Source organism: Streptomyces sp. NPDC032126 (genome assembly GCF_055580085.1).
This window is the reverse complement of the sequence record NZ_JBVIMA010000010.1, coordinates 1-57,671: the sequence shown is the minus strand read 5'-3', so window position 1 is coordinate 57,671 and position 57,671 is coordinate 1. Positions and strand designations below refer to the sequence as shown.

Sequence of the window (57,671 nt, the reverse complement as noted above, 5' to 3'; positions counted from 1 at the left end):
TCGATTTCTTCCAGAACCTCGTGCAGTTCCCGCTCGTCGTCGCGCAGGTTCCGCAACACGCCGCCGGACGCGGCCTCTTCGTCGGTCTCACGGGTCACCACGGCCCGGTACCGAGGCTCCTCGTGCAGCAGGTCGCGGTGCGTACCGGCCGCCGCGACCTCGCCCTCGTGCACCAGCACGACCTGGTCGGCCCGGTCCAGCAGCAGGGGCGAGGAGGTGAACACCACCGTCGTACGGCCGGAGCGCAGCTTCCGCAGGCCCTCCGCGATCCGTGCCTCGGTGTGCGCGTCGACGGCCGAGGTCGGCTCGTCCAGCACCAGCACCTCAGGGTCGGTCAGCAACGACCGTGCCAGCGCGAGACGTTGGCGCTGGCCGCCGGAGAGGGACCGCCCGCGCTCGGTGATCCGCGCGTCCATCGGGTCTCCGGCGTCCAACGAGCCCTGCACAAGCGCCTCCAGGACGTCCCCGCACTGCGCGGCGGTCAGCGCGGCCTCGGCCGCGACCGAGCCCGAGGCCGGCACGTCGAGCAGCTCGCGCAGCGAACCCGACAGCAGCACCGGGTCCTTGTCCTGCACGAGGACGGCGCTCCGCGCGCAGTCCAGCGGGAGTTCGTCCAGCGGTACCCCGCCCAGCAGGACGGACGGCCCGTCCTCGGCGGGATGTCCACCGAGGCGCTCGGCGAGCCGCCCGGCCGCGTCCGGGTCGCCGCAGACGACGGCGGTGAGCCGGCCCGCCGGGGCGAGCAACCCGGTCGCGGGGTCGTACAGATCGCCCGTCGGTGCCTCGGCCGCCCGGGAACCCTCGGCGTTCGTGGCCCGTTCCAGGGACAGCACCCGCGCGGCCCGTTTCGCGGACGGGCGGGAGAAGGAGTACGCCATCGCGATTTCCTCGAAGTGCCGCAGCGGGTAGGTGAGCACCATCACCGAGCTGTAGACGGTGACCAGTTCGCCGACCGAGATGCGGCCCTCGCGGGCCAGGTGGACGCCGTACCAGACGACCGCGATCAGCAGCAGACCGGGCAGCAGCACCTGGATCGCGCTGATCAGCGACCACATGCGGGCGCTGCGCACGGCGGCGCGGCGGACCTCCTGGGAGGCGCCGCGGTAGCGGTCGAGGAAGAGTTCCTCGCCGCCGATGCCGCGCAGCACGCGCAGTCCGGCGACGGTGTCCGAGGCCAGTTCGGTGGCGCGGCCGGCCTTCTCGCGCTGATGGTCGGCGCGCCGGGTCGCGTGGGGCAGCAGCGGCAGCACCGCCAGCGCCAGCACGGGCAGGCCGACGGCCACCACGACGCCGAGCGCCGGCTGGTAGACGACCAGACCGACGACGACCAGCAGCACGGTGACGGCGGCGGCGGTGAACCGGGACACGGCCTCGACGAACCAGCCGATCTTCTCGACGTCACCCGTGGAGACGGCGACGACCTCGCCGGCCGCGACGCGCCGGGTCAGCGCGGAGCCGAGCTGCGCGGCCTTGCGGGCGAGGAGTTGCTGGACGCGCGCGGCGGCGGTGATCCAGTTGGTGACGGCGGTGCGGTGCAGGAAGGTGTCCCCGATCGCGGTGGCGGCGCCGAGCAGTGCCATCAGCCCGCCCGCCAGGGCGAGCCGGGTCCCCGAGCGGTCGACGACGGCCTGCACGGCGAACCCGACGCAGAACGGCTGCGCCGAGACGGCGACGAAGTGCAGCAGGCCCCAGGCCAGGGACTTCAGCTGGCCGCCCAGCTGGTTCCGGCCGAGCCACCACAGGAATCGGGGCCCGGAGCGCGCGTCGGGCACGCCCGGGTCGGGATACGGAAGGTCTTGGATCTGCATGACGTCCCAGTGGCTCGTGTCAGGGATGGAAGGGAGTGGAAGAGAGCGGACGGGGAGTGGAAGCGGCGCAAGGGGCGGAAGGAAGGAGGGGCGGGGAACGAACAGCGGACATGCCGCGGGCGCGGCTGCAAACCGTGACAGGTTCGCGCCGCAGGGTGGTCGGAATCAACCGGTTTTCTGTGACGGCGCTTGGATCCGGCTGCGGTCCGTGACGGCCGACCGGTCCGGAACCCGGCACGGAATTCCGGTGCCCGGTGGGATCATGGGGAGGTGCGACGGAGCCATCGAGACAGGCCGGTGAGCGGCCCCTGGCGTGCGGCGGCCGTGGCGGCGGCGTGCGGACTGCTCCTCACATCCCTGTGCGCATGCGCCGGTTCGGGCCGGAGAGGCGAGCGTGGTGACGTCGGATCACTGGCCGGGACCCATCGTGCCGTCCCGACCGGCCTCCCGGAGGTCGGCGCCCGCCTCCAGGGCCGTATCCCCGCCGCGTCCCGTCAGGCCGTGGTGGTGTACGGCGAGGGCGCGGACTCCGCCGACGCCACGGTCGTGCTCTACACGAGGCACGGTCGGGTGTGGGAGCGCACGCGCGGCTGGCCGGCGCACAACGGCAAGAAGGGCTGGACCGACGACCATCACGCGGGCGACAACCGCAGCCCCGTAGGGGTGTTCACGCTCAGCGACGCCGGCGGGGTGCTTCCCGATCCCGGCGCGCGACTGCCGTACACGCGCTCCGCGTCCTTCGCCGCGCCGCGCTGGTGGGCCAAGTCCCACTGGCACGACTTCGACTACGTCATCGCCATCGACTACAACCGCGTCAAGGGGACCCCGCCCAACGACCCGGCCCGCCCCGAGGGGGAGGGCAGGGGCGGTGGCATCTGGCTGCATCTGGACCACGGCAGCGGTACCTCGGCCTGCGTCGGCCTGTCCAGGGCGGCCATGGAACATCTGCTGCGCACGCTCGACCCGGACCGGCATCCCGTGGTGGTCATGGGGGACAGAGCCGCGCTGATGCGCTGACGCCGATGGGGGACGCCTCATTGCGCGGGGTGCCCGACTCGCCGTAGAACACCGGCCATGAGACGGATCATCATGTCCATGCTCACCGGAGTGACCCTCCTCGTGGGCGCCCTCCTCGGGGCGGGACCCGCCCAAGCGGCCGACGTCCCCGCCGAGTTCGGCACCGACTGGCACGACCCGGTCACCGCCGCGCCGCCCGTCGCCAAGCCGCACGCCCCGTCCTGCCAGGTGACGGTCGCCGAGGCGCGGTTCCGTGACTTCACGCCGTACCGGGGCACGTACACCCCGCCGGACGGTTGCGGCGACCGCTGGAGCAAGGTCGTCCTGCGGCTCGACGGCAAGGTCAAGGGACGGCAGTTCGACCGGCTCGGCTATCTGCGCGTCGGCGGCGTCGAGATCCTCCGCACCTCCACACCCGAGCCCTCGCCCGACGGCATCGCGTGGTCGGTCGAGAAGGACGTCACCCGTTACAGCGACACCCTGCGCACGGGACGGGACGTCGAGATGCTCATCGGGAACGTCGTCGACGACACCTACACCGGCGTGATCGACGTCAAGGTCACCCTCACCTTCTACGGCGGACGGCCCGCCGCGACGCCCGACCGCGTCCTCGCCCTCTCCGCCGGCGCCGCCCTGACCACCCCGCGCAACAGCGAGCGCATCGTCGCCGAGGTGTACGCCACCGGATCGGGCGGCGGCTGCGAGGAGTACTGGTATCTGACGGTGCCCGACTCCGCGCCGTACTCCTGCAAGGCGGACCACGGCCCCTACCGCGAGGTGCGGATCAGCGTCGACGGGCAACTCGCCGGAATCGCCGCGCCGTTCCCGCACGTGTGGACCGGCGGCTGGTCCAACCCCTTCCTCTGGTACGTCGTTCCGGGCCCCCGCGCCTTCGACATCCAGCCCATCGAGTACGACCTGACGCCCTACGCGGGGATCCTCGACGACGGGCGATCCCACCGCGTCGAGGTGTCGGTCGCCGGTGTGCCCGAGGGGCAGAGCGGCTGGAGCGCGCCGGTCAACGTCCTGGTCTGGCAGGACGCCAAGAAGGACCGGGTCACCGGCGCGCTGACCCGGCACGAGGAGGGCACCCCGGTCGACTCCACCACGTACACACCGGGTTCGGAGCACCGGCTGGACACCGAGGGTGGCCATCGGCTCGTCGTCTCCGGGTATGTCGACACCTCGCACGGGCGCGTGGCGACCACGGTCACCCGCACTCTGACGGACACCTCCACGCATCGCTGGAACGACGGCGAGACGGTCGACGGCCTCGACGCGACCTGGACGGACGACGCGTCCGTCACCGTCGGCGGGCGCACCACGCGCATCGACCGGACGTACACGATGAACGGAACCACCACGATCGGCGCCGACGACCGGTTGCGCACCGTGCTCACCCTCGGCGACCGCGCGTCGGTCACGCGGACGCGCGGTGGCCGGCTCGTGGCATGGTCCCGGCTCGACGACACGTACACGGGGGACGCCACGTTCACCATCAATGTCCCGCGCGACCAGCGACACGCGGTCGCGACGACGAGCGAGCGCTATCGGCTGTACGGCTCGGCGGGCTGCTACGACCGGGCTGTGACGACCGTTCAGGGAGTCCTGACGGAGGACCGAGTGCGCTGCTGAGGCGCCGGATGCGCGGTGCGCCACGCGCGAGGTGATTTACCTGCCCGCAACACGCCGGTCTTCTCCCTGAGCGGCGGGCACTCCAGAGTGTTCGGCACGGAAACCGCTTTCCGTATCGCAGAAGTCCCGTTCGGCTTCCGTGAGTCCACGTTCCTCCAGGAGTGCCCGTGCCGCCGTCCGTCCCCTCCCTGCCGCGTCGCGTCGCACGCGTGCTGTGCACGTCTCTCTTCGCGCAGGTCGCCTGCGCGCTCGTCCTCGGCATAGTCGTCGGGAAGCTGTGGCCCGGCTTCGCCGCCGACCTCCAGCCGCTCGGCGACGGTTTCACCCGGCTCATCAAGACGATCATCTCGCCGCTCGTGTTCTGTGTGGTCGTCGTCGGCATCGCCAAGGCCGGCGATCTCAGGGCGTTCGGCCGGATCGGGCTCAAGGCCCTGATCTGGTTCGAGGTCGCGAGCACCCTCGCGCTGCTCATCGGGCTGCTCGCGGCCAACGTCGTCCAGCCCGGCTCGGGCATGCACGTCGACCCGTCCACCCTCGATGCCTCGGCGGTCGACGCCAAGACGCACGGCGGCTCGCTGCCGACCACCACCGAGTTCGTCCTGAACGCGCTGCCGACCAGCTTCATCGGTGCCTTCGCGGAGAACTCCCTGCTCCAAGTGCTGGTCCTCGCCTGCCTGGTGGGCGCCGCCCTGCTGCATCTCGGTCACACCAAGGTGCCGCAGGTGCTGCCCGCCCTCGAACAGGCCCAGGAGATCGTCTTCGCGATCGTCGGCTTCGTCATGCGCCTGGCGCCCCTCGCCGTGTTCGGCGCGACGGCCGTGCTGATCGGCAACTACGGGCTCGGCGTGATCGAGACCTATGCTCAGCTGATCGTCCTGTGCTACGCGGCGGCGGCCCTGTTCATCGGGCTGCTCGCCATCGCCCTCAAGGCGGTGACCGGGCTCAGCCTCTGGAAATTCCTCCGCTACATCCGGGAGGAGATGCTGCTGGCGCTCGGCACCGCGTCCACCGAGTCGGTGCTGCCGCGTGTGATGCAGAAGCTGCGCAGGGCGGGTGCCCGCGAGGACGCCGTCGGGCTGGTGCTGCCCACCGGCTACTCCTTCAACCTCGACGGCGCCTCCCTGTACCTCTCCATCGGCACCTTGTTCATCGCCCAGGCGGTGGGCGTGGACCTCGACCTCGGCCAGCAGATCACCGTGGTCCTGGTGCTGATGCTGACCAGCAAGGGCATGGCCGGCATTCCCGGTTCGGCCTTCCTGGCCCTGTCCGCGACCGCCTCTTCGCTCGGGGCGCTGCCCGCCGGCGCCGTCGCGCTGCTGCTGGGCGTTGACCGGATCATGGACTCGATGCGCGTCGTGACGAACCTGCTGGGCAACTGCGTGGCCGTCTTCGCCGTCTCCCGCTGGGAGGGGGCGCTGGATGTGGAGCGGGCGAAGAGGGTGCTGGACGGTGAGGACGTCTCCGACGGTGAGGACGTCTCCGCCGGCGAGGGGGCGGGAGTGGCTGTCGCCCAGTAGCTCGGAGTGTGCTGGTTCGCGGGCGGCTGCGGGTGGTTCGTGGCCGATCGCGCAGTTCCCCGCGCCCCTTGGGGGTCGGTCCACTGGTCCGACCGAAAAGGGGCGCGGGGAACTGCGCGAACGCCCCCAACGCACCCGCGGCCGCCCACGAAACCGTCGTACCCCCTATCCGCAGCGCATCTCCGGCGCCCCGTCGATCAGTGTGTTCAGGAGTTCGCCGAACGCCTCGCGCTGATCCCCCGTCAGGGGGGCCAGGATCTCCTCGGCGGCCGACCGCCGAGCCCCCCGCAGCGAGCGCAGCGCCTCGCGGCCGTCCTCCGTGAGTTCGATCCGGATCACCCGGCGGTTCGTCGGATCGGGCACTCGACGCACCTTGCCGCTCGCCTCCAGCCCGTCGACGAGTGTGGTCACCGCGCGGGGCACCACCTCCAGCCGCTCCGCGAGATCGGCCATCCGGGGCGGCCCGCCGAAATGGGCGAGGGTGCGCAGAAGGCGGGACTGGGCCGGGGTGACGCCCAGGTCGGCCTGGAGCAGATGGCGCTTCTGGATCCGGTGCACCCGGCGGGTGAACCGCAGCAACTGCTCGGCGAGCACGCCGTCGGGATCTGGGGTGGTCATGCGGGAACAATATCAGGACCTAGTTCATTGTGAGTATAGGTAACAATGAGCTACGATCCGTTTCGGCATCGTCGGCCGACCCCTCGGCCGGCGCCCACCCACCTCCGTAGGAGCCCATGCATCCCGACAAGGATCAGTCCTGGACCCCGCCTGCCGACGCCAAGGACCAGCCCCGGCAGGTGCGCCGCATCGTGCGGCTCTTCCATCCCTATCGAGGACGCCTCGCCGTCGTCGGCCTGCTGGTCGGGGCCTCCTCGCTCGTCTCGGTCGCCACGCCCTTCCTGCTGAAGGAGACGCTGGACGTCGCGATCCCCGAGGGGCGCACCGGCCTGCTGAGCCTGCTCGCCCTCGGCATGATTCTCAGCGCCGTCCTGACCAGCGTCTTCGGGGTGCTGCAGACCCTGATCTCCACGACGGTCGGCCAGCGTGTGATGCACGATCTGCGCACCGCTGTCTACGGTCGCCTCCAGCGCATGTCGCTCGCGTTCTTCACGCGCACGCGTACCGGTGAGGTGCAGTCCCGTATCGCCAACGACATCGGCGGCATGCAGGCCACTGTCACCTCCACCGCCACCTCGCTGGTCTCCAACTTCACCAGCGTCGTCGCCACCGTCGTCGCGATGGTCGTCCTCGACTGGCGCCTGACCGTCGTCTCCCTGCTCCTGCTGCCGCTGTTCGTCTGGATCAGCCGCCGCGTGGGCAGGGAACGCAAGAAGATCACCACCGAGCGCCAGAAGCAGATGGCCGCCATGGCCGCCACCGTCACCGAGTCGCTGTCGGTCAGCGGCATCCTGCTCGGCCGCACCATGGGCCGCGCCGACTCCCTCACCGCCTCCTTCGCCGAGGAGTCCGAGCGCCTGGTCGGCCTGGAGGTGAAGTCCAACATGGCCGGCCGCTGGCGGATGGCCGTGATCACGATCGTCATGGCCGCGATGCCGGCCGTCATCTACTGGACCGCCGGTCTCGCCCTCCAGTTCGGCGGCCCGGACGTCTCGCTCGGCACGATCGTCGCCTTCGTCTCCCTCCAGCAGGGCCTGTTCCGCCCGACCGTCAGCCTGCTGGCGACCGGCGTGCAGATCCAGACCTCGCTCGCGCTCTTCCAGCGCATCTTCGAATATCTCGACCTGCCCATCGACATCACCGAGCGCCGCGACCCGGTCCACCTCGACCGCATCAAGGGCGAGGTCCGCTTCGAGGACGTCAGCTTCCGCTACGACGACAAGGCCGGCCCGACCCTCGACCGCATCGACATCACGGTCCCCGCCGGCGGCAGCCTCGCCCTCGTCGGCCCGACCGGCGCCGGCAAGTCCACGCTCGGCTATCTGGTGCCCCGGCTCTACGACGTGACGGGCGGCCGCGTGACCCTCGACGGGGTCGATGTGCGCGACCTCGACTTCGACACCCTCGCGCGCGCGGTCGGCGTCGTCTCGCAGGAGACGTATCTCTTCCACGCCTCGGTCGCCGACAACCTGCGCTTCGCCAAGCCGGACGCCACCGACGAGGAGCTGTACGCGGCCGCGCGGGCCGCCCAGATCCACGACCACCTGGTATCGCTGCCGGACGGCTACGACACGGTCGTCGGCGAGCGCGGCCACCGCTTCTCCGGCGGCGAGAAGCAGCGTCTGGCCATCGCCCGCACGATCCTGCGCGATCCGCCGGTGCTCATCCTCGACGAGGCGACCAGCGCCCTGGACACCCGTACGGAACAGGCCGTGCAGGAGGCCATCGACGCGCTCTCGGCCAACCGCACCACCCTGACGATCGCTCACCGGCTGTCCACGATCCGGGGCGCCGACCAGATCGCGGTCCTCGACGCGGGCCGCGTGGCCGAACGGGGCTCGCACGAGGAGCTGATGGAGCGGGACGGGCGGTACGCGGCGCTGGTGAGGAAGGACGCTCGGCTGGAGCCGACGGGATCCTGAACCGGTGGCGTTCGTCGGGGGCGGCCGCTGCGGTTGCGGCGGCGCGAGGCGGGCCGAAGGGGTCGGTCGAGGGTGGTGGGCGGTCGGGTCAAGGGTGTTGGTGGAGGGCGGGGAGTGGACGCGGGCCGAAGGGGGGTGGTCGGGGTCGACAAGATGAAAATATGTCGGGTTTGCGGCGGTATGCGGGTTAACGTGCCCGCATGCAGATGAACACTCCGCCACGGCGCACGATTCGACTGACGCGCCGGGGCCGTATCGTCCTCATCGCGACCGGAGCCGTCGTGGCCGGCACCGCCGTGGCGGTGCCGCTGCTGAGCCTGGAGAGCGGACCGAAGGAGACCAAGCCGGTCACTCTGGTGATCCCGGAGGGCTGGCGCGCGAGCCAGGTCTACCAAGCCATCGACAAGGCCCTCGCCCTGCCGCCCGGCACCACCGGCAGGACGCTTCCGAAGATCGATCTGAAGCTGCCGAACGACGCCGACGGCAACCCGGAGGGTTATCTGTTCCCGGCGACGTATCCCCTGGACAAGAAGGCGACACCCACGTCGCTGCTGTCGTACATGGTCGACACGGCCAACAAGAAGTTCAACGCCGCACCGCTCGCCGCCGGCGCCCAGCGCAACGCGATGAACGTCTATCAGGCCGTCACCGTGGCCAGCATCGTCCAGGCCGAGGCCGCCACGAAGGCCGACATGGGCAAGGTCGCCCGGGTCGTCTTCAACCGGCTGGAGCGCGGTATGCCGCTGCAGATGGACTCCACCATCAACTACGCGCTCGGCCGCTCCACGGTGCGGACGAGCGTGAGCGACACCCGGATCGACAGCCCCTACAACTCGTATCAGCGCATGGGCCTGCCGCCCACACCGATCGACAACCCCGGTGAGGAGGCCATGCGTGCCGCGGTCAGTCCGCCTCCGGGCGACTGGCTGTACTTCGTCACCGTCAAGCCGGGCGACACCCGCTTCACGGCCGACTACCAGCAGCACCTGCGCAATGTGGCCGAGTTCAACCGCAATCGGCGCGCGGCCAAGCCCGCCGCGAAGTGAGGTGGGCGGCCCGCGCGGCCACGGGCATCGCCTCCTCCCGCGCCGGGGGAGGCGCCTCCCCGGAGGTCAGGCGGCGAGGGACGCGCCCGGCTCGGCGGGACGCGACGGGGATTCCGCGAGCAGCTTCCTGATGTCCCGAACGGCCGCGCGGCCGGCCCGGTTGGCGCCGATCGTGCTGGCCGAGGGGCCGTAGCCCACCAGATGGACCCGGGGATCGGCGACCGCGCGGGTGCCCTCGACACGGATGCCGCCGCCCGCCTCGCGCAGCCGCAGCGGGGCCAGGTGGTCGATGGACGCCCGGAAGCCGGTGGCCCACAGGATGACGTCGGCGGACACCCGCCGCCCGTCGTTCCACTCGACTCCCTCCGGGGTGATCCGGTCGAACATCGGCAGCCGGTCGAGGGTCCCGTCGGCCAGCCCCCGCCGGATCGCGTCGTTCAGCGGCAGACCGGTCACGGAGACCACGCTCCTCGGCGGCAGCCCCTGCCGCACCCGTTCCTCCACCAGGGCCACGGCGGCCCGCCCGGCCTCCTCGGTGAAGGGGCCCTCACGGAACACGGGCGGGCGGCGCGTCACCCAGGTGGTGGCGGACGCGTACGGGGCGATCTCCAGGAGGTGCTGGGTGCCGGAGGCCCCGCCGCCCACCACGACGACCCGCTGCCCGGCGAACGCCTCCGGACCCGGGTACTGGGCGGTGTGCAGCTGGCGGCCGCGGAAGGTCTCCTGGCCGGGGTAGCGCGGCCAGAACGGCCGGTCCCAGGTGCCGGTCGCGTTGATCAGCGCACGGGTCGACCAGGTCCCGTCCGACGTCTCGACGAGCAGCCGTCCGTCCGTGCCCTCGCGCACGGCCCGGACGTCGACCGGCCGCCGTACCCGCAGGTCGAAGGCGCGCTCATACGCGGCGAAGTACTCGGCGATGACCTCGGACGAGGGGCGCGCCGGGTCGGCGTCCGTCAGCTCCCTGCCCGGCAGGGAGTGCATCCCGTGCACCTTGCCGTACGTCAGCGACGGCCACCGGAACTGCCAGGCGCCGCCCGGCCCGGGCGAGTGGTCCAGCACCACGAAGTCGCGGTCCGGTACGAAACCGGTCCGGCGCAGGTGATAGGCGCTGGACAAACCCGCCTGACCAGCGCCTATGACGACGACCTCGACCTCGCGTGTGTTGTTCACGCTTCTACCAACAGGGGCGGGGTCGTGGATCTTCCCGCCCGCTTCCCGCCCGGTCAGGACTCCGCGGGGTGGCCCGGCGTGGTCGACGGCGGAAGGCCCGCGTTGAACCGGGTGTCGACGAAGCCGGCGAAGTCCACCTTCCGCGGGATGAGCTTCAGCTGGGTGAAGGTGTCGGCGATCTGCTGCTCGGAGGCGATCAGCGGCTGGTCGACGGCGACCGGGACGCGGGTGGCGTTGGTCCGCCGCACCGAGGCCAGCGCGACCTCGTAGGGCAGCCCGGTGTCCTTCGCCCAGACCTTGGCCCACTCCTCCTGGTGATCGTGCACCCAGGTCGTGGCGCGCCGCAGCCGCTCCAGATAGTCCCGGATCGCGGCGGCCTTCTTCGCGTCCTTGAGCGCGGACGGCGCCGCCACCTGGAAGGTGAGACCGTTGGTGATCCCGTCGCCGGTGGTCAGGATCCTGCCCTGCTTCGCCTGGAGCACCTGCGACGTGTACGGATCCCATACGGCCCAGGCGTCGACCTTGCCGGAGGTGAAGGCGGCCAGTGCGTCGGCGGGCTGGAGGTACTTGACGTCGACGTCGCTCAGGCTCAGCCCGGCGGCCTTGAGGGAGGCGACCAGCTGGTAGTTGGCGGAGGAACCCTGCGCCACGGCGATGGACCGGCCCTTGAGCTGCTGGGGCGAGGTCAGCTTCGAGTCGCTCGGGACGAGGATGGCGTCGCCCTTCGACGCGCCGTGGAAGGCGGCCACCACGGTGATCTTGGAGCCCGCCCCGGCGGCGAAGACCGGCGGGGTGTTGCCGACGCCGCCGACATCGACGGCCTTGGCGTTGACGGCCTCCAGCAGGGGCGGGCCCGAGGTGAACGTCGACCACTTGATCTTGTAGTCGAGGTCGTCGAGTTCACCGGCGGCGCGCAGGACGGCCTCCGAACCTCCCTTCTGGTCACCGACATTGAGCGTGAGGGCACCCTTGCCGTCACTGTTCGTGGAGGTCTCGGCGACCGAGGTGCCCCCGCAGGCGGTGAGCAGCAGGGCGAAGGGGAGGAGGAGAGCGGCGGGGACGAGGCGTCGTCGCATGACGGATCCGTTCGTTGATGGTGCTTGAGGTCGGGGGAGGTTCAGGCGGCTTCGGCGGTGGGGTCGACGCCGAGGCGCCGTAGGAGGCCCGCACGCAGTTCGGCGAAGCGGGGGTCGGTGATGTCGCGTGGCCGGTCGAGGTCGACGATCTGCTCGTGGGCGATGACCCCGCCGTCCATCACGAGGACGCGGTCGGCGAGCAGGACCGCCTCCTCGACGTCGTGCGTCACCAGCAGCACCGCGCAGCCGCGCCGCTGCCACAACTCGCCCACGAGGCGCTGGGCCTTGATCCGGGTGAGCGCGTCGAGCGCGCCGAACGGCTCGTCGAGGAGCAGCAGATCGGGCTCGCGGACGAGGGCACGGGCCAGCGAGGCGCGCTGGGCCTCGCCGCCGGAGAGCGTCTTCGGCCAGGCGTCGGAGCGGTGGTCGAGGCCGACCTCGGCCAACGCCCGTTCAGCGACGGCGCGTTCGGGTCGGCCCGGCAGGCCGAGCACGATGTTGCGCCACACCTTCTTCCACGGCATGAGCCGCGGCGACTGGAACGCGACGGCCTTGCGGCGCGGCACCAGCACGGTGCCCTCGATGTCCCGGTCGAGCCCGGCCAGGATGCGCAGCAGGGTGGACTTGCCGCAGCCGCTGCGGCCCAGCAGGGCGACGAACTCGCCTCTCCGCACGTCGAGTCGGAGGTCCTCGATGACGGCACGCCCGTCGAAGGAGCGGGTCAGCCCCTCGACGCGCACCGCCGGAGCGGTGGTCACCGGCCGGTGAACGTCGGTCGCCATTGCAGCAGCAGCCTTTCGAGAGTACGGACCACGAAGTCGGCGAACAGGCCGAGGAAGGCGTAGACGATCAGGCAAACCACGATCACGTCGGTCCGCAGGAAGTCCCGCGCCTGCACCATGAGGAACCCGATGCCGGCGTCGGCGTTGACCTGCTCGGCGAAGACCAGCGCGAGCCAGGCGATGCCGAGCGAGTAGCGCAGCCCGGTCAGCGCGCCGGGCAGCGCACCCGGCAGCACGACATGCCGTACCAGCCCCCACCGGGTGAGTCCCAGCGACTCCCCGGCCTCGATCAACTGGGCGTCCACGCCCCGGATCCCGGCGTAGACGTTGAGGTAGAGCGGGAACGTGACGCCGAGGGTGATGATGGCGATCTTCGGGGTCTCGCCGATGCCGAACCAGATGATGAACAGCGGGATCAGTCCGACGAAGGGCACGGTCCGCAGCATCTGCACCGGCGCGTCCACGAGGTCCTCGCCGATCCGGAACAGGCCGGACACCAGCGCGAGCCCGGTGCCGATGACGATGCCCAGCAGCAGCCCGGCGGCGACGCGGCGCAGCGACGTCCCCATGGCCGACGGAAGCGAGCCGTCGGCGATGAGATCCCGGGCGACCTGCGCGATCCGTCCCGGCGAGGCGAGGACGTCCGGCGCCAGCACGCCCGTGGAGCTGAGGAGTTGCCACAGCGCGAGCAGCAGGATCGGGCCGCTCGTGCGGCGCGCCCAGCGCGGGACGCGGGTACGGCGGGTGGAGCGGGGGACCAGGGGTTCGAGAGCGGGGGCGGCGCTCGGCGGAGACTCTGCGGAGATGACGGATATGTCGGGCTCGGGGGAGCCGGGCGGGGCATGGCTGATGCTCATGGGTGCTCCACTCAGGGAGGGGAGGGGTGCTCCCCTTGGGGGGCGTGCTCCACTCGGGGGCAGGGTGCGCCTGGGTGCGGCGCCGGATCACGCGCGCGTGCGGTCGGGCGCGTGACGGAAGGCGGAGCTCAGGCGGAGAGGAAGGCGCGGGGAAAGGCGCGAGAGAAGGGCGTCAGCGGCCGCGGCGACACGCGGCGGAGGCCACCCGCAGCAGGTCGATGTGACCGCGCGTGGTGAGCAGGGCTGAACGCAACATGCGGAGGAAGCTAGCCAGTTGCGGGGCCGCAGGTCAACGGCCGTCTCGCGGAATGGACCACCGGTCTCAGGAACCGCGCCGTCGACCGGGTCGGACCCGTGGCCGGCCGGACCGCAGGGTGCGCGAGAACCGCGGCCTGTAGGGCCGCCGAGTGCGGGGGAAACCCGGCCCGGCGGGCCGTCCAGCGCGGCGGAGGGCGTGGGAATGGGTCAGGATGAGGGGCATGTCAGATGCCTTCACCACTCGTGTTCTGCACATCGCCTCCGGCTCCCGCGAGGCGGTGGTCGACCTCACCCGGGACTGTGAGACCTTCCTGCGCGAGGTGGCGGGCGGCCGCGACGGTCTGCTGAACGTCTTCGTACCGCACGCCACCGCGGGCGTCGCGGTCATCGAGACGGGAGCGGGCAGCGACGACGACCTCCTCGCCGCGCTGCACACCCTGCTGCCCGCCGACGACCGCTGGCAGCACCGCCACGGCAGCCCCGGTCACGGCCGCGACCACGTCCTCCCGGCCATCGTCCCGCCCCACGCCACCCTGCCCGTCCTCAACGGCCGCCTGGAGCTGGGCACCTGGCAGTCGGTCTGCCTGGTCGACACCAACAAGGACAACCCCGACCGTCAGGTGCGCCTCTCGTTCCTCGGCTAGCCCGCATCGGTGAAAGACCGGCACGCGCGTGGCCCTGGCGACCTGGCCCGACTCGTCGAGAACACGGACCACTGGCGCGCACCGCTGTGACCGACGCCCCGGCTCACCCCACCGCGGCCGCAGCGGAGCCCGGCGCCGCCCACGCCGCCGCGCACAGCGCCCGTTCGACCTCGGTGGTGTACAGCGCCGCCGCGAGCCAGGCGCGGGCGAAGCGGGCCGGGTCGGTGGGCAGGAGGCGGCCGAAGACGTCCCGTGAGCGGTCGGCCGCCGTCGCGTGAAGGCCGTCGAGCAGATCGCCCGCCGTCGCCAGACCGAGGGCGCGCAGCCGCCGGCCGTCACCCGCCCCGCTCCCGGACAGCGTCAGCACCCGCCGCCCGCCGGACACCGCCTGCCGCACCCGCCGCCGCAGGATGTACAGCGGCGCCTCGTCCGGAGCCGGTGGTACGGGGACCGCCGCACCGGACGCCGGCCCGCCTTCCGGCAGATCCGCCCGCTGGAGGCGGTCCAGACCCAGGTCGACCCGGGTGCCCGCGACCGTCGGATGCTCGACGGCCAGCAGCCGGGCGCGCGGCAGGTCCCCCGGCGCCGCCAGGCGTGCCACGATCCGCAGCCGGGCGCCCCGCGCGGCCGCCAGCAGCCGGAGATTGTCGCGATGGGGGAGTGCCGGATGGTCGTGCGCGACGGTGAGACGCAGCGTCAGCCCGGCGCACTCGGCGAGAAGACAGTCCCCCGCCGCCTCGCGGGCCGCGCCCAGCAGCGTCACGTCGAGGAACAGCAGATCCTGCCCGTCGGCTGCGGTCAGGGCCCGTCGGACCTGCTCGGCGACCGGCGCCGCCCACAGCCCGTCCAGTGGCGGCTCGGTCCAGGCCGCGCCCGTCGCGCGCACCGCCCGCACTCCCGCGCCCGCTCCCAGCCGGCCCGTGGGGGAGACCGTCGCCCCGGACACGGCGAGCCCGGCGCGTGACAACTCGCGGTGCGTCAGGGCCGTATCACCCAGGCGTACGGCGCGGTCGGCGGCGCCCGTGGCCCGGCCGGCGCCGCCCGGTGCCACGTCGGAGACCGTGAGGAGCCGGCCGTCGGCGTCGGCGGTCCAGGTGACCGCGCCCGCGTACCCGGTCGCCGTGAGGACCGGTTCGCAGAACAGGCCGTAGAGCCGCAGCGAGCCGTCCGGCACGTACGGCTGCCGTGCCGTTCCGCGCAGCTCCGCGAACTCGGGCCCGGTGGCGTCCGGGACCCGGTGCGCCACGGACAGCACCTCCCGGAGCGCGGCCACCAAGTCGCCCAGCCGGTACGCGGGATCGCCCGAGCGGGCCGCGCGCACGGCCGTGACCACGGAGACCGCCGCCGACGCGGCCCGGGGCAGCCCCGCGAGCCGGGCCGTGTGTGCCGCGCGCAGCACCTCCGCCTGGAGCACGGCGCCGGCGCCGTCGGTACCGGCTTCCAGGACGGCCGCCGCCGCATCCCACACCGCCAGGGCGGCGGCACGCTGCTCGGGCGTGGCGGCCTCCGCCTCGACGGCCGGCCTCGGCGACTCGGTCGGCCGGGGCCGCGCGGGTCCGGACGCGTCGGCGCGCGAAGCCGCATCCGGCGCCGGAGCCGACGCGTCGCTCGGCGGATCGGGCGTGTCCTCCGCGACCGGCGCCGCCGAGGCCGCCGCCGCGCGATGCAGGCAGTCGGGTGCGAGCAGGCACCCGCAGCGGATCGCGTCCGCGCTGGTCACGGTGCCGCCGGGGGCATCGAGGACCAGGTCGGTGTCGTCGTCCACGGCGATCCGTACGGTGTCGCCGTCGCGTACGACCGGACGGGCCGCCAGCTTGGCGACGCCCGCGTCCAGCCGTTTGCGCAGGCGCGGCGACAGTGCCGCGACCAGCTCCGCGGTCACGGCCGGTGCGACCGGCGGCAGGTGCGGGCTCATGCGATCTTCTCCCCTACCCAGCGGGCGAGTTCGAGTGGACTGAGGGCGGCGACCGGCATGCCCGCGGCGACCAGCTGCCCGGCGACACCGGTCGAGTAGCGGGGACGGCCCGCGTCGTCGAGGCTCGCGCACCCCAGCACATGGCAGCCGGCCCCGAGCAGGGCGCGCACCTCGGCGAGCAGCCCGCCCAGCGGATAGCCCTCCTCGAAGTCGCTGACGACCACGACCAGCGTGCGTGACGGCACGGTGACCAGCTCGCGCGCGTGCCGCAGCCCCGCCGCGATGTGCGTACCGCCGCCCACGCTGACCTCCAGCAGCAGCGACAGGGGGTCCTCGACGTGCCCGGTGAGATCGATGACCTCCGTGGAGAACGCCAGGAAGTGCGTCGACAGGGTCGGCACCCCGGCCAGCACCGACGCGGTCAGCGCCGCCCAGACCGTGGACGCCTCCATGGACCCCGACACGTCGGTGACCAGGATCAACCGCCAGTCCGCGGCCCGCCGCGCGCGGGTACGGAACACCGGGCGCTCCGGGATCACCCGGATCGCGCCGTCCGGTCCGCGCCGTGCCGTCGCCAGGTTGGCGCGCAGCGTACGCGGGAGGTCGAGCCCGCCGCCGGGCCGCCGACTGGGGCGCGGCAGGGCCGTGCCGTGCAGCGCGGGCCGCAACCGTGTGGCCAGCTCCCGGGTCAGCGCCTCGACCAGCCGCCGTACCAGCGGGCGCAGCGCGGCCAGCCGTGCCTCCGGCAGCCCGCCCGCGTGCCGCAGCACGGTGCGCAGCAGATCGACCGAGGGGCGTACGGCGTCCGGGTCCAGCTCCGCCAGGACGTCGTCCCGGCCGGAGGCCGCCGCCGCGGCGAGTACCTCCTCCCGGATACCGGGGCCGAACAGTGCCGCCAGCTCCTCCGACCACTCCCGTACGCCGGGATACGGCACCTCCCGGCCGCCCCCGGACCCGGGTCCGGCCAGGTCTCCCCGGCTGCCCTCGCCCCGCCCCCTGCCGTACAGCTCGTCGAGCGCCGTGGCCAACGGGGCTGTGGAAGAGGGCAGTTGGTCCCCGCGTCGACCGAGCACGAGCCGCCAGCGGTCGACGGGAGCGAGGAAGCGGTCGACCTCGGCGGTGTGCCGCGTGTGCTGCTCGGAGCGGACGGTCTCCGTCTCGCCCTCGAAGGTCTCCCTCTCGCCCTCGAACGTCTCCGCCTCGCTCTCGAAGGTCTCCACCTCACCCTCGAAGGTCCTCTTCTCGCCGTCGAGGGTCTCCTTCTCGACGGCGATCCCCACCGGCAGCAGCCCCAGCGCGTCCAGAGCCATACGGGCCTTGAAGTCGGCGCGCGTCCAGGCGGCGAGCGCGGCGGGGTCCACGCCACCCGTGTCGTCCGGCCGGAACCCCGTCCCGACCCGTTCCTCGATGGCCGTCAGCAATCGCTCGCGGGCCGCCGGACTCAGCGTGTCGAAACCACCCCGCAGCGCGGGCAGCCGGTCCAGGAACTCCCGGTCGGGCAGCTCGCAGACGCGGTCGAGCAAGGGCTCCAGGGCGGGCGGCGCCGCCTCCAGGAGCGGCCCCGCGGCCGTCAGCAGGCCGGTGAGCCGGGCGGTGAGAGCGGACCGGGACGCGGTGTCGCCCGCCGCGTCCACCCACGAGGCGACCCGCGCCCCGAACTCCCCGGCCTCCTCCTGGTCCAGCAGCACCCGGACGGCCCCGGCCGCACCGCGCATCAACGGCGAGCCGTCGGCGGCCAGCCGGGCGAGTGCGTCGGTGAGCCGGATACCGCCCAACGCGTCCGCTCGATGGGCGAGTTCGAGCAGTGCGTGGGCGTCGGCCGGGTCCTCGGAACCGGTCAGTCCGTCCACCTGCCGCACCGCCGCGGCGGTGAGCAGCTCGGCCACGGCCGACGCCCGCGCCGTACGCTCCTCGTCGGCACCGAGCCCGGCGATGTGGCCCGCCCGCAGCCGGTCCAACAGGGCCAGTCCGGCGAGGAGTTCGGGCAGCGTGGCGGAGTCCGGCAGCACCTCGGCGATGTCGTCGAGCCGCTCGTCGGCCAGGGCGGGCAGACCGCACTCCGCCGCCTCCGCCAGCCCCCGCAGGGCCTGCGCGGCCGTCGGACCGCCCTCGTCCGCCTCGGCGCGCCGCCGCTCGCGCAGCAGGCCCTCGGCGGCCTGCGCGGGCGTGACCCCGCGCACTCCGGCCGCCGTCAGCATCGCCGACGTCGCGGGCGTCCAGCGCACCTCCCAGCGTGCGGTGAGGGCATCCGCGCCGCCCGCGCCGACGACCTCCTTGGCCTCCCCGTACGGCACCCCGCACACCGTCAGCCGGCGCAGCAGCAGCTCCCGGCGGCGGTCGAGGTCCGAACGCAGCGGATCCAGCCGCACATCGCGGGGCGCCGCACCCGGTCCGGCCGACTCCGGTCCGGGCAGGCCCAGCGCGGCCACCTCGTCCTCCACGGCCGGGGCCAGACCGCTGCGCGGCGCACCGGGCGCCGGACGGCCGGTGCGCGTGCCGACCAGGACCTGCTCCATCGCCCGGGCCACCGCCCGGCCCCGGCCGTACGGCTCGCCCTGCGCGAGCACCGCCTGCACCGCCTCGACCAGCTCGCCCCGGCCCGCCGCGGGCAGCCCCCGCAGCCGCGCCAGGTCCGAGGCGAGCCGGACGATCTCCCGCGCGTCGGCGGGCCCCGAGGGGTGCCCGAGCGCGCGCAGCTCCGCGCACACCCGTACGGCCGCCCGCGTCAGCGCCTCGTCGAGCGCGACCGGATCACCGGCCGCCCGCAGCACCATGTGCTGCCACTCGGGATCCCGGATCCCCGCCGGGTAACCGGACCGGGCGTCGAGCAGCGGATAGGCGTACGGGATGAGGGAGGTGGTCCAGAGGGGCCGCCCGCTGGAGGACGGCGCCGGCGGGACCACGGGCGTCTCGGTGGGCGTTCCGGGAGCGGCGGTCGGCTGCTCGTGGATCTCGGTCAACTCCCCCTCCCCGGCGACCTTCCCGATCAGCGCCGGAGCGTGAAACGCCCCGACGATCACCGCGGCCCGCTCCCCGCCGGCCGTGGCGGAGGCCAGGCAGGACCGCATCCACCGCTCCCGCCGCAGGTCCAGCTCCGGCACCCCACCCGTGGCCACCGCGTCCTCGCGCAGCGCCCATCCCGTCAGCAGCGCTGCCCGGCGCAGCGCCTCCGGCGGGGAACCCGGAGCGGTGGCCTCGACCAGCCGGTCCCACAGGTCGTCGCCCGGCCGGCCGGTCAACCGCGCGCGCAACGCGGTCGCGAGACCGGGGGTGTCGGGCGTGGCCCCCGCATCGCTGTCCCGTCCCTCGCTCCACGCCCGGTCGGCGAGCGGCAGATCACAGGCGACCACCGGCACGCCGTGCGCCACGGCCCAGCGCACGGCGGCCAGTTCGGGCGAGAAGTCGGCGAAGGGATAGAATGCCGGCCCCCCGCCGCGGCCGTCGCCGGGCGCGGCGGCGAGGGCGACCGGTGCCCGCGTCTGCTCGTGTCCGAGCCACGGCAGCCACTCCTGCATCTCGCCGGGCAACTCGACGAGCACCACGTCCGGCTTCGCCTCGTCCAACAGCGCGGGCACGACGGCGGCCAGCGATGGCGCGTGATGCCGCACCCCGATGAGACAGGGACCGTCGGGATCGGTGAGGGCGGCGAGCGCCGCGTCCGGCGAAACAGCGGCCGAACCGCCCACCGGGCGAGGGGAGTCGGAGGAGCGCGTCACGATGTCAGCCCTCCAGCACCGTGCGCAGATCCCACAGCGTGCGCCAAGTCGCCGACCCCTGCTCCGCGCGCCGGCGGACCGGGCCGTCCCAGTAGCCCCGCAGCCGGGCCGCGTCGGCGGGATCGTCCTTGCGTACGACGCCGAGGAGATGGCCCGGCAGGAGCCCGAGCACATCGCGGTCGCCGGGGAAGTACGCGGCGGCCAGCCCCAGCGCGCCCGCGACGGACACGGCCTCCGCCGTGCTCATCACGGTCGAGGGCCGCTCCACCTCCCAGCCCTCGGCCGACCGCCCCTCCCGCAGATCCCGGAACGCGGTGACCAGCGCCTCCAGCACCGCGTCGTCGACCTGGAAGGGCGCCCCGGCCCGCTCGACGGAGGCCCGCGCCTGGCGGCGCACCAGCGCGGTCTCGGCGTCGAGGTCCCCGATCGGCCCGACCGTCTCGAAGTTGAAGCGCCGCTTGAGGGCGGCGGACATCTCCGAGACGCCCTTGTCGCGCAGGTTGGCGGTGGCGATGAGGGTGAAACCGGGCGCGGCGTGCGCCAGGCCGTCCTCGGTGCCGGCCAGTTCGGGCACGGCGATGCGCCGCTCGGAGAGCAACGACACCAGCGCGTCCTGCACTTCGGGCAGACAGCGGGTGACCTCCTCGACCCGGGCCACCGCGCCCCGGGCCATGGCGGTCAGCACGGGGGAGGGTACGAGGGCCTGCCGGCTGGGCCCCTGCGCCAGCAACAGGGCGTAGTTCCAGCCGTACTTGAGCTGGTCCTCGGTCGTACCGGCCGTGCCCTGCACGACGAGCCCGCTGGTGCCGCACACCGCCGCCGACAGCAGCTCGGAGAGCATCGACTTGGCGGTGCCCGGCTCGCCGACGAGCAGCAGACCGCGCTCGCCCGCGAGGGTGACCACACACCGCTCGACCAGCGCCCGGTCGCCGACGAACTTGCCCTCCACGACCATGCGGCGCGGCACCCTGTCGGGCACCGCCGCGTCGTCGGGCAGCCTCAGGGCCTGCCCGTCGCTGCCCATCACGAACGTGACGACGGCACGCGGCGTGAGCCGCCAGGCGGGCGGCCGGGGCCCGGCGTCGTACGCGGCGAGGAAGGCCAGTTCGGCGGCGAACCGCTCCTCCGGCGGGACGATCTGGCGCGTGGCGTCGGCGGAGAGGGTGGTGGTCATCGGGCGGCGCTCTTTCGGCAGGGACGGGTCACGGACAGGGGAACGGGCGGGACGGTGCCGTCGGTCCTCATCGGCGCCGCCCCTTCCGCGTCGCGCGCGTGGTGAGCTCCTCGTACGCCGGGGCGTCGCCCGCGCGCACACGCTCCCAGGCCCGGGTGAACAGCTCCGCCACCGGAACCAGCGGCACACCCCGGGAGACCGGGTAGAGGCCCTCCTTCCAGAGCTCCACCGGCAACAGGGGCGCCTTGAGGTCGAGCCAGCCGCACGGCAGGAAGAGGGAGCGGCCCGCGCGCGGACGCTTGGCCTCCACCACGAGGTCGGTGGCGGCGAGTTCGGCGCGCGCCTTCTTCAGCCGGGCGGGCTTCCAGCCGGTCCAGCGCGCGCAGTTGCGGTCCGTCGGGTCGGGCAGCGCCAGCAACTGGAGATACAGCGCCGCCGCGTCCTCACTCAGGCCGTGCGTCCCGGCGACCTCGGTGACCAGCGCGGGCACCGCGACCGTCGGATCCTGCGCGTATCCGGTGACCTGCCCGGCACCGGCACCGGCAGCATCGGCACCAGCACCGGCAGCACCGCCGCCGCCCGCACCACCATCGGCCCCCACGGCGAGCGCCCGCGCGAGGTCCTCGCCCATGATCGTGCGCAGGGTCCGCATGCCGTCGCCGCGCCAGGCGCCGACCAGCCCCTCGACCAGCCCGAACACGGAGTCGTCGGGCCCGGTCAGCCCGGCCGGGCGGACCAGCACCGCCTCCTCGTCGCCGTACCAGGGCCGCAGCACCAGGGCCTCGCCGAGGCGGGTCAGCCCGTCGGCGCCGGCGCCCCCGGACGCCGGCAGCCCGTACGCCTTGCGCAGCGCCACGCAGGTCGTGCCGCCCTTCTCCGACCAGGAGATGTCGACGTCGAGGAGCAGCCCCGGGTCGGCGAGCCGGCGGCGCAGCGCGGCCAGCCCCTCGGGGAGGACGGCGCGCAGCGGGTGCCCCAGGGGAAGGCCGTAGGCGAGCGCGGCCAGGGTGGCCACGGCGCCCGTGAGGTCGTACCGCCCGGGCAGCGCCTCGGGGTCCTCGGGGACCAGCTCGCCGTCCTTGTCGGGCCGCTGGACGGTGGTGCGGCTGAGCCAGGGCGTGCGCGACGGATTGAGCACCGCCTCGGCGGCGCCGGCCCGCACACCCCCGAGGTCGAGGTCGGCGGCGAGTTCCTCGGGCAGCCGCAGCAGCCCGCCGAGGCGGGCCCGCCACACCTCGCCCGCCGCCCGGGTGTCCGGGCCGGACGTCCACAGCTCGGCCGGATCCGTCGGCAGCAGGGCGCCGACCAGCGCCGCCCGGTCCGCCGCGTCGAGGGAGCCCAGCAGGCCGTTGCCCAGGTCCCGCTGACGCGGCTTCAGCCCGATCCCGGCGAGCACCTCCCCGGTCGCGTCCCCCGGCAGCGCGGCCACCAGCAGCGCCGCCTGTACGGGGCCCAGCGCGCCGCCGGTCGTGTCGGCGAGCGCCCGCGGGGCCTCGGGCACCCAGTCGGCGGCACCCTTGTCCCGGACCAGCCGGGCGACGGCCGTGAGGCTCTCGGCGGGGAACTCCCGGGCGAAACGCGTCTCCCGCGTCAGCGTGAAGTGGGCGATCGCGCCGAACGCGCCCGACGGATCGTGGTCCAGGGCCAGCCAGTTGGTCCGACCGCGCGCGGTGTCGATGTTCTGGCAGCCGAGGATCACCACGGTCCGCTCCCCGTGGCGCAGGACCTGGCCGACCCGCTCGCGCCGGTCGTTCGCCTCGCCCAGCACGATCTCGCGCAGCGTGCCGTCGTGCGTGGTGAGCGGTCCCTGGGCGAGCGCCTCGAACAGCAGGACCAGCCCCTGCCGGTACGCGTCCGGCAGGGTGGGGGAGGCGGCACGGTAGGCGAGCGGCCGCAGGACCGACAGCACCGGCGTCCACACCATCCCGATCCCGGGGACGGTGAACTCCTCGCCGATCCAGCCGTCGGGCAGCGCGGCGTGCCGCGTGTGCTCGGGCAGCGGCTTGCCGTCGGCGGGGCGGCCGGACAGCACGTGGTTCACGGCGTGGATCTGCCGCAGCGCGGTCCAGCCGGTGCCGCCGCCCCACCAGCCGTGCAGCTGGGCGAGGCCGGCGGTCGCCTCGCGCAGCGTCCGGTCGTCCCCGTGCTCGGGCGCCAGGTCGGCGAACATGCCGTCGACCCGTCGGCGGTCCGTCGGTGTCCGTTCCTTCGGCGGCGCCACGAACGCGGCGCCCGACTCGGCCACCAGCATGGCCCCGCGGACCAGGGCGGCGACACCGGTGAGCAGCCGGCCGTCGGCGATGCCGGGCAGTTCGCGGGCGACGGCCTCCCGGACGAAGGTGTCGGCGTCCGGCACCGCCTGCTGGGCCTTGGCGGCCTCGGCGCTGTCGCCGGTGGACGCGCGCGCGGCCGCCAGCCGCTCCTGGCGCTCCGCCAGGGCCCGCGCGGCGGCGCGCAGCACGTCGGCCGTCCGCTCGTCGGTGAGGGAGCGCAGCACCGCCGAGCCCTGTTCGTCGCGCGGGCGCAGGGCGTGCCAGAAGGCGGGCGGCGGCACGAAGCGGGTCCCGGCGGCGCACTCGCCCCCGCGCTCGCGCACGCTCACCCGGCCGAGCTCCCCGGCGCCGGAGGTGTCGTCGGCGGCGAACAGGACGATCTGCCGGTGCGACTGCACGGCGACGGGTCCGGCGCCGCCCGGCAGCCGCAGCACGCCCAGCGGAACGCCCGCCGTCCGGCCGTGCGGCGTCGGCAGGGTCGCGGTACGGCCGTCCGGTGTGCCCACGGTCGTACGCTGCTCCGGGCCGTCGCCCTCGGTGCGCACCCAGCGGCCCAGGACCGCGCCGTCGGTGCCGAACGGGCTGTGTTCCAGGCCGGGCCGGAGCGGCAGCACCTCGCACTGCTCCTGCCGCAGGGAGGCGTCCTCGCGAATGCCGGAACGCAGGAAGGCGGGCAGCGAGGCACGCCCGTGCGTGCCCGTGGCCGGGTCGTACTCCAGCCACACCTGCTGCCGTCCCTGCCGGCCCTGCCGCCACAGCGTGGTGCCGTCGCCCAGCACGGGGCGGGTCGGCGGCAGGACGGTGTCGCCGGCGTGCAGCGCGCGGCCGCCGGTGGCACGGCCGCCGCCGCTGAGCGGGATCGAGGCGGTGTCGGCGTCGCCGTACCAGTGCGGCAGGCTCTCCCCGCCCAGGATGAACACCTCGGACGGGCGGCCGGACCAGTACCCGTGCTGTTTGCCCTCGTGCCGCCACATCACCAGCAGTTCGCCGTCCGTGAACCGGAACTGCGGGCGCTGCCAGCGGTCCAGCTCGACGGGCAGCCGCAGGTCGTGCGCCAGCAGGATGCCCTCCGGCCCGACGACGAGCGCCTTGTGCCGGCGCGCCAGGATCAGCGCGGGCCACGCCTCGTGGACGGTCAGTGTGTCGTCGCGGTCGGCGCTCTTCTCGGCGTCGAGCAGCGTCAGCGCCTCTTCGAGGGCCGGCCAGCCCAGCTCGTCCAGGACGCCGGCCCGCAGGGTGCGGCCGAGCAGCGGCGCGATCTCGTACGCGGCGACCCGGGCGACGGCCTCGGGGCTGACCCGGGCGGCGACCGGGCGGAAGGGGCGCAGCCGGGCCAGTGCGGCGCGCGCGGCGGGCAGCCCGGCCGCGCGGGCCAGCTCGTCGGCCGCGTCGTCCAGCCATCCGCGCAGCACGTCCGTGAGCACGGGGTGGTCGGCGATCGCCTCCACCACCGCGTTGACCGCCCGGTACTCGACCGCCGTGCCGATGCCGTCGTACAGCAGCCGCCGCAGGCGCGGGTCGGCCGCGACGGCGGTGAGGTCGCGCCGCCCGGGCCGCTCGTCCTGGAGCCAGCGGTCGAGGGAGACGTGGACCTGCTGGTCCTCGCCCGGTACGGCCAGCGGGATGCCCTCCGCCGCGCACAGGTCCAGCAGGTCGAGCTCGACGCCGGCATGCCAGCGGCCGCTGAAGATGTCCACGGGCCGGCCCCGTTCGCGCAGCCGGGGCGCCATCCGCGCGACCAGCGCGAGGGTGGCGGGCGAGCGCCCCGAGACCGTGCCGCCGTGCTTGCGGTATCCGGACCACCGCGCGAGCCAGTCCCCGGCGTCCACCGGCCCGGCCCCGCTCCCGCTCGCCGTGCCGCCCGTCTCACCGCTCTCGGTCAGCAGGCGGTCCGCGCCGCACTCCGCGAGCAGCGTCAGCCAGAACTCGTCGTCCTCCACCGTGCCGCCCAGGCCCGCCGGCATGATCTCCAGCAGTCGCAGGCGCACCTCGGGCCGCTGTTCGGCGAGGACCGTCAGGGTGGCCCGGTAGGCGTTCCAGAAGGACGCCGGGGCGCGCACGGCGGCGGGCGAGGCGATCAGATCGGCGACGAAGGCGCACTCCTCCGTCACCCGGTCCAGGCCCGCGGCCTTGATCAGCCCACGGGAGTCCTGCGGCAGCGACGCGTACGGCGGCATGCCGGCCGCGCAGCGCTCCACCGTCAACTGACGGAACTGCGCCCACGCCTCGGCGGGATCCAGCCGCCGCGCGAGATCCTTCACATGCTCCTTGAGGGCCTTGACCGTCAGCGCCCCGGCGAAGGCGAACTCCAGGAACACCGCCCGCTGCCGCTCCTCGTCGACGGCCAGCGCGTGCACCCGCTCGGCCTCGCGGGCCTTGCCGAAGAAGGCGGAGGCGTACGTCGTGTTCTCGTGCTGGAGGAAGACGCGCGCCGCCTGCTCGTAGAACGTCGGCAGGAAGTGCGGCACGGCCCGGCCGAGGCGCGCGCCGAGTTCCTCGAAGCCGTCCTTCGCCGTGCCCGGGCGGGACTTGGCCTGCCGCGCGAGCCGTTCCACGTCCTTGACCAGGGCCAGCGCGTGGTGCCCGTTGGCGGGGTCGTTGACCAGCGCCCAGGCGGGGAAGCCCAGGGTCTCGCGGCGGATCTGGCCCACCTCCGGAGCCTCCGGCTCACGGGCCAGCCCGAGGAACTCCAGGGCGAGGTCCTCGGCCTCACCCAGGGTGCCCGGCACCAGCCGCACGACCCGGCGGCCGTCCAGCGCGGGGTGGGTGTACGTGCGCACGGTGAGGGCGTCGGCGTCCTCGCGCGTGGTGCTGCCCGGGGGCAGGATCGCGCCGGCGTCGAGCAGCGCGGCCGCGGTGGTCTCGTCGTACGTCGTGTCGGCCGTCATGCCGCCTGCTCCTCGTCCTCGATCTCCCGCCCGGCGTACAGCGCGGCCGCCATGCGCATGCCCTCCGACCACGCCACCGGCCCGACCTGACCGAGCCTCAGCGTCCGGCCGGCGGCGTCGGTGAACACCAGGGGGCCGGTCTCGGTCTCCTCGTAGCCGTCGTAGTCGCCGATCCACACGCGTGCCTCGACCGGACGGCCGTCCTCCAGGACGGCGCAGACCGCGTTCCCGCCGCGCACGCGGTAGCCGAGCTGGGCGGCCCGGCCGTGCAGGAAGCGCAGCTCCTTGAACGCCCCGCCCGCGTACTCCTCGACCTCGGTGGCCTCGGTGTCGAGCGCGGCCGGCCGGTGCCACACCTCGCGGAAGAGCTGCTGGGCGCGCTGCTCGACGCCGAGTTCGACGGCGAACTCCCGCAGTTCCGCGAGGTCGTCGAGGAGCACCGGGTGCGGCATGCGGACGAGGCCGGGGCTGATGCGGACGGTGTCGCCGTCGAGGTCGACGAGGCCGAGACCGCGCTCGGGGTCGGCGTCCCGCAGGAATCCGGCCACCTCGCCGTCGGCTCCGGTGACGACGAGGTCGCGCAGGGCGGACTGCCAGGCGGGGTCCGGCCACACGCGCGTGAGGACGGTGAGCGGCACAGCGAGGGAGCGCACCATCCACCGCTCCACATCGGCCAGACACTGCCTCTCGTGCCGCTCCAGCCACTCGGCGAGCTGGCGCAGCCCCACCACCGCCGGGTCGTCCGCGAGCTTCGCGGGCACGGACTTCAGCCGGCGCCCGGCCGCGTTGCGGCACACCACCTTCCCGCCGTCGAGGGCGACTTCGTAGTCGCCGGCCGACACCCACCCCATACGTGCCTCCCGCACCGCCGTGATCAAGTGACGGGAACTCTAGGGCAGGCCACTGACAACGCCTCCGGGCGGCGGAGGGGCCCTACGCCGGCGTGCCCGCGTCCGGGGTGAACGGGGCGCCGTGCCCCGGCACGATCAGCGCCGGCGACAGCGCGAGCACCGCCTCGCGCGAGGCGTGCAGCGCCTTCGGGTCCGTGGCGTACGGGTCCTCGGCGGGCCCCTCCGCGCTCCACCACAGATGCGTGAAGACGACGAGCCCCTCGTCGGTGTCGACGAGGGTGCTGATGTCCTCCCCCGTGTGCCCGGGCGTGGCCGACAGGCGGATCGACGGCGAGAGGTGGAAGCCGTCCGCGGGGCGGTCGGTCCACAGGTCGCCCTCGTAGATCGCCCAGTGGTCGTGGAAGCGGGCCCTCGGGAACAGCGCGGCGTTCAGCGTGTGATCGGGGTGATGGTGGCTGAAGACGACATCGGTGACCCCCTCCGGCGTGACGCCCTCCGCGGCGAGCGGATCGAGGATCAGCGCCCGGTCGGCGACCATGCCGGGATCGACGACCACCACGGTGTCGCCGTCGCGCACGAGGCTCACCGTGCTCGCGGTGCGGGGGCCGACGTAACCGGCCGTCAGGATACGGAAGGTAGCTGCCATTCCCGCACCCTAGACCTACCCCGCGCGCTGGAGCACCCCGTGGAGACCGGCCGCCCACCCGGACGGCGCGGCCCGGGTGTCAGCCCTCGACCCAGCCGTGGTGCTTGGCGAACTGCGCCAGGCCGGAGCGCACCTGAAGGATCTGTTCGGCGGTCAGCGACGGCGCGGCCGACAGCAGCGCCTCGGTGACCTCCCGCGTGAACTCCTCCGTGTTCAGCACGTCGCACAGGACGTCGTCGTCCGGGGTGAGCGGCTTGCCGTCCGCCCCGCGCGCGAGGCGCACGTTCGACGCCTTGGGACCGCGCTCCCCGTCCTCGATCTCGAACTCCACCACGACGCCCCGCCGCACCTGCGACTCGGGCATCAACATGTCATTGACGTGCAGGAAGACATCCTCCCCGCCGTCATCGGGCGCGATGAACCCATAACCTCGCGCATTGTCGAAGCGCACCACACGACCGGCAACCATCCCGACCCCCAACAGCCTCGAAACACCCACTCCGGTGAACCTGAGCAGATCGTAGCCATCCCGGGCCCCTCGGAGCGACTCCCGCGACGTCAGCCCGGGGCGATGCCCGCGCCGAGGGTGTGGTCGACATGGCCGGGACCGCCGGTCGTCCAGCGGATCCGCCCACTGGCGTCGACAGCGGAACCGAGGGGGCGCGGCGTCCGCGCCGGTGCCGTGCGCCGGGTCCAGCGCAGGCCGTCGGGACCCGGAGCGCCGGGCAGTGTCGACGGATCGACTCGGCCGCGGTCGAAGACCAGGTCGTAGGCGGTGTCCGGCGCCAGGCCCTGCCCGCTGCCGAAGGCGTACTCGCCCCGGGCGTCGGTGGTGGCGACGAGCGGACCTCCGGTGCCGTCCGCGCGCATGGCCGTCACCCGCACCCCGGCGACGGCCGGCTCGGCCGGGTCCTGGACGCCGTCCCGATCGGTGTCGAACCACACCCGGCCGCCGATCTGGACCGGCGCCCGGTCGCACAGGATCTCCAGGTCGCCGGGTCCGTCACCGAAGGCGCCGCGCGCGAGGGCACCGGTCCGCGCGCCCGTCTCGGAGTCCCACTGGCGCACCCCCCACCCGCCGGACGCCTCCCGGACCGTGCCCCACAGCTTCCCGCGATGCGGCAGCAGGGCCGTGCCGCCCGCGGCGGCCTGCTCGTGCCGCGCGTCGGCGCGCGTGAGGTCGTCGGCGTAGAACTCGCCGCCGCCCGGCCCCTGTTCATTGCCCGGGGCGGCGCCGGTGTGCGAGCCGCAGCCGCCGTTCGTCTCCAGCACGAGCCCGCCGGACGCGTCGGCGCACACCCGCAGCACATCCCCGGCCGCGACGGCGCGCACCGTGGCCGTACCGCCGAACTCCTCGGCGCCGTCGCCCTGCATGTCCCCGAAACGGTCGCGGAAGCCGAGCAGCAGGTCACCGTCGTCGGCGATCTCGATGTCGGCCAGCATCGGCTGGGGCGCGGCGGCGAACCCGTGCGACTCGTGCCCGGGCACCCGCTCGTTCCACGCCTCCCAGTCGGCGCTCATGACCTCGCCGACCGTGGTCGTGTCACGACAGCGGTACGCCTTCGCCGGGGCGCCCTGGAAGCGGTACGCGCAGCCGCGGTCGAAGTCGAGGTCCGTGGTGGCGAACAGCGGGGTGAAGCCGGCGCCCGTGAAGGTGTACACATGCGCGCTGAGCTGGGACGGGTTGCCGTAGGGGACGGTCGGGGAGACGGTGGGCTCCGCCCCGCACACCCCGCCCACGAGCACGCGGTCGCCGCGCACGCCGATGCCGAACGGGTGCCAGTCGCCCACGCAGTCCGACGACGGCCTCGGGATCGCGTACGACGACGGCGTGCCCGCGGTCACCGTGTCGCCGGAGCCCAGGATCGGCACGGCGTACAGCCGGGAGTCGCCGAGATTCACCGCGTAGAGCGTGCCGCCGTCCGCGGCGACGTCCACGTCACCGAGGCCCTCGCGGCCGACCCTGCCGTAGATCACGTCGTCGGAGCGGTAGTACGGCTCGGTCGCGCCCTTCTCGTGCGCGGTGAGCGTGCCCGGCAGCGTGACGAACGTCGACACCGCGCCGCCGTCCCTCGTGGTCCGATAGATCGCGTTGACCGCGCCCGCCGGGCCGTACGGGGCGTGCCGCTTCACATAGGTGCCGAGGTAGATGTTGCCGGTGCGGTCGGTGCCGATGCCGTGGACCGCGCCCAGCCGCTCGTTCGTCGTCAGAGTGACGGCCGGGGCGCTGCCCTTCCCGCCGGGGAAGCCGGGGAAGGCGACGACGCCCGGCCGGCCGGTGACACCTCCGCCGTACTGGCCGCAGCTCACCAGCCCCGGGTTCTCCTGGCAGTACAGATCCGGCTCCCAGAAGCCGGTGGTGTACCTCGTGTCCCCGCCGCCCCGGACCGTCACGAAGCCGCTGGTGCGGCGGATGACGTCGGCGCCCGGGCCGCGCCCCGCGATCGCCGGGCGCAGCCTGCCCGGCGAGGGGTTCCGGGTCTCGACCCGGTACGTGGCGGCGGCCGCCGTGAACACCGCCAGCCCGTGGGAGTCCGTGACGCCGGCCGTCCCGTGCCCGGCGTCGTCCCGCAGCACGACCTCGACGCCGGGGAGGCCCGGTTCCAGTCCGCTGTCGTACGTCCCGTCGGCGTCGACCTCGGTCACGACACGGACGGTGACCCTGCCGTCGGCGGTGGTCCGCGCCCCGGCGAGGGGCACGGTGACGCCGGTCAGCGCCGCCATGGTCAGCAGGCCCACCGCCGTACGGCGCAGGGTGCGGGGATGCGGCACGGATCCTCCCGATGCTCCCGGAGACGTCCTGGAAACGGAGTCTTCGGTGATCGTCTTCCGTGCCGACGGACGCCGAACGCCCGATCAGCGGCACATTGAGTGCGTTGGCGCAGCGAATGCCCGCATCCGTGTGAGCGCGGTCAGGAACGCGCGTCCTGCTCCCGCTCGGCGTCGCGCTTCTTCAGGCGGGCGGTCTCCTTGCGCACCTCGGCCTGCGTGGCGCGCTCCTTCGCCAGCCACTCCGGCATCTCGCTCTTCAGCGCCTCGATCTGCTCGGTGGTCAGCGCCTCGGTCACCCCGCCCCGTGCCAGGCCCGCGATGGAGATGCCCAGCTTCGCCGCGACGACGGGACGCGGGTGCGGGCCGGTCTGTCGCAGCTCACGCAGCCACGCGGGCGGGTTCGCCTGGAGCTCGTTGAGTTCCGTGCGCGAGACGACGCCCTCCTGGAACTCGGCGGGGGTGGCGGGGAGGTACACGCCCAGCTTCTTCGCCGCGGTCGCGGGCTTCATCGTCTGGGCGCTCTGGTGCGACTTCATGCTGTCCAGACTATCCGCCGCGGAGCAGACCTCCGACCACAGCCGGTAACCTGGCGGGGTGACAGACTCGGCGGATTCCCCCACGTTCCGGCTCGCGTACGTCCCCGGAGTGATGCCCGCCAAGTGGGTGCGGATCTGGAACGAGCGCCGCCCCGAGACCCCCCTCGACCTCCTCCAGGTGACCGCGGCCGAGGCATCCGACGTCTTGCGCGACCGCGCCGCCGACGCGGGCCTGGTCCGCCTGCCCGTGGACCGCACGTTCCTCAGCGCGATCCCCCTCTACACCGAGACGACGGTCGTCGTGGTCCCCAAGGATCACCTGGCGACCGCGGCGGACGAGGTCACCCTGGCCGATCTGGCCGACGAGGTGGTCCTCCACCCGCTGGACGACGTCCTCGGCTGGGAGGAGCGACCCCCCGGCGAGCCCGCCTTCGACCGCCCCGCCACGACGGCCGACGCGATCGAGCTGGTCGCGGCGGGTATCGGCGTCCTCTACGTCCCCCAGTCCCTGGCCCGCCTCCACCACCGCCGCGACCTCACGTTCCGCCCCGTGGCGGACGCACCCCGATCGAGCGTGGCCCTGTCGTGGCCGGAGGACGCGACGACGGACCTCGTGGACGACTTCATCGGCATCGTGCGCGGGCGCACGGTGAACAGCACGCGGGGCCGGCAGGCGCCGGTGCCTCCGGCGGAGCAGCGGAAGAAGGCTCAGCCGAAGCAGCGGCAAGGACAAGGACAGGGCAAGGGACAGCGTCAGGGGCAGGGCCAGGGGCAGAGCCGCAGGACCGACGCCGCACGGGGCCGTGGCGCCGGCGGAAAGAAGCCTCGCCGCCGTTAGGGCCTGTCCGGCGGATCAGGCCGCAGGAGATAGGCGGTACCTCGTCAGCGCAGGTGAGCGGGGGCTGGTGCGTCCAGCTGCAAGGCGGAGGAGGGCGGCGATGCGGAGCATCGGCAACCGACGACAACGCCGCAGATGGGCGTGCCAGCCCCCGCGTCTGCGGCCTGATCCGCCGGACAGGACCTAGGGCCGGCGCGGGGTGCTGCCCGCGGGTGCGTCGTGGCGTGGCGCGCGGTTCACCGCGTCCCCTTCCGGGTCACTTTCCGGACGTGCGGCCGATCGACTCCACCAGCGGCAGCAGGCGGTGGGGGACGCGTTCGCGCAGGGCGACCTCCGTGCGGGTGCGGACGACCCCGGGGAGGCTGATCAGCTTCTGGATGACGTCCTCCAGGTGGGCGTTGTCACGCGCCACGACACGGGTGAGCAGATCGCCGCCGCCGGTGATGGAGAACGCCTCCACGATCTCCGGCACGGCGGCCAGCGCCTCGCCCACGTCGTCGAGATGGCCCTGGGTGACCTCGATGTGCACGAACGCGAGCACCGGATGACCGAGCGCGGCGGGGGAGAGGGACGGGCCCGTGCCGGTGATCACACCGTCGCGTTCGAGGCGGTCCAGGCGGGCCTGGAGGGTGCCGCGGGCGATGCCGAGGATGCGCGCGTACTCGCGGACGCTGGTGCGCGGCTGCTCCAGCAGCAGCCTCAGGATGCGGGTGTCGAGTTCGTCCACGGCCATGGTGCCCGGCCTCCCAGCTCCGTACATGATCTTCATCGACTGTACCAATGGCCCAGCGGGCCGCGATCCCGGTGGGCCGGTCACCGTGGTCCGTTGGCCCGGCCGTGGACCGGCCGGACGCGGCCGGGGTGGGCCAATGGCCCAGTGAAACAGGTGCCGCTTGAGCCGGTGGTGGATCGGATGCTGTCATGGGGACGTCGATGGCGCTGCGGATCCCGCGGCGCCTTTTTCATGCCGGTGTCCATCAGTCGTCGTATCAGGTCGGAACAGGGGGCGGGAAGCAGTGCTGAAGAGGGTGTTCGTGGCTCCGGACCCGGGGCGGGCGCGGCTGCGCTTCGCCGCGCGGGCCGTCCTCGGCATCGGCCTCGCGGTCGTGGTGTGCGCGGTGGCCGGCCACTCGACGACCGGAGCCGTCACCGGCGGCCTGGCCGCCCTGCTCGCCCTGTTCACCGTCGCCGACCCCACGGTCCGAGGCCAGGCCGTCACCACCGCGCTGCTGCCCGCCGTCGGGCTGCCGGTGCTCACGGCGGCGGCCCTCCTGCACGACCACCCGGTGGCGCGCGACCTCACCTTCCTCGCTGTCATCGGCGCGGGCGTGTACGCGCGCCGCTGGGGTCCGCGCGGCCACAGCCTCGGCGTGTTCGCGTTCATGATGTTCTTCATCGCCCAGTTCCTGCGGGCCACCGGCGACCGGCTGCCCGAGCTGTACGCCGCCGTGGCGTTGTCCGTGCTGAGCGCGGCGGCGGTCCGCTTCGGGGCGTGGTGCTACGAGCGCCGGCTGCCCCCGGCCGCCGTCCCCGCCCCGCCGGGCGGTACGGGTCTCGCCCGCGTCACGACCCGGCAGGCCGTCCAGGCGACCGCCGGCGCGGGATTCGCCCTCGTCGTCGGCCAGCTGGTGTCCGGGCAGCGCTGGTACTGGGCCGTCGGCGCCACCTGGTGGATCTTCGTCAACACCACGTCGCGCGGGGAGACCCTGGTCCGTGGCTTTCGGCGGGTCCTCGGCACCGTGATCGGCATCGGTCTCGGCCCGCTCGTCGTCGTCCCCGTGGCCGGCGCGCCCGCCCCCACCGCCGTCCTCGTCGCGGTCAGCGTCTTCGGCATCTTCTACACGGCCGCCGTCTCGTACACCTGGATGATGCTCTGGGTCACCCTGCTCGCCGAACTGCTCTACGGCCTTCTCGGCGTCCTCACTCCCGGGCTGCTGGCGCTGCGCCTCGCGGAGACGGGCGTCGGCGCGGTGGGCGCCGGCCTGGCCGTGCTGTTCGTCCTGCCGGTCACCACGCACACCATCACCGACGCGTGGATCCGGCGCGCCCTGCGCTGCGTGCACACTTGCACCGCCGAGGCCGCCGCGCGGCTCGCCGGTGACGAGAGCGCCGATCCGGCCGCCCGGGTCGCCGAGCTGGAGCAGCTCCTCGGCCGGGTGCGGCTCGCCGTCGCCCCGCTCGTCCACCCGCTGAACCCGATGCTCGGCCGCAAGAACCGCGCCCGCCGCGTCCTCGCCCTCCTCGACGACTGCGCCCGTGAGATCCGCGGCCTGGTCGCCGTCGCCGCGGATCCGGAGGCGTCGCACGACGCCCGCCTGGCGGCGGCGTGCTGGCGGGTGCAGGGCGCGGTGGAGGCGCTGATGCCGGGTGGGAAGGCGGCCGCCGAGGAGCGTGTCCGGGTGGCTGGGGTGGTGCGGCATGACGACCCCGTGACGCCGCCGGCGTCCGCTCACGGCTCGGCTCACGAGCATGCCCCGATCCCCACCCCCGCCTTGGCCGATCCGCCCGCCACCGTCCCCGGGCCGCTCGCTCACCTGCACGGTCTGGAGCGGGCCCTGGTCGATCTCGCGCACCCCCTGCGCGTGTCCTCCGGATCGCCGCTCGTCGATGCCTGAATGGCTCGCGCCCGCCGTTTTGACACCGTCTTGGTCTAGACCTTCCGTGATCAACTGCTACCGTCACCCACGACGGCGGCGACACGAGAGGGGCCTGCGGTGGCGATCGGCGACAGGCGGCGGGCGTTCATCGGATCCTTCACGGCGGCCGGCGGCCCCGGAATCGTCACCGCGGCCGTGGACCCGCCCACCGGCGCCCTGACCACGCTGAGCAGCGTGAACACCCTGCCCGATCCCTCCTACCTGGCCCTCTCGCCCGACGCGGGCACGCTCTACGCGGTCAGCGAGACGGCGGAGGGCGCGGTCGCCGCGTACCGCGTGGACGGCGACGTACCGGAGCGCACCGGCGCACCCGTCCCGGTCGCCGGCAGCGGGCCCACCCACCTGAGCGTGCACGACGGCCACGTCCTCACCGCCAACTACGGCTCCGGCAGCGTCACCGCCGTACCCCTGCGCCCGGACGGCGGCCTCGCCCGCGGCGCGTCGCACGTCCTCGCGCACACCGGCTCCGGCCCGCACACCCCCCGCCAGCAGGGGCCGCACGCCCATCACGTCCAGCCCGACCCCAGCGGGCGCTGGGTGGTCAGCGTGGACCTCGGCACGGACTCCGTACGGGTGTGCACCCTGCGCGAGGGCCTGATCGCCGTGCACCGCGAGATCGCGCTGCGCCCCGGCTCCGGCCCCCGCCATCTCGCCTTCCACCCCGACGGCGCGTACGCCTACGTCGTCAACGAACTCGCTCCCACGGTGACCGTATGCCGCTGGGAGGCGGCGGAGGGCGCGCTGAAGCCGCTGGCGGAGGTGCCGGTACTGCCCGGCGCCCCGGCCGGTGACGCGTACCCCTCCGGCATCGTCTGCTCGCCCGACGGACGGTTCGTGTGGACCGCGACGCGCGGTGAGGACGTGCTGTCGGTGTTCGCCGTCGAGGCCGGCGGGGAGGTGCTGCGGCCGGTCGGGACGGTGTCCTGCGGCGGCCGCTGGCCGCGTGCCCTCGCCGAGTCCGGCGGCCGGCTGTACGTCGCGAACGAGCGCTCCGGGGACGTGACCTGGTTCCGCCTCGACCCGTCCACCGGGCTGCCCCAGCGGTGCGGTTCGATCGCCGTGCCGGCTGCGTCGTGCGTGGTGCTCGGCTGACGGCGGCGTCCTAGTCCAGGCCGGGTCAGCGCCTCGCCACAGGACGAAGAGCACGAAGGGCCCGCCCCTGGTCGGGGGCGGGCCCTTCGTGTCGTACGGGGTCGTGCGGCGCGGCGGCTCAGCGAACCGGCGTGCCCTGCGGCTGCTGCGGGGCGATGCCCAGGGCCGTCGTGTACTTGGCGAGGGCCAGCTTGCCGATCGCCGGGTACGGGCCGAGCGCCTCGGCCGCCGGGCAGCCGGCCTCCTTGGCCGCCGCCTCGATCAGCGACGCGGCGATCTCCGGACCGATCAGGTACGGGGCGAGCGCCAGCTGCTGGGAGCCGGAGCCGCGCAGCTGCTCGGCCACGGAGGCGATGGAACCCTCCTGGTCGAGCGCCGCGGCCATCACCGGCACGGCCAGCCGCGCGGCGAGCAGCATGCCGGTGATCCCGGCGGCCTGCACGGCCTCCTCGCCGCCCACGGACGCGAGGATGATGCCGTCGGCGGCCGTCGCCACGGTGAACAGCCGGGCGCGGTCCGCGCGGGCCAGACCCGCCTCGGACAGCCGGACGTGCAGCGCCTCGGCGAGCAGCGGGTGCGGGCCCAGCACATCGGTGAGCTCGGCGGCCACACGGCTGTCCATGACGGCCTGGCGGACCTGGCGCAGCAGCGCGCTGTCCGGGCCGGCGAGCAGCGGCACGACGACCGCGACGGGGCCCTCGGGCTCCTTGACGTCGACGCCGGCGGCCACGGCCTGCTCGTAGCGCGCGGTGCGCTCCTCGGCGGCGTGGGCGAGAACGGACCGAAGCGTGGGGTAGTCGGTGTCGTCCCCGTCCAGGTAACCGATGCGCGCGTCGAGGCCGGGGAGCTCGGAGCGGGCGATGCTCACGATCTCCTCGGCGAGGCCGCGGGTGGCCTCGCTGGGGGTGCCGGGCACCGCGAGGACGAGCGCGGGCGCGCCCTCGGGAGCCGCCAGGGGCTCGGGTCGGCGGTGCCGCCCGGGCTGGCGGGGGCGCGGCATTCGTACTGGCAGGCCGGACGCGGGCCCAGTGGGGGAGCTCATGGCGCCGCATGTTACTGGTTTTGGTGGCTCCCCTGTTCGGGGAGGGTGCAGGTGAGCGGTATCCGTCCCGTTTTGTCTGATGAGTTACGTACGGATGCGAAGTGATCAGCGCGTTTTCCGGGCGACTTGTCCCCGGGGACGCGGGCGGACGCGTGGCCGAGATGCGGCCGACCGGGGGCCGGTCGGGCCAACGTCCCTGGTGGTCACAGGGTGTGTGGATCGGTCACCACGTGCAGCATCGCCGGGTCCTGGGGCAGGGCGAGCGCGCCGGTCGCCAGCGCGGTGGCGACGCGCACGGCGCCGTGCAGAGGGTCCCCTTCGGGCTCGGTGCGCCGTGCGTGCGGCAGCAGCCGGGCCAGTTCCTCCTCCAGGGGTACCAGGAGCGGGGCGCCGGTCCTGAACAGCCCGCCGGTCAGCGCGAGCCGGGGCTCGCCCTCGGCGGGGCAGGCGGCGACGGCGGACTCGGCCATGTGCCGGGCCGCGGCCCTGAGGATGCCGGCGGCGACCGGATCGTCCCTTGCGCGGTCGGCCACCCGGGGTGCGAAGGAGGCGAGCACGGCGGGCCGGTCCGGGCGGGGATACAGCCGTCCCGGCAGCCCCCGCACCGGCCCGAACTGCTCCTCGGCACACGCGAGAAGGGCGGCGGAGCCGCCCGGACGCCCGTCATGGGCCCGGACGGCGGCTTCGAGACCGGCCCGGCCGATCCAGGCGCCGCCCCCGCAGTCGCCCAGCAGATGACCCCAGCCGTCGGCACGACGCCATCGGCGCAGATCCGTGCCGATCGCGATCATCCCGGTGCCGGCGGCGATCACCGCGCCCGGCCGGGGGCCGAGGGCCCCGGCATACGCGGTGACCGAGTCGGCGGCGAGCGCGATCCGGCGGACGCCGAACTCCCGCGCCAGCGCGCCCGGAAGCTCCTCGCGCAGCGCGTCGCCCAGCGTGCTGAAACCGGCGGCGCCCACTGCTGCGGCGGACAGGCCGGTGACGCCGGATTCCGCCGCCAACTGACGCACCAGGGGCACCAGTTGTTCCATCAGGTGCCCCGGGTCGATCCCGCGGGTGCCGGTGCGGACCGGCACGTCCGACGCGCGCTCCGCGAGCGGACCCCGCCCCGCCGTGCCCACCGCCACCCGCAGCCCCGAACCGCCTGAATCCACGGCGAGGATGCCAGTGCCAGCGCCGGTGCCGGAGTGCGGACCGGCGGGGGCGGTCACGGCAGGCGCCAGTCCACGGGCTGTCCGCCCTGACGGATCAGCAGGTCGTTGGCCCGGCTGAAGGGGCGCGAGCCGAAGAAGCCGCGGTCGGCGGACATGGGGGAGGGGTGCACGGACTCCACCGAGGGCAGATGGCCCAGCAGCGGACGGAGGTTGCGGGCGTCGCTGCCCCACAGGATGGACACCAGAGGCTTGCCCCGCGCCGCCAGGGCCCGTATCGCCTGCTCGGTGACCTGCTCCCAGCCCTTGCCCTTGTGCGAACGGGGTTTGCGCGGGGTCACGGTGAGGGACCTGTTGAGCAGCAGGACCCCCTGCCGGGTCCACGGGGTGAGGTCGCCGTTGGACGGCGGGGGCACGCCCAGGTCGGCCGTCAGCTCCTGAAAGATGTTGATCAGGCTCGGGGGCAGCGGCCGCACCTCGGGAGCCACCGAGAAGGACAGGCCCACCGCGTGCCCCGGCGTGGGGTACGGGTCCTGTCCCACGATGAGGACCCGGACCTCGTCGAAGGGCTGCTGGAAGGCCCGCAGAACATTCGGGCCGGCCGGGAGGTAGGTGCGTCCCGCGGCGATCTCCGCGCGCAGGAAGTCGCCCATCGCGGCGATCTGTCCGGCCACGGGTTCGAGGGCCTTCGCCCAGCCCGCTTCGACGATTTCATGCAAGGGTCGTGGTGCCACGGGCGTCACCCTACTGCCGTACACACGGTGACGATCAACCTGTGGCCAAGACCCGCACTCCATGCTGCACGCACAGGCGTGCCCCCCCGGTTCTCTCTGTTGTTCTCTCGGTTGCTTTCTCTGTTGTTCTCTCGGTCTGTGTCCCGTGAGCCGGTCAGCCCACGACGGCGGCGCGCACGCACAGCACGTCGGGCAGATGGGACGCCAACTGCCGCCAGGAGTCGCCGTCGTCGGCCGAGGCGTACACCTCGCCGTTGCGATTGCCGAAGTACACGCCGGCCGGGTCCGCGTCGTCCGTGCACAGGGCGTCGCGCAGCACCGTGCCGTAGTGGTCCTCCTGCGGCAGGCCCGCCGACAGGGGCTCCCAGGTCCGGCCCGCGTCGGCGGTGCGGAAGACACGGCAGCGGTGTTCGGCGGGCACCCGGTCCGCGTCGGCGTTGATCGGGAACAGATAGGCCGTGTCCCCGCGGCGGGGGTGGGCCGCGACCGCGAAGCCGAAGGTGGAGGGCAGGCCCTCGCCGATGTCGGTCCACCGGCCGCCCGCGTCGTCGCTGCGGTACACCCCCCAGTGGTTCTGCAGATACAACCGGTCGGGGTCCGCGGCGTCCCGGGCGATCTTGTGCACGCACTGTCCGAACTCGGGGTTCGGATCCGGCAGGAACACCGCGGAGACACCGGAGTTGGAGGGCGCCCAGCTCGCGCCGCCGTCCGTCGTGCGGAACACGCCGGCCGTCGACACCGCCACCGTCACCGACCGCGGGTCGCGCTCGTCGGTGAGCACGGTGTGCAGGCCCTCACCGCCGCCGCCCGGCACCCACTGGGAGCGCGTCGGGTGCTCCCACAGCGGGCGGACCAGCTCGAAGCTCTCGCCGCGGTCCTCCGAGCGGTACAGCGCGGCCGGTTCCGTGCCCGCGTACACCACGTCGGGCTCGGCGGCCGCCGGGTGCAGCTGCCACACCCGCTCCAGCGAGGCCTCGGTGTCCTGGGGGAACTTGACGGCCGGCTTGGCCGGTTCGGTCCAGGTGCGGCCCAGGTCGTCGGAGTGGAACACCGAGGGGCCCCAGTGCGCGCTGTCGCCGCCGGCCAGCAGGCGGGGGCGCTCGCCCCGGGTGTCGATGGCCACGGAGTAGATGGCCTGTGCGTTGAAAGCCGGTTCGGCGTCGAACTCCCACGCGCCGCCCCCTCGTCGGCGCCCGATGAACAGGCCTTTGCGCGTGCCTACGGCGAGTAGTACCTCGGTCATGTCCGATCACCTCCGCGACGTCCTTGTCCCAGACATCGGCCAGTCTGCACCCAGCCACTGACAGTCACCCCTCGGCGCGACATCCCCGCAGGTCACGGCGGCCTCGCCGGGCGCGGGGCGGGTGCTCTCGGCCACTTTCGGGCGGATGGCTGCGGAGGCCGCGGGCCGCGTGGCACGGTCGGGAGGGGGACTCGTCCTGAGCATCCGGGCCGCCGGGCGCGTATGGGAGAGCGGCAGCAGATCCGGATGTTCGTGCGCTCACGAGGAGGAAGCCTTCGATGGCGTTCCGTGGTCCGAAGGTGTGGCTGTGGCGCTGGCGGCGCAACCCGCTCAGGCGTCGCGCCGACACGATGGAGGGCTGGGTGCTGCTCGGCGCCTGGACGCTCACCGTCCTCATCGGGATCCTGGCCGGCTGGGCGGCCGCCGGGTCCGTCGAGCGCGGCCTGGCGCAGGAGCGTGCCGAATGGCGGCCCATCCAGGGAGTGCTCACCGAGCAAGCGCCCGGGAAGGCCACCGCGCAGCAGGGGGCGGTCGGCGACCAGGTCTGGGCCGAGGTGCGCTGGAGCGCGCCCGACGGCACCCCGCGCTCGGGCCAGGTGAGGGTGCGGCCGGGCAGCGCCTCCGGAAGTTCCGTCACGATCTGGACGGACACGAGGGGCCGCCTGGTCTCGGAACCGGCGACCCCCGGCCAGGCGAGGCTGCGTGCCTCGCTCGTCGGCGTCCTCGCGGGCTTCGGCGCCGCCGTCGTCCCCTTCGTGGGCGGCCGCGTCGCACGAGCCCGGCTGGACCGCCGTCGCGCCGATCAGTGGGACGCCGACTGGGCGCGTTTCGACCCCCTCTGGGGGCGCCAGACAGGCTGACGCCCCGCCCTACGCGCCCCGGGCCACCTCCCGGCACAGCTCCAGCAACTCCTCGTCCTGGGGGATGTCATGGCTGCCGTAGCCGTCCGGGCGGACGGTGTGGCGGCGGGGGGTGGTGAGTTCCGTCCGGGGGAGGTCCCGTACGGGCGCGGCCCCCGGGCCGAGGGTGGTCAGGGTCGTGGCGATGATGCGTCGTAGCGGCGGGTGTTCCGTCCAGGCGGTCCGCAGCGTCCCGGCCGCCTCCTCGGCCGTACCGGTGATCGCGCTCACCGCGCATCCGGCCGAGGCCCGCTCCTCCGCCTCGCGTGCGTCGGTCATGCGGCGACGCAGGACCGGCAGGGCGGGTGCGGCCGCGCCGCCCAGCAGTGCCAGCCGGCGTGCGGCGAGCGCCCGGCGCCGGGCGTCGTCCTGTGTCAACTCCCTTTGGAGGACGGGCAGTACGGCGGACACGTCCGGCTCGATCGCCCAGAGCGCGGCCGCCGCCGCACCCGCCTGCTCCCCGCCCAGCGCCGCGCGTACGACGGGGAGGGCGCCCCGCGCGGCGGAGCCCATGGCCTCCAGGGCTTCGAACGCGGCGTCCTTGAACCACGCGCGCGGGCCCGTGATCCCGCTCTCCAGCAGCCGCAGCACCTCGGGGACCGCCGCCGGGTCGCCCAGCGCGGCCAGGGCCCGCAGCAGCGGTGCCGCGCGCTCACCCGTGTCGGGGGCGTCGAGGGGCACCTCGCCGAGCAGGCGGCGCAGGGCCGGGCCGAGCGGGGCCGCCGCCGGGCCCAGGCACGGCACCACGGACTCGGTGCCCCGGGGTGTCACCGGTGCGGTCAGCACCTGCGCCAGCACCGGCACGGCCCGCGGGTCCCCGCTGCGGGCCAGGGCGAGCAGGGGACCGCCCAGCGTGGGCGTGCCGCGCTGCCAGGGCTGCACCCACAGGTCGGGACGCGTGCTCACCAGGCCGTACAACCGGTCGGCGGCGGGTGCCGCCAGCCGGAAGAGCGCCGCGAGCACGGACACGGCCGCATCGCACAACCTCCCTCCCTCGGAGTCCAGTTGACGGGAGATCAGCTCGATCGTCGCGGAGTGGTCGCCCCGCCACTCCCGGAACAGTCCCGCCGCCAACCAGGCGGCGTTGCACCGGTCGGTGGCGTCCGGGCTGGTCAACTGGCCCGCCAGCAGGGCCTTCCGGTCGGCCAGCCGGTCCCCGAGCGCCGAGTGCAGGGTGCGCAGCAGCCGTGCCCCCTCCTCGTCCGAGGGGCGCAGCCGGCCCAGCCGCCGGGCGAGCGTGTCCCCGGGCGAGGGCGCGGGGACGCGCGGCCGGCGCGCGGACCGCTCCCGCACCAGGCCGGTGACGACCGGGACCAGATCGGCCGGAAGACGCCGTGGCGCGCACCCCGCCAGCTGGCCCAGCGCGGCCAGCCGCAGCCCCGGACCGTACGGCGCGGCGCTCAGCGCGGTCAGCAACTCCACCGCCGGCGCCGCCTGTTCGGGATGCAGTCGCACGAACACGCCGAGCGCCTCGGCGAGGGCGATGAGCACCCGGTCGTCCCGCTCGACCGCGATTCGCTCCCGCAGCAGCGTCGGCACCCGCCCCGGGTCGTCCAGGAACCGCACGCACGCGCCCGCCGCCGCGCGGCGGACACAGGCGTCCGGGTCCCCGGTCAGCCGGGCGAACAGGTCGGCGCCCGCCCGCACCGCCGGGGCGCCGTCCCCCTCACCGATGCTCACCAGCAGTTCCACCAGCCCGGCCCGCTCCGGCACCTCCTCGGTGGCGGCCAGCCGCAGCAGGAACGGGACGCAGGCGAGCGTCGAGTCGTACACGTTCCCCTGGTGGTGCACCGTGCCGTACATCTCGTCGAGCGCGGTCTCCCGCTCGGCCGGGTCCGCCGAGGCCAGCCCCATGAGCAGGCGCGGTACGTCCGCCGCACTGCCGTACGCATGCCGCAGCGAGGCCCAGTCGACCTCGTCGATCCCCGTGAACACGTTGTCCTCCCCCGGACGAAGTGCCAGAAGTGCCAACTGATCACGAGTCTGCACCACACCACTGACAGCGAAGCGGAATCGGGAGGTGACGCACAGGTGATATCGGTCAGAGCGTGGCGGGCAGCGCCCTGTTCAGGACGGCGTCGAGATCGGCGCCGTCGGGGAGCGTGCCGAAGGCATGGCCCCAGTCGCCGCCCAGCCGGGTCGCGCAGAAGGCGTCGGCGACGGCCGGCGGTGCGTGCCGTACCAGCAGGGACCCCTGGAGGGTCAGCGCCATCAGCTCGACCAGGCGACGGGCGCCCGCCTCGGTCGCCCGTGCCAGCGCGTCCTTCAGCCGTACCACCGCCGTGTCCAGGCGGGCGTCCGCCCCGCGCGCGAGGGCGATTTCGCCGAACAGGGCGTCGGCCGTGGCGGCGTCGCGGCCCAGCGCCCGCAGCACATCGAGGGCGTTGACGTTGCCCGAGCCCTCCCAGATGGACAGCAGCGGGGCCTCGCGGTAGTGCCGGGGCATGCCCGAGTCCTCGACGTAGCCGTTGCCGCCCAGGCACTCCAGCGCCTCCGCCGTGAAGGCCGGGCCTCGCTTGGTCACCCAGTACTTGCCGACGGCGGTCGCGATCCGCCGGAAGGCGCGCTCGGCCTCGTCCCCGCGCACCGCGCGGTCCGCCGCGCCGGCCAGCCGCAGGGTGAGCGTGGTCGCGGCCTCCGACTCCACGGCGAGATCGGCCAGAACATTGCGCATGAGCGGCTGGTCCAGCAGCCGGGCGCCGAACGCGCCGCGGTGGCGGGCGTGATGACCGGCCTCGACGAGCGTCTTGCGCATCAGGGTCGCCGACGACATCACGCAGTCCAGACGCGTGCAGTTGACCATCTCGATGATGGTCTTCACGCCCTGCCCCTCGGGGCCGACCAGCCAGGCCACCGTGCCGTCGAACTCGGGCTCGGAGGAGGCGTTGGAGTGGTTGCCCAGTTTGTCCTTCAGCCGCTGGATACGGAAGGCGTTGCGGGTGCCGTCGGGCAGGACGCGCGGTACCAGGAAGCAGGACAGGCCGCCGGGCGCCTGCGCCAGGACCAGGAACACATCGCACATCGGCGCCGACGTGAACCACTTGTGTCCGCGCAGCGTGTACACGCCGGGCTCGGCGGTCGGGCTGGCCGTCGTGGAGTTCGTACGGACGTCGGAGCCGCCCTGCTTCTCCGTCATGCCCATGCCGGCCAGCAGTCCGCGCTTCTCGGTCGGCACCCGCAGCCCCGGGTCGTACGCGCGCGCGGTGAGCAGCGGCTCGTACACCTTGGCGAGATCGGGCTCCCGGCGCAGCGCGGGAACGGCGGCGTACGTCATCGAGACGGGGCAGCCGTGGCCGGCGTCCGTGTGCCCCCACACCAGACCGCCGGCGGTCCGGGCGACATGGGCGCCGGGCCGCTCGTCCGCCCAGGGCGCCCCGGCCAGGCCCTCCTCCACCGAGACCCGCATCAGCTCGTGCCAGCTCGGGTGGAAGTCGACCTCGTCCACGCGATGGCCGTAGCGGTCATGGGTGCGCAGCACGGGCGCGTGCCGGTTGGCGAGGTCGCCCCACTCCTGCGCCTCGGCGCCGCCCGCCCGGCGGCCGAGCCGGCGTATCCCCTCCTCGGCCCAGCCCGCGCCCTCCCGGCGCAGGCCCTCCAGGAGGGCGGCGTCCTGCGAGGCGTCGTACGGGGACAGGGGCGGCGGCTGGTTGGTGACGTCATGGGTGGCGTACGGCTGCGGCAGCGTCGGTGTCGGCTCCATGACCGTCATGTTGCACCCTGGCTGCGGTCGCAGCAATAGTGCAATAAGCGCAGGCGTGCGTAAGGTACCTGCTCATGCGTCATGCGGAGGAACGGGTGATGGGCGTGCCGGGAGCGGACGACGGGATCGAGCTCCGGCCGCTGTCCGCCCGCTCGGTCGTGCTCAGCCTCCTGCTCGGGGCCGATCCGCCGGAACTGCCGGTGAAGGATCTGGTGCGGCTCGTGGAGCCGTTCGGCATCGGCGGCTCCACCCTGCGGGCCGCGCTCAGCCGGATGGTGGCCGCGGGCGATCTGCGGCGCGAGGGCGGCGTCCATGGACTGAGCGACCGGCTGCTGGAGCGGCGACGGCGGCAGGACGACGCCGTGCACCCCCGCACGCGCGCGTGGGACGGCGACTGGGAGACCGTCGTGATCACCGCGACCGGCCGGAGCCCCGCCGAGCGCGCCGACCTGCGCGCCCGGCTGGCCGACCTGCGCCTGGCCGAACTGCGCGAGGGGGTGTGGCTGCGCCCGGCCAACCTCACGCGGGCCCGCCCGGCGGAACTGGCAGAGGTCGCCCGCTGCTTCACCGCGCGCCCCGAGGAGCCGTCGCGGGAACTCGCGGCCACCCTCTGGCCGTTGGACGAGTGGGCCGCCACCGCCCGGGCGCTCCTGACCCACATCACCGGCACCCGCCACCCCGCGGACCGCTTCACGGCCTACGCGGCGGTGGTGCGCCACCTTCTCGCCGACCCGGTCCTCCCGCCGGACCTGCTGCCCCCGGACTGGCCCGGCCCCGACCTGCGCGCGGCGTACGCCGGCTACCGCCGCGACCTGACGGATCCGGTGCGCGCCACGGCGGCGCGGGGATGACAACGGCTGGGGCGCCGCGTACTCCCCGGCGGCCGGGGCGGTGACGGTCACGAACGTGTCGTACGACGCGACGATCGCCCCGGGCGCCTCCGTGACGGTCGGGATCCCGATGTGCGCGATGCGGATGTTCGGGATCCGGATCGAGGGAACCCGGCAGTTCCGGAAATGGTCTGGTCGGGAGGCGAGAGGACCCATGGCACGGCAGACGTTGTCGTCCACCCTGACGAAGCCCGTGCGCACCACGGTCTCGGCCCTGCGCCAGGTGCCCGGCGCGGGGCTCGTGGAACGGGCGGCCGGCGGGGCGCTGGACACGGTCGGACAGGTGTCGCCGCGGGGGCGGCGGATCGCGGTCTACACGGGTGCGGGACTGCTCGGCGTCACGGGCGCCGTCGAGTGGCCCGTCGCCATCGCGGGAGCGGCCGTGGCGTGGCTGACCCAGTCACGGCCCGGAGAACGGCCCGGAGAACGGCCCGGAGAACAGAACGAGGGAGTGGGTGGCAGGGCCGCCCCGATCGGGGCGAAGGCGTCCCCCCGTACGAGCGGCACGAGCCGTACGAAGTCGGGGCAGCGGAAGACCTCGGGCACGTCGACGCTCGCCTCGAAGCGCACGGCCTCCACCCCGTCCGGCTGGCGCACGACGAGTGTGCGGCGGACCGGCGCCAAGGGCTGAGGGGCCGCCATGGCACCGGGACCACTGTCCGCAGCCGCCGGTCTGATGCTGACCGGCCCACGGCTGGTGGCACGGGGAGCCGCGCCCGCCGTGGGCCTCGTCGCCGGCGCGGCGGCCGGCGGCGCCCGTGGCGCCGTGCGGACCGCCGACACCGCGGCGCGCGTCGGGCGCGTCGCCCGGGGCGCCCTGCCCGGCGGCGACGGCCACTGGCGCTCCGGCCGACGCGCCCACCTCGCGCTGCGGCCCACCGCACCGGACCGGGTGCGGCGCGCGGGCGGCACGGAGGCGGCCGCCCGACGGGTGGCCGCGGCGCTCGCCAGCCATCCGGAGGTGCTCTACGCCTACTGGGACGGCGGACTGTCCCGCCTCGTGGTGGCCGCGGTCGAGGACGCCGTGACCGACCGCGTCCTCGACAAGGCCGCCGACCTCGCGGAACGCCACGGCCTCGGCTCCCGCGAACGCGCACCGGACGGCGCGACCACCGGGACGCCCGCGCACCCCGGCGACCCCCTCGACGTACGGACGGCCGCGGCGGCGCTGCTCACCGACCTGGCGGGCACCGCGGCCGCCGTCACCGGCTCGCTGCTACGACTGCCGCCGTCACCCCGGTTCGTGACGGCGGGCGTGACGATGCTGCGCGAGAACCCGCGCTTCCGCTCCTGGCTCGACGCCCGGTTCGGCCGCCGCCGCTCGGAGCTGCTGCTGGCCGCCGCCAACGCCGCCGCCCACGGCGCCGGTCAGACCCCGGTCTCCCTGGTGCTCGACGGCACCCTGCGCGCCTGCCAGCTGGGCGAGACACTGCTCCGCGCGGCCGCCTTCGACGCGCTCCACGACCGGCTGTGCGCGCCCGGCCGGGCCGGCGGCATCCCGGAGGCGTTCAGCCGCCCGCCGTTGCGCACCACCCCGGCACACGAGTACGCGGCCTCCGCCGAGACCGGCTCGATGCTGGGCGCGGCGGCCGCCCTGCTGGTCAAGCACGACGCCCGGGAGGCCGCCGAGGCGGTGCTCGCCGGTTCACCGAAGGCCGCGCGCTACGGGCCCGCCGCCTTCAACGCCCTGCTCGGCTGCGCCCTGGCGCGGGCCGGCGTGCTGGTGCGCGACACCGAGCGGCTGCGCCGGCTGGAGACCGCGCACACGCTGGTCCTGCACCCGAGCGCGCTGTGCACGCCCGACGGAGGCGTCGACAAGTGGGCGGAGGCGGTGCTGGACGCCGCACGCCGGGCCCGGCTGCGCGTGGTGGTACTGGACGACCCCGCGCTCGAGGACTTCGTCGCCCTCGCCGACCGAGTCGAGCCCGCCGACCGGTCGCTCGCCGAGGTGGTGCGCGGACAGCGCGAGGGGGACCGGGGCGTGCTGGCCGTCGCGCGACCGGCCCCTGCCGACGGCCCCGAGGCGCGCGAGATACGGTCCGGCCTCGCCGCGTCCGATCTGGCCGTCGCCCTCGCCGACGGCACCGGACCCGTCGCCTGGGCGGCCGACGTCGTGGCGCCGCACGGGCTCGCCGATCTATGGCGGCTGCTCGTCGCCGTACCCGCCGCCCGCGGGGTGGGACAGCGGTCGCAGACGCTCGCCCGCTCCGGGGCCACCCTCTCCGGGCTCCTGGTGGCCGTCGGCGAGTCCCGGCGCGGCCGGCGCGGCGCGCTGCCGGGGCTGCGGCACGCACCCGTCGACGGCGCCGCGGCGACCGCGCTGCTGAGCGGCGGCCGGGCCGCCCTCGGCGTGGCCCTGGCCCGCCCACCGCACCCGCACCCGCGCGTTGCCTGGCACGCGCTGCGGACGAACGAGGTCCGCGACACCCTGGCCCGGCAGGAACGGGAGGAGGACCAGCCCGGTCCCCTGGAGGAGGCGGCCGCACGGGCCCGCACCGCCGCGGATGCCGCCGGCCGGGTTCCCGTGCTGGCCCCGGCCCGGTGGGGCGTGGACCTGGCGCGCGCCGTGCGCGGCGAGCTGCGGGATCCGCTCACCCCCGTCCTCGTCGTCGGGTCGGCGGCCTCGGCGATCCTCGGCTCGGTCGTGGACGCGCTGCTCGTCGTCGGCGCCCTCGACCTCAACGCGCTCGTCGGCGGAATCCAGCGGCTGCGGGCCGAGCGGGCGCTGGCCGGGCTGCGCGAGCAACAGCAGCGCAAGGCGCGCGTCGAGGACGAGGACTCCTCCGACGGGCCGCACACGGTCGACGCCGCCGGCCTCACCCCGGGCGACGTGATCACGCTCCAGTCCGACGACGTCGTACCGGCCGACGCGCGGCTGCTCTGGGAGGACGGGCTGGAGGTGGACGAGTCCGCGCTGACCGGGGAGTCGCTGCCCGTCGACAAGGGCACCGCCGCGACCCCGCACGTTCCCGTGGCCGACCGCCGCTGCATGGTCTTCGAGGGGACGACCGTGGTCGCCGGGCAGGCCCGCGCGGTCGTCGTGGAGACGGGCGACCGTACGGAGGCGGCCCGGGCCGTGTCCCTCGCCGCCCGCACGCCCCCGTCCGCCGGAGTGCAGGCGCGGCTGCGTGAACTCACCTCCAGGGCCCTGCCGTTGACGCTCGGCGGCGGAGCCGCCGTCACCGGTCTGGCGCTGCTGCGCGGCACTCCGATCCGGCAGGCCGTGAGCGGGGGCGTGGCGGTGGCCGTGGCCGCCGTGCCGGAGGGGCTGCCGCTCGTCGCCACCGTGGCGCAGCTCGCCGCGGCCCGCCGCCTGAGCAGCCGCGGGGTCCTCGTACGGGCTCCGCGCACGCTGGAGGCGCTCGGCCGGATGGACACCGTCTGCTTCGACAAGACGGGGACGCTGACCGAGAACCGGCTGCGCCTGGTCCGGGTGACCGACGCCGACGGGACCGCGCACCGGCCGGATGAGGAGGCGGTCAGCACCGTCGTACGGACCGCCGCGCGCGCCTGTCCCCGACTGAACGGCGGCGGATCGGACCGGCCCGCGCACGCCACCGACGAGGCGGTGCTGGACGCGGCCGGGGAAGACCCGGAGTGGACGCAGGAGGCGGGCCTGCCGTTCGAGGCCGCGCGCGGCTACGCGGCCGCGGTGGGCCGGGCCGGGGACGACGACCGGATGCTCGTGGTCAAGGGCGCACCGGAGACCGTCCTGCCCGCGTGCGCCGGACTGCCGGAGGCCGCCAGTGACGCGGCCTCCGCGCTGGCCCGGGACGGACTGCGCGTCCTGGCGGTCGCCCGGCGCCGCCCGAACGGACCCGAGCAGGACAGCGAACTCCTCGAACAGCCCCTGCACGACCTGGAGTTCACCGGCCTGCTGGCCCTTGCCGACGTGCCGCGCGGGACGTCGAACGAGCTGGTGCGTGGCCTGTCCGAGGACGGCGTACGGCCGGTGATGCTCACCGGCGACCACCCGCAGACCGCGCGGGCGATCGCCGTCGAACTGGGCTGGCCCGAGGACACGGCCGTCGTCACCGGTGACGAACTCGCCTCCGCCGACCGGTCGGAGCGGGCCCGGCTGCTGCGCGACGCCGGTGTCGTCGCCCGGGTCGCTCCGGAGCAGAAGCTCCAGGTCGTGGAGGCGCTGCGGGACGCGGGCCGGGTCGTCGGCATGGTCGGCGACGGCGCGAACGACGCGGCGGCGATCCGGGCGGCCGACATCGGCGTCGGCCTCAGCGCCCGCGGCTCGGCGGCCGCGCGCAACGCCGCGGACCTCGTGCTCACCGGGGACGACCTCACGGTGCTCATCGCGGCGATCGACGAGGGGCGCGCCCTGTGGCGGAGCGTCGCCGACGCCATCGTCATCCTCATCGGCGGCAACGCGGGCGAGGTCGGCTTCGGCATCGTCGGCACGCTGCTCGGGCGGGCCGCGCCCCTGTCGACCCGTCAGATGCTGCTGGTCAACCTGTTCACCGACCTGTTCCCGGCGATGGCCGTCGCCGTCACCCCGCAACAGCGGGCGGAGGAGGGGGAGTCCGGGCCGCTCGGTACGTCCCTGCTCGGCGCGCCGCTGATCGCGCGGATCCGGCACCGCGCCCTGACGACCTGCCTGGCCGCGGTGACGGCCTGGCTGATCGGCCGCTTCACCCCGGGCTCGGCCCGCCGGTCCACGACGATGGCGCTGTGCGCGCTGGTCGGCACCCAGCTCGCGCAGACGCTGACCGACCGGCGCGACAGCCCCCTGGTCCGGCTCACCGCCCTCGGATCGGCCGCCGCGCTCGTCCTGCTGGTGCAGACCCCGGGCGCGAGCCAGGCCTTCGGCTGCACACCGCTGGGCCCGGTGGCCTGGGCCGGAGTGACCGCCGCGATCGCCCTGGCCCTGGCCGGCCAACGAACGCTGCCCCGCCTGGAGGAAACGGTCCTACGACTGGGCCGGTCCCTCGTGCGGACCGGGCCGTGAATCGACGGGCGGACGAGCCGGCACATGGACAGGTCGGCACAGGGACGCGTCGGCTGACGTGGAAGCGGCCGGCGGTGGAGGCGGTCGGCGGTGGGGGCGGCCTGCGTGGGGTCGGCCTGCGTGGAGTGTGGCCGTAGGTGCAGGCGGTCGGCGGTGGAGGCGGCTGGCGTGGGGTCCGCCGTCGATGGAAGCGGCCGGCGTGGAGCTTGGCCGGCGGTGCAAGCGGCTGGCGTCGAGTTTGGCCGGCGGTGCAGCGGCCGTCTCAGCGCTGACGCCGCCCCGCCTCACGCTGCCCCGCTCCACGCCGCCCCGCCTGACACCGCCCCGCCTGACACCGCCCCGCCTCACCCCGCCCCGCCTGACGCCGCTCCACCCCACGCTGCCCCGCTCCACGCTGCCCCGCCTGACCCCGTCCCGCCTGACCCCGCCCCACCCCACGCCGCCCCGCCTAACGCTGCCCGCGCGGAGTCGGTCGACTTCCCGCGCTCACCTCACGCCGCCCACCCATACTGCCCCGGCACCCGCACCTCGCCGCCCAGCGCATGTGCCGCCTGGCGGGCCCAGGAGGGGTTGCGCAGCAGTTCACGGCCGAGCAGGACCGCGTCCGCCTCGTCGTTGGCGAGGATCTTCTCGGCCTGTTCGGCGTCGGTGATCAGGCCGACGGCGGCGACGGGCAGCGGGGTCTCCGCCTTGACCCGCGCGGCGAACGGCACCTGGTAGCCGGGCCCGGTCGCGATCCGCACGCCGGAGGCGTTGCCGCCGGTCGAGACGTCCAGCAGGTCGACGCCATGGGCGTGCAGGTCGGCGGCGAAGCGGACGGTGTCGTCGGCGGTCCAGCCGCCGTCCGGCAGCCAGTCGGTCGCGGAAATGCGGAAGAACAGCGGCTTGTCCTCGGGCCACACCGCCCGCACGGCGTCCACGACCTCCAGGGCGAAGCGCGTCCGGTTCTCGTACGAGCCGCCGTACGCGTCCGTGCGGTGGTTGGAGTGCGGGGAGAGAAACTCGTTGACGAGGTAGCCATGGGCGCCGTGGATCTCGACGGCCCGGAATCCGGCGGCCAGCGCACGACGCGCGGCGTCCGCGAACTTCCCGACGATCTCGGCGATCTGACCCACGGTCAACTCGTCAGGCACGGAGTGCCGTTCGTCGAAGGCGACCGCGCTCGGCGCGACCGGCCGCCAGCCGCCCGCCTCGGCGGTGAGCGGGGCGCCGCCCTTCCAGGGCCGGTCCGTGGCCGCCTTGCGGCCGGCGTGGGCGAGCTGGATCGCCGGGACCGTGCCGTGCTCGGCGAGGAAGCCGGTGATGCGGCGGAACGCCTCGGTCTGGGTGTCGTTCCACAGCCCCAGGTCGTACGGCGAGATGCGCCCCTCGGCGCTCACGGCGGTGGCCTCGACGACGATCAGGCCGGTGCCGTCGGTCGCCCGCGCCGCGTAGTGCGCGAAGTGCCAGTCGGTCGGCGCCCCGGCCGAGGGTCCGTCCGGGGCGGCCGAGTACTGGCACATGGGGGCCATCCACACCCGGTTCGGGATCGTCACATCGCGCAGCGTCCAGGGCTCGAAGAGCGCACTCACGGCGGACTCCATTCATCACGGTGCCGTTGGTCGGCTCCTACGATAGGTGTCGTAGTACGCCAGATGTCAAACTACGAAGGTTCTCGTACAATGGCGGGAGAACGCCCCGAGGAACTGGAGTTGCCGTGACCGCCCCCGCCGCCAGCAGCCGTGACCTCCCGCATCCAGAGCGCGCGGAGATCCGGCTGGAGGCCGTGCTGCACGCGCTGTCTGATCCGATGCGGCTCCAGATCGTGCGGGAACTCGCCGCCGGCGGCGCGGAGCTCTCGTGCTCCGACTTCGCCCTGCCGGTCACCAAGTCGACCACCACGCATCACTTCCGGGTGCTGCGCGAGGCCGGGGTGATCCGCCAGGTCTACCGCGGCACGGCCAAGATGAACGGGCTGCGCGACGACGACCTCGACGATCTCTTCCCGGGGCTGCTGAACGGCGTCCTCGGCGCCGCCGACCGTCAGGCCCGCCGTCTCGGCGACGGCTGAGCCGGCTCAGGAAGCCCTGTGGCCGGCGGCGGCCAGCAGCGACCCCCAGTCGGGCAGCTTCACCACGCCCCGGCCCAGCGACGCGCCAAGGTCCGCCTCCGCGCGTTCGATGGCGCACCAGCCCTGCCACTCGACCGGCTCGACCCCCTCGGCGCGCAGGGTCGCCAACGGCTCCTCGGGCACGTCCCTGCCCAGGAGCGCGGGCGCGTCCGCCAGCAGCGACGTCGCCGTCTCCTTCGCGCACGGCCGGTTCGTGCCGATCACACCCGTCGGGCCCCGCTTGATCCAGCCGGCCACGTACTCGCCGGGCGAGACCAGGCCGTCGCGCACCACCCGTCCCGCGGTGTTCGGCACCGTCCCGCTCGCCGCGTCGAAGGGCAGCCCCTCCAGCGGTACGCCGCGATAGCCCACCGAGCGCAGCACCAGCTGCGCCGCGATGGTCTCGTGGCGGCCCGTGCCCCGCACCCCGCCCCGGCCGTCCGGCTCCGTCCGCTCGAAGCGGACCGCGCCCACCCGCCCGCCGCCGTCGAGGAGTTCGACCGGGCGCAGGAAGAAGCGCAGCCGGATCCGCTGGGCGGCGCCGCGCCCCGGCCGCGCCGCCCACTCGCGCAGCACCTCCACGTTCCGGCGCTGGGTGCCGGGCAGCCCGGAGGGGTCGGCGTACGCCGGGTCCAGGGCCAGCTCGGCCGGGTCGACGACGACGTCGGCGTCCGTCAGGTTCGCCAGCTCGCGCAGCTCCTTGGTGGTGAAGCGGGCCTGGGAGGGGCCGCGCCGGCCCACCATGTGGATCTCGTCGACCCGGTTCGCGGCCAGCGCGGTGAGCGCGGCCTGGGGCATGTCGGTGGGGCTGAGCTCCGCGGTGCGCCGGGCCAGCATCCGGGTGACGTCCACGGCGACGTTGCCGACGCCGATGACCACCGCCGAGCGGGCGCCCAGCACGAAGCCGTCGTCGGTGGCGTCCGGATGGGCGCTGTACCAGGCGACGAACTGGGTCGCCGACCAACTGCCCGGCAGCTCCTCGCCGGGGATCCCGAGATGGCGGTCGGACGCGGCGCCCACGCAGTACACGACCGCGTGGTACAGCTCCCGGAGGCGGGCGGGGGACACCCCGCGCGGGCCCACCTCGACCCCGCCGAGGAAGCGCACCCGCTCGTGCTCCAGCACCGTCCGCAGGGTGAGCTGCAGCGACTTGATCTTCTCGTGGTCGGGGGCGACGCCGTAGCGCACCAGCCCGTACGGGCACGGCAGGCGGTCCAGGACGTCGACCCGCACCTCGGGGTCCTGCTGGACGAGGCTCTGGGCGGTGTAGACCCCGCTGGGCCCGGAACCGACGACGGCGACACGCAGCACGGCGGAACTCCCTACCCGGCGACGGTGGGGATCCTGTCGCCTCCAGCATCGCACCGCGGGTGCTCCGCTGACAGGGTGCAGCGCGCCACGGGCGCGTGCGTGTCCGTTCGTATGGAATGTGATCATGCGGTTACGTTGCGTGTGTGCTAGAAGCATCCTTTCTTAATCTTTCCGATCGGTCCGCCGAGGACGTCGCGGTGTCCGTGTGGCCCGCATGGGAAGTGCGGGAGGAGGAGGGGGCGGCGGCCTGGTACCAGGTCCGGCTGGCCTTTCCCGACGGGGCGCGGGTCGAGGTGCTGGCCGTGGTGAGCGACGGACGCGTCTCCCTGGAGGACGTCCGGGCGCAGCCCGCGCTCTCCCTGATCGACCTCACCGTGCTCGCGGACTGGATCGAGGGGCCGCTGTTCGAGATGTGCGGAGCTGCGGTCGGCGCTCCGCGAGGGGAGGAGGGGGAGGAGGGCGGCATCGGCTTCGACGCCGCCGACGAGGAACCCGCGGGGGCGCGTCGGGCCCGGCCCCCGTGGCCGCGCGGTCCGGAGGGGCGGTGGCTCGTCGCCCAGGAGTACCGCGCGGCCCAGGAGGACGGCGTCGACCCCGTCCTCGCGGTGATGCACGCGACCGGGCACAGCCGCCGCAGATCGCTGCGGCTCATCGCGCAGGCCCGGGACGCCGGATATCTGACTCCTCGTCACGCCCGCCGCTGACAGGGCGCGTTGCTGACGCCGGCCAGGCGCGTCACTGAAGTTTCCGCATGCGCTCGATCTCGCTCGTCTGCTGGGCGACCACGTCGTCGGCCATCTCCTCGATCTGTACGTTGTTGCCCTTGGCCTTCACGTCGGTCGCCATGGTGATCGCCCCCTGGTGATGGGCGATCATCAGCGTGAGGAACAGCTCGTCGAACGCCGCGCCCCGCGCCGCCCGCAGCCGGGCGAGCTGGTCCTCGGTCGCCATGCCGGGCATCGCGGTGTGCGTGTGCCCGCCGGTCGCCGCCTCGCCGTGCGATTCCAGCCAACTTCGCATGGACGCGATCTCCGGAGTCTGTCCGGCCGTGATCCGGGCCGCGAGCCGCTTCACATCGCCCGACGCGGCCTGTCCCGGTGCGAGCCGGGACATCTCCAGTGCCTGCTCATGGTGCGTGATCATCATCCGGGCGTACGCCACGTCCGCCGCGTTGGGGGTGTCGTCGTCCGCCCGCTGCTTGGCCGCGTCCTCGGCCGACAGTGTGCGGTTGGGCTCGCCGGGAGCGCCCGGCGCGATCACCGAAGGCCCGGTGGTGGCGGCCGACTTGCCCTCGGAACCCGAGTCGTCGTCACAGCCCGCCAGGACGAGCACCGCGGCCGCCGAGGCGGCGACGACCAGGGACGCACGGCGAAGGAGCACAACGACCTCCGGAGGAAGGCGAGTTGACGGATCCGTCACATCCTGGCACGGGCCTGTGTCCTACCCGCTGAAAAGTTGTGTGACGAGCCTGTTGCGACCTGTTGGTCTGAGCATGACTAAGACGATACTTCGGGGAGCGTGAGCCGTTCCCGTGCGAACGGCAACGAGGGAGGACACAGTGACCCTGTTGAACGATCCCCGAACGCGGCACAGACGTCTGGGAGTTGCCGCGGCAGCCGCCGGTCTCCTGGCCGCGCTGCTGACCGCGGCCCCGGCGACCGCCATCCCCGACCCGGGGGACGCGCCGGCCGCCGGCAAGGACGTGCCGTCGAGCGCCTTGGCCCGGACGGCCGGGGCGATCGAGGCGGGCGAGATACCCGGCCAGGACGAGATCGTCCACTCCGCCAACATCCAGCACCTCGTCAACATCCCCAAGGACGCCCTGCCCGGCACCAATTCGGATCTCGCCTTCCAGGGCAAGTACGCCTTCGCCGGCAACTACGACGGCTTCCGTATCTTCGACATCAGCAATCCCGCCGCGCCGAAGACCGTCGCCCAGGTGCTCTGCCCGGGCTCGCAGAACGACGTCTCCGTCTCCGGCAATCTGCTCTTCCTGTCGACCGACTCCTCGCGCAGCGACAGCAGTTGCAACAGCACCACGCAGCCCGCGACCGAGAAGTCCTCCTGGGAGGGCATGAAGGTCTTCGACATCACCGACAAGGCGAATCCCAAGTACGTCGCCGCCGTCGAGACCGACTGCGGCTCGCACACCCACACGCTGGTGCCGAAGCGGAAGAACGTCTACATCTACGTCTCGTCGTACTCGCCGAGCGCCACCTACCCCGACTGCCAGCCGCCGCACGACGGCATCTCGGTCATCAAGGTGCCGCGTGACGCCCCCGAGCAGGCGGCGGTGGTGAACTTCCCCGTTCTCTTCCCCGGTGAGGGCCCGGACGGCGGCGGCAACCCGGGCGCGCCCACCAACCCGGGTGTGGCCAAGACGACCGGCTGCCACGACATCACCGTGCTCCCGGAGAAGGACCTCGCCGCGGGCGCCTGCATGGGGGACGGCATCCTGTTCTCCATCGCGGACCCCGAGCACCCGAAGGTCCTCGACCAGGTCGAGGACAACGTCAACTTCGCCTTCTGGCACTCGGCCACCTTCAACCAGAAGGCCGACAAGGTCGTCTTCACCGATGAGCTGGGCGGCGGCGTCGGAGCCACCTGCAACGAGGCGACCGGCCCCCATCGCGGCGCCGACGGCATCTACGACATCGTCGGCAAGGGCGACAAGCGCAAGCTCGTCTTCCGCAACTACTACAAGATCCCGCGCCACCAGGCCGACACCGAGAACTGCGTGGCCCACAACGGCTCGCTGATCCCGGTCAAGGGCCGGGACATCATGGTCCAGGCCTGGTACCAGGGCGGCGTCTCCGTCTGGGAGTTCACCGACTCCGACCACCCGAAGGAGATCGCCTACTTCGAGCGGGGCCCGCTGACCACCGACAAGCTCACGGTCGGCGGTTCCTGGTCGGCGTACTACTACAACGGCTACATCTACTCGAACGACATCACGAAGGGCCTCGACGTCCTCAAGCTCACGGACCGGCGCACGGATCCCGCCGGGAAGGTCCGCCTGCGCGAGCTCAACGTCCAGACGCAGCCGGACTACTTCGACTGACCCCGGGACCCCGGGCCCGGCCGCGCGCCGGGCTCGCGGCCCGTCGCGAAGAACCGCGACAGATCCTGGTCGGCCGTCCCACCGGGCGCCTCGGCGTCCGGCGGGAATCCCTGCTCCCAGTCGAGCCGGTAGCGCCGGAAGAGCTCCGCGCGGAGCGTGGTGATCGGCATCGGCACATTGGGCAGCACCATCGCGTACACCGAGCCCATGAGCAGCGAGCGCAGCATCGGGTAGTCGGTGTCCGCGTTCCGCGAGCCGTGCCGGGACACGGTGTCGCGCAGCAGCTCGGCCAGCCGCTGCTGCTCCGGGCACTGCACGAAACCCTCCGTGTCCAGCATCCCCGCCATGTGCTGGCGCATCAGCACGGTCCGGTCCCTGGCCAGCCCCAGCACGGCGTCGATCGCCCGTGCCATCCGCTCCCGGCCGTCGTCCGTACGCGGCTCGCGCTCCAGGGACTCCTCCAGCGTGCGGTACATCAGGCGGTGCACCGCCGACTGCACGAGCTGGCGTTTTCCGGGGAAGTAGTACGACACCAGACCGCGCGCCGAGCCCGCCCGGTCCGCGATGTCGGCGAGCGTCGTGGCCTCGTAGCCCCGCTCGTTGACCAGCTCCAGCGCCGCCTGCAGCAACCGCTCGCGCGAGCGGCGCCGCAATTCCTCATTGACCGAGGCGCTGCGCGGGGACATCCTGGACTCCTGCGTTGACTGGCTGCCAGCCAACTATACTCAACGCGTGTCGACCAGCCCGTTCAGGGCCGGTCGGGCTTGCCGTCCGCCTCGGGCGAAACGGGGGATCGTCCGAGGCGGACTCTGATCGTTGCGTGAGCGGTCCTGGGGGAGACCGCGAACGCCCAGCTCAGGCCGTGCGACCATCATGACGC

Annotated in this window: 43 protein-coding genes (1 of these 43 running past the window's edge); 16 read left to right on the top strand and 27 right to left on the bottom strand. The window is 74.1% G+C overall.

Annotated elements, in window-relative coordinates:
* On the bottom strand, positions 1-1,808 hold the 5' portion of the coding sequence (locus tag ACZ5NW_RS31500; RefSeq protein WP_468747395.1) for an ABC transporter transmembrane domain-containing protein. Its footprint begins 13 nt before the window's first position; only the first 1,808 of its 1,821 coding nucleotides appear in the window; its start codon is at positions 1,806-1,808; its stop codon lies off the left edge, out of view.
* 297 nt (positions 1,809-2,105) lie between these two features.
* On the opposite strand from ACZ5NW_RS31500, the gene ACZ5NW_RS31495 reads away from it, so the two are divergent.
* The 3 genes from ACZ5NW_RS31495 to ACZ5NW_RS31485 all read left to right on the top strand — a co-directional run bounded on the left by ACZ5NW_RS31495 (position 2,106) and on the right by ACZ5NW_RS31485 (position 5,977).
* Positions 2,106-2,825: a L,D-transpeptidase family protein gene (locus ACZ5NW_RS31495; protein ID WP_468747394.1), complete on the top strand. Its 720-nt coding sequence runs from the start codon at positions 2,106-2,108 to the stop codon at positions 2,823-2,825.
* Positions 2,826-2,882: 57 nt separating this feature from the next.
* Entirely contained in the window at positions 2,883-4,460 is a 1,578-nt protein-coding gene (locus tag ACZ5NW_RS31490) for a peptide-N4-asparagine amidase (protein WP_468747393.1), read from the top strand.
* A 167-nt stretch (positions 4,461-4,627) separates the two neighbouring features.
* Positions 4,628-5,977: a cation:dicarboxylate symporter family transporter gene (locus tag ACZ5NW_RS31485; RefSeq protein WP_468747392.1), complete on the top strand. Its 1,350-nt coding sequence runs from the start codon at positions 4,628-4,630 to the stop codon at positions 5,975-5,977.
* Positions 5,978-6,142: 165 nt separating this feature from the next.
* Here ACZ5NW_RS31485 and ACZ5NW_RS31480 read toward each other — a convergent pair whose 3' ends face one another.
* Positions 6,143-6,595, bottom strand: a complete 453-nt coding sequence (locus ACZ5NW_RS31480) for a MarR family winged helix-turn-helix transcriptional regulator (RefSeq protein ID WP_468747391.1) — start codon at positions 6,593-6,595, stop codon at positions 6,143-6,145.
* A gap of 116 nt (positions 6,596-6,711) precedes the next feature.
* Here ACZ5NW_RS31480 and ACZ5NW_RS31475 point away from each other — a divergent pair, with 116 nt between their 5' ends.
* Both ACZ5NW_RS31475 and mltG read left to right on the top strand, forming a co-directional pair.
* Positions 6,712-8,517 (top strand): ABC transporter ATP-binding protein, encoded by a 1,806-nt coding sequence (locus tag ACZ5NW_RS31475; protein ID WP_468747390.1) that lies wholly within the window; start codon positions 6,712-6,714, stop codon positions 8,515-8,517.
* A gap of 200 nt (positions 8,518-8,717) precedes the next feature.
* Positions 8,718-9,563 carry an endolytic transglycosylase MltG gene (mltG, locus tag ACZ5NW_RS31470; RefSeq protein ID WP_468747389.1) on the top strand — a complete coding sequence of 282 codons (846 nt, stop codon included), beginning with the start codon at positions 8,718-8,720 and terminating at the stop codon, positions 9,561-9,563.
* Between the two features lie 66 nt (positions 9,564-9,629).
* Here the strand turns inward: mltG and ACZ5NW_RS31465 are convergent, their stop codons facing one another.
* From ACZ5NW_RS31465 to ACZ5NW_RS31445, 5 genes are all read right to left on the bottom strand, one after another.
* A complete protein-coding gene (locus ACZ5NW_RS31465) occupies positions 9,630-10,733 on the bottom strand; it encodes an NAD(P)-binding domain-containing protein (protein WP_468747388.1) in 1,104 nt (367 codons plus the stop codon).
* A 53-nt stretch (positions 10,734-10,786) separates the two neighbouring features.
* Positions 10,787-11,809 carry an ABC transporter substrate-binding protein gene (locus ACZ5NW_RS31460; protein WP_468747387.1) on the bottom strand — a complete coding sequence of 341 codons (1,023 nt, stop codon included), beginning with the start codon at positions 11,807-11,809 and terminating at the stop codon, positions 10,787-10,789.
* A 41-nt stretch (positions 11,810-11,850) separates the two neighbouring features.
* Entirely contained in the window at positions 11,851-12,591 is a 741-nt protein-coding gene (locus ACZ5NW_RS31455; RefSeq protein WP_468747386.1) for an ABC transporter ATP-binding protein, read from the bottom strand.
* A complete protein-coding gene (locus ACZ5NW_RS31450) occupies positions 12,564-13,448 on the bottom strand; it encodes an ABC transporter permease (protein ID WP_468747385.1) in 885 nt (294 codons plus the stop codon). Before ACZ5NW_RS31450 ends, ACZ5NW_RS31455 begins: the two co-directional genes overlap by 28 nt.
* Positions 13,449-13,620: 172 nt before the next feature.
* Positions 13,621-13,704: a putative leader peptide gene (locus tag ACZ5NW_RS31445; RefSeq protein WP_313884353.1), complete on the bottom strand. Its 84-nt coding sequence runs from the start codon at positions 13,702-13,704 to the stop codon at positions 13,621-13,623.
* 223 nt (positions 13,705-13,927) lie between these two features.
* Here ACZ5NW_RS31445 and ACZ5NW_RS31440 point away from each other — a divergent pair, with 223 nt between their 5' ends.
* Positions 13,928-14,350, top strand: a complete 423-nt coding sequence (locus ACZ5NW_RS31440) for a secondary thiamine-phosphate synthase enzyme YjbQ (protein WP_468747384.1) — start codon at positions 13,928-13,930, stop codon at positions 14,348-14,350.
* A gap of 103 nt (positions 14,351-14,453) precedes the next feature.
* Here ACZ5NW_RS31440 and ACZ5NW_RS31435 read toward each other — a convergent pair whose 3' ends face one another.
* The 9 genes from ACZ5NW_RS31435 to ACZ5NW_RS31395 form a co-directional block, all read right to left on the bottom strand.
* Entirely contained in the window at positions 14,454-16,265 is a 1,812-nt protein-coding gene (locus ACZ5NW_RS31435) for a hypothetical protein (RefSeq protein ID WP_468747383.1), read from the bottom strand.
* A complete protein-coding gene (locus ACZ5NW_RS31430; RefSeq protein WP_468747382.1) occupies positions 16,262-19,981 on the bottom strand; it encodes a vWA domain-containing protein in 3,720 nt (1,239 codons plus the stop codon). The genes ACZ5NW_RS31435 and ACZ5NW_RS31430 overlap by 4 nt, the downstream gene beginning before the upstream one ends.
* Positions 19,982-19,985: 4 nt before the next feature.
* Positions 19,986-21,155 carry an ATP-binding protein gene (locus tag ACZ5NW_RS31425; RefSeq protein WP_468747381.1) on the bottom strand — a complete coding sequence of 390 codons (1,170 nt, stop codon included), beginning with the start codon at positions 21,153-21,155 and terminating at the stop codon, positions 19,986-19,988.
* A 67-nt stretch (positions 21,156-21,222) separates the two neighbouring features.
* Positions 21,223-26,316 carry a hypothetical protein gene (locus tag ACZ5NW_RS31420; RefSeq protein ID WP_468747380.1) on the bottom strand — a complete coding sequence of 1,698 codons (5,094 nt, stop codon included), beginning with the start codon at positions 26,314-26,316 and terminating at the stop codon, positions 21,223-21,225.
* Positions 26,313-27,167, bottom strand: coding sequence for a DUF4132 domain-containing protein (locus ACZ5NW_RS31415; protein WP_468747379.1), 855 nt, complete (start codon positions 27,165-27,167; stop codon positions 26,313-26,315). Before ACZ5NW_RS31415 ends, ACZ5NW_RS31420 begins: the two co-directional genes overlap by 4 nt.
* 82 nt (positions 27,168-27,249) lie before the next feature.
* Positions 27,250-27,813, bottom strand: a complete 564-nt coding sequence (locus ACZ5NW_RS31410) for an MBL fold metallo-hydrolase (protein ID WP_468747378.1) — start codon at positions 27,811-27,813, stop codon at positions 27,250-27,252.
* Between the two features lie 79 nt (positions 27,814-27,892).
* Positions 27,893-28,282, bottom strand: a complete 390-nt coding sequence (locus ACZ5NW_RS31405; RefSeq protein WP_468747377.1) for a cold-shock protein — start codon at positions 28,280-28,282, stop codon at positions 27,893-27,895.
* Positions 28,283-28,371: 89 nt separating this feature from the next.
* On the bottom strand, positions 28,372-30,585 hold the full coding sequence (locus ACZ5NW_RS31400; protein ID WP_468747376.1) for an SdrD B-like domain-containing protein: 2,214 nt from the start codon (positions 30,583-30,585) through the stop codon (positions 28,372-28,374).
* A 140-nt stretch (positions 30,586-30,725) separates the two neighbouring features.
* Complete coding sequence (locus tag ACZ5NW_RS31395; protein WP_468747375.1) at positions 30,726-31,121, bottom strand: DUF5997 family protein; 396 nt, start codon at positions 31,119-31,121, stop codon at positions 30,726-30,728.
* Between the two features lie 58 nt (positions 31,122-31,179).
* Here ACZ5NW_RS31395 and ACZ5NW_RS31390 point away from each other — a divergent pair, with 58 nt between their 5' ends.
* Complete coding sequence (locus ACZ5NW_RS31390) at positions 31,180-31,959, top strand: LysR family substrate-binding domain-containing protein (RefSeq protein ID WP_468747374.1); 780 nt, start codon at positions 31,180-31,182, stop codon at positions 31,957-31,959.
* Positions 31,960-32,215: 256 nt separating this feature from the next.
* On the opposite strand, the gene ACZ5NW_RS31385 is transcribed toward ACZ5NW_RS31390, so the two are convergent.
* Positions 32,216-32,692: an Lrp/AsnC family transcriptional regulator gene (locus ACZ5NW_RS31385; protein WP_468747373.1), complete on the bottom strand. Its 477-nt coding sequence runs from the start codon at positions 32,690-32,692 to the stop codon at positions 32,216-32,218.
* 283 nt (positions 32,693-32,975) lie between these two features.
* Between ACZ5NW_RS31385 and ACZ5NW_RS31380 the strand changes: the two genes are divergently transcribed.
* Positions 32,976-34,574 carry an FUSC family protein gene (locus ACZ5NW_RS31380; protein ID WP_468747372.1) on the top strand — a complete coding sequence of 533 codons (1,599 nt, stop codon included), beginning with the start codon at positions 32,976-32,978 and terminating at the stop codon, positions 34,572-34,574.
* A gap of 99 nt (positions 34,575-34,673) precedes the next feature.
* Complete coding sequence (locus ACZ5NW_RS31375) at positions 34,674-35,708, top strand: lactonase family protein (RefSeq protein ID WP_468747371.1); 1,035 nt, start codon at positions 34,674-34,676, stop codon at positions 35,706-35,708.
* 118 nt (positions 35,709-35,826) lie between these two features.
* Here ACZ5NW_RS31375 and ACZ5NW_RS31370 read toward each other — a convergent pair whose 3' ends face one another.
* The 4 genes from ACZ5NW_RS31370 to ACZ5NW_RS31355 form a co-directional block, all read right to left on the bottom strand.
* Positions 35,827-36,750: a sirohydrochlorin chelatase gene (locus tag ACZ5NW_RS31370; protein ID WP_468747370.1), complete on the bottom strand. Its 924-nt coding sequence runs from the start codon at positions 36,748-36,750 to the stop codon at positions 35,827-35,829.
* 203 nt (positions 36,751-36,953) lie between these two features.
* On the bottom strand, positions 36,954-37,964 hold the full coding sequence (locus tag ACZ5NW_RS31365; RefSeq protein WP_468747369.1) for an N-acetylglucosamine kinase: 1,011 nt from the start codon (positions 37,962-37,964) through the stop codon (positions 36,954-36,956).
* Entirely contained in the window at positions 37,961-38,638 is a 678-nt protein-coding gene (locus tag ACZ5NW_RS31360; protein ID WP_468747368.1) for a uracil-DNA glycosylase, read from the bottom strand. The genes ACZ5NW_RS31365 and ACZ5NW_RS31360 overlap by 4 nt, the downstream gene beginning before the upstream one ends.
* A 154-nt stretch (positions 38,639-38,792) precedes the next feature.
* On the bottom strand, positions 38,793-39,881 hold the full coding sequence (locus ACZ5NW_RS31355) for a WD40/YVTN/BNR-like repeat-containing protein (RefSeq protein ID WP_468747367.1): 1,089 nt from the start codon (positions 39,879-39,881) through the stop codon (positions 38,793-38,795).
* Between the two features lie 278 nt (positions 39,882-40,159).
* Here ACZ5NW_RS31355 and ACZ5NW_RS31350 point away from each other — a divergent pair, with 278 nt between their 5' ends.
* Positions 40,160-40,741 (top strand): Rv1733c family protein, encoded by a 582-nt coding sequence (locus ACZ5NW_RS31350; RefSeq protein ID WP_468747366.1) that lies wholly within the window; start codon positions 40,160-40,162, stop codon positions 40,739-40,741.
* Between the two features lie 9 nt (positions 40,742-40,750).
* On the opposite strand, the gene ACZ5NW_RS31345 is transcribed toward ACZ5NW_RS31350, so the two are convergent.
* Together ACZ5NW_RS31345 and ACZ5NW_RS31340 are read right to left on the bottom strand one after the other, a co-directional pair.
* Entirely contained in the window at positions 40,751-42,715 is a 1,965-nt protein-coding gene (locus ACZ5NW_RS31345) for a HEAT repeat domain-containing protein (RefSeq protein ID WP_468747365.1), read from the bottom strand.
* Between the two features lie 106 nt (positions 42,716-42,821).
* Positions 42,822-44,480 (bottom strand): DNA alkylation response protein, encoded by a 1,659-nt coding sequence (locus tag ACZ5NW_RS31340; RefSeq protein WP_468747364.1) that lies wholly within the window; start codon positions 44,478-44,480, stop codon positions 42,822-42,824.
* A gap of 74 nt (positions 44,481-44,554) precedes the next feature.
* On the opposite strand from ACZ5NW_RS31340, the gene ACZ5NW_RS31335 reads away from it, so the two are divergent.
* The 3 genes from ACZ5NW_RS31335 to ACZ5NW_RS31325 all read left to right on the top strand — a co-directional run bounded on the left by ACZ5NW_RS31335 (position 44,555) and on the right by ACZ5NW_RS31325 (position 50,330).
* Entirely contained in the window at positions 44,555-45,331 is a 777-nt protein-coding gene (locus ACZ5NW_RS31335; RefSeq protein ID WP_468747363.1) for a PaaX family transcriptional regulator C-terminal domain-containing protein, read from the top strand.
* Positions 45,332-45,524: 193 nt separating this feature from the next.
* On the top strand, positions 45,525-46,001 hold the full coding sequence (locus ACZ5NW_RS31330; protein ID WP_468747362.1) for a hypothetical protein: 477 nt from the start codon (positions 45,525-45,527) through the stop codon (positions 45,999-46,001).
* Between the two features lie 9 nt (positions 46,002-46,010).
* Positions 46,011-50,330, top strand: a complete 4,320-nt coding sequence (locus ACZ5NW_RS31325; protein WP_468747361.1) for an HAD-IC family P-type ATPase — start codon at positions 46,011-46,013, stop codon at positions 50,328-50,330.
* A gap of 491 nt (positions 50,331-50,821) precedes the next feature.
* On the opposite strand, the gene ACZ5NW_RS31320 is transcribed toward ACZ5NW_RS31325, so the two are convergent.
* Positions 50,822-51,901: an NADH:flavin oxidoreductase/NADH oxidase gene (locus ACZ5NW_RS31320; protein ID WP_468747360.1), complete on the bottom strand. Its 1,080-nt coding sequence runs from the start codon at positions 51,899-51,901 to the stop codon at positions 50,822-50,824.
* Between the two features lie 125 nt (positions 51,902-52,026).
* Here ACZ5NW_RS31320 and ACZ5NW_RS31315 point away from each other — a divergent pair, with 125 nt between their 5' ends.
* Positions 52,027-52,380 (top strand): ArsR/SmtB family transcription factor, encoded by a 354-nt coding sequence (locus ACZ5NW_RS31315; RefSeq protein ID WP_468747359.1) that lies wholly within the window; start codon positions 52,027-52,029, stop codon positions 52,378-52,380.
* A gap of 6 nt (positions 52,381-52,386) precedes the next feature.
* On the opposite strand, the gene ACZ5NW_RS31310 is transcribed toward ACZ5NW_RS31315, so the two are convergent.
* A complete protein-coding gene (locus ACZ5NW_RS31310; RefSeq protein WP_468747358.1) occupies positions 52,387-53,730 on the bottom strand; it encodes an FAD-dependent oxidoreductase in 1,344 nt (447 codons plus the stop codon).
* Between the two features lie 197 nt (positions 53,731-53,927).
* Here ACZ5NW_RS31310 and ACZ5NW_RS31305 point away from each other — a divergent pair, with 197 nt between their 5' ends.
* Entirely contained in the window at positions 53,928-54,434 is a 507-nt protein-coding gene (locus ACZ5NW_RS31305) for a DUF6214 family protein (protein WP_468747357.1), read from the top strand.
* Between the two features lie 31 nt (positions 54,435-54,465).
* Here the strand turns inward: ACZ5NW_RS31305 and ACZ5NW_RS31300 are convergent, their stop codons facing one another.
* Entirely contained in the window at positions 54,466-55,110 is a 645-nt protein-coding gene (locus tag ACZ5NW_RS31300; RefSeq protein WP_468747356.1) for a DUF305 domain-containing protein, read from the bottom strand.
* A gap of 178 nt (positions 55,111-55,288) precedes the next feature.
* Here ACZ5NW_RS31300 and ACZ5NW_RS31295 point away from each other — a divergent pair, with 178 nt between their 5' ends.
* A complete protein-coding gene (locus tag ACZ5NW_RS31295) occupies positions 55,289-56,791 on the top strand; it encodes an LVIVD repeat-containing protein (protein ID WP_468747355.1) in 1,503 nt (500 codons plus the stop codon).
* Here the strand turns inward: ACZ5NW_RS31295 and ACZ5NW_RS31290 are convergent.
* The gene (locus tag ACZ5NW_RS31290) at positions 56,779-57,477 is read right to left on the bottom strand and encodes a TetR/AcrR family transcriptional regulator (RefSeq protein ID WP_468747354.1); all 699 of its coding nucleotides are present in this window, start codon (positions 57,475-57,477) and stop codon (positions 56,779-56,781) included. The genes ACZ5NW_RS31295 and ACZ5NW_RS31290 overlap by 13 nt on opposite strands.
* Between the last annotated feature and the right edge of the window lie 194 nt (positions 57,478-57,671).

Coding starts and splice junctions, on each gene's coding strand:
- ACZ5NW_RS31490 (WP_468747393.1), top strand. CDS start 2,883: ATGAGACGGATCATCATGTCCATGCTCACCGGAGTGACCCTCCTCGTG.
- ACZ5NW_RS31480 (WP_468747391.1), bottom strand. CDS start 6,595: ATGACCACCCCAGATCCCGACGGCGTGCTCGCCGAGCAGTTGCTGCGG.
- ACZ5NW_RS31475 (WP_468747390.1), top strand. CDS start 6,712: ATGCATCCCGACAAGGATCAGTCCTGGACCCCGCCTGCCGACGCCAAG.
- mltG (WP_468747389.1), top strand. CDS start 8,718: ATGCAGATGAACACTCCGCCACGGCGCACGATTCGACTGACGCGCCGG.
- ACZ5NW_RS31460 (WP_468747387.1), bottom strand. CDS start 11,809: ATGCGACGACGCCTCGTCCCCGCCGCTCTCCTCCTCCCCTTCGCCCTG.
- ACZ5NW_RS31455 (WP_468747386.1), bottom strand. CDS start 12,591: ATGGCGACCGACGTTCACCGGCCGGTGACCACCGCTCCGGCGGTGCGC.
- ACZ5NW_RS31450 (WP_468747385.1), bottom strand. CDS start 13,448: ATGAGCATCAGCCATGCCCCGCCCGGCTCCCCCGAGCCCGACATATCC.
- ACZ5NW_RS31445 (WP_313884353.1), bottom strand. CDS start 13,704: ATGTTGCGTTCAGCCCTGCTCACCACGCGCGGTCACATCGACCTGCTG.
- ACZ5NW_RS31440 (WP_468747384.1), top strand. CDS start 13,928: ATGTCAGATGCCTTCACCACTCGTGTTCTGCACATCGCCTCCGGCTCC.
- ACZ5NW_RS31435 (WP_468747383.1), bottom strand. CDS start 16,265: ATGAGCCCGCACCTGCCGCCGGTCGCACCGGCCGTGACCGCGGAGCTG.
- ACZ5NW_RS31425 (WP_468747381.1), bottom strand. CDS start 21,155: ATGACCACCACCCTCTCCGCCGACGCCACGCGCCAGATCGTCCCGCCG.
- ACZ5NW_RS31420 (WP_468747380.1), bottom strand. CDS start 26,316: ATGACGGCCGACACGACGTACGACGAGACCACCGCGGCCGCGCTGCTC.
- ACZ5NW_RS31415 (WP_468747379.1), bottom strand. CDS start 27,167: ATGGGGTGGGTGTCGGCCGGCGACTACGAAGTCGCCCTCGACGGCGGG.
- ACZ5NW_RS31410 (WP_468747378.1), bottom strand. CDS start 27,813: ATGGCAGCTACCTTCCGTATCCTGACGGCCGGTTACGTCGGCCCCCGC.
- ACZ5NW_RS31405 (WP_468747377.1), bottom strand. CDS start 28,282: ATGGTTGCCGGTCGTGTGGTGCGCTTCGACAATGCGCGAGGTTATGGG.
- ACZ5NW_RS31395 (WP_468747375.1), bottom strand. CDS start 31,121: ATGAAGTCGCACCAGAGCGCCCAGACGATGAAGCCCGCGACCGCGGCG.
- ACZ5NW_RS31385 (WP_468747373.1), bottom strand. CDS start 32,692: ATGGCCGTGGACGAACTCGACACCCGCATCCTGAGGCTGCTGCTGGAG.
- ACZ5NW_RS31370 (WP_468747370.1), bottom strand. CDS start 36,750: ATGAGCTCCCCCACTGGGCCCGCGTCCGGCCTGCCAGTACGAATGCCG.
- ACZ5NW_RS31355 (WP_468747367.1), bottom strand. CDS start 39,881: ATGACCGAGGTACTACTCGCCGTAGGCACGCGCAAAGGCCTGTTCATC.
- ACZ5NW_RS31350 (WP_468747366.1), top strand. CDS start 40,160: ATGGCGTTCCGTGGTCCGAAGGTGTGGCTGTGGCGCTGGCGGCGCAAC.
- ACZ5NW_RS31340 (WP_468747364.1), bottom strand. CDS start 44,480: ATGGAGCCGACACCGACGCTGCCGCAGCCGTACGCCACCCATGACGTC.
- ACZ5NW_RS31335 (WP_468747363.1), top strand. CDS start 44,555: ATGCGTCATGCGGAGGAACGGGTGATGGGCGTGCCGGGAGCGGACGAC.
- ACZ5NW_RS31330 (WP_468747362.1), top strand. CDS start 45,525: ATGGCACGGCAGACGTTGTCGTCCACCCTGACGAAGCCCGTGCGCACC.
- ACZ5NW_RS31325 (WP_468747361.1), top strand. CDS start 46,011: ATGGCACCGGGACCACTGTCCGCAGCCGCCGGTCTGATGCTGACCGGC.
- ACZ5NW_RS31290 (WP_468747354.1), bottom strand. CDS start 57,477: ATGTCCCCGCGCAGCGCCTCGGTCAATGAGGAATTGCGGCGCCGCTCG.